We start from the raw sequence: 45,725 nt of genomic DNA, 5'->3' as shown, positions 1-45,725 counted from the left end.
GCCGACGAACTGCCGGTGGCCGCGGCCGAGGCGCTGGCCCGCCAGCTGGCGCCGCTGCGGCTCACCGCGGGCACGCGCGGCGAGCAGCCGTTGACCAGCGACCTGGGCCTGGCCGAGCTGCTCGACCTGGGGGACCCGTTCGCGTTCGATCCCGCCGACACGTGGGTGCAACGGCCCACCCGAGACCGGTTGCGGGTGCGGTTCGGGATCTGCCCGGACGGCACACCGGTCGAGCTTGACCTCAAGGAGTCGGCGCAGGACGGCATGGGCCCGCACGGCCTGCTCATCGGCGCCACCGGATCCGGAAAGAGCGAACTGCTGCGCACGCTGGTGCTGGCGCTGGCCATCACGCACCCGCCCAACATGCTCAACTTCGCGCTCATCGACTTCAAGGGCGGCGCGACCTTCACCAGATTGGACCGGCTGCCGCACACCAGCGCGGTGATCACCAATCTGGCCGACGAGCTTCCGTTGGTGGACCGGATGACCGAGGCGCTCAACGGCGAGCTGATCCGGCGGCAGGAGCTGCTGCGCGCGGCGGGAAACTTCTCCTCGTTGCGCGACTACGAAAAGGCCCGTGCGGCGGGCGCGCCGCTGGCCGAGGTGCCGACCCTGCTCGTGGTCTGCGACGAGTTCAGTGAGCTGCTCACCGCCCGGCCCGACTTCATCGACATGTTCGTGCAGATCGGCCGGGTGGGCCGGTCGCTCGGCGTGCACCTGCTGCTGGCCAGCCAGCGGCTGGAGGAGGGCCGGCTGCGCGGGCTGGACGCTCACCTGTCCTACCGGATCGGGCTGCGTACCTTCTCCGATATGGACAGCCGGGTGGTGCTCGGCGTCAGCGACGCGTTCACCCTCCCTCGGGCGCCAGGCCATGGATTTTTGCGGTACGGCGACGAGCCCATGATCCGTTTTAGGTCGGCTTACGTGTCGGGAGTGCACCGGGCAGCGGATGGGCAGCCGCGCCGATCGTCCACAATGGAGCGGCTTGAGCCCCAGCAGTACTCCACCGCCTACGTCGCGCCCCGCGTCAGGGACGAGGCCCAACCGGTGGAGGCGGACGACTCCGACGACGACATCGGCGAGAGCCTGCTGGACATCCTCGTGGACCGGCTCGCCGAGCGCGGGACGCCGGCGCATCAGGTGTGGCTGCCGCCCCTCGCCGAACCGCCCACATTGGACCAGCTGCTCGATGCGCGCCTGTCCGGTTCGCTGCGAGCCGTCGTCGGGCTGGTCGACCGGCCGCTGGACCAGCGCCGCGACCCGTTGGTGTGCGACCTGTCCGGGGCCGCCGGGCATGTGCTCGTGGTGGGCGCGCCGCGTAGCGGCAAGAGCACCGCGGTGCGCGCGTTCATCGCCAGCCTGGCACTCACGCACACGCCGCGGGAGGTTCAGTTCTACTGCCTGGACTTCGGCGGCGGCACGCTGGGTTCGATCCGTGGACTGCCGCACGTCGGCGGGGTCACGGGCCGGCAAAACGTGGGCGCGGTGCGGCGCACCGTGGCCGAGGTCGCGGCCGTACTGGCCGAGCGGGAACGCCGTTTCGCCGAACACGACATCGACGGCATGGCCGCCTATCGCGCGGCACGCGCCGACGGCACGATCACCGACGACCCGTACGGCGACGTGTTCCTTGTCGTGGACGGATGGCAGACCCTGTCCAAGGAGTTCGACGACCTCGCCGATGTCGTGGGCGCGATCGCTGCCCGTGGGCTCTCCTACGGCGTGCACGTGATTGCCACGTGTTCGCGCGCGTTCGACATGCGGCCCAACGTGCGGGACCTGTTCGGCAGCCGGATCGAGCTGCGCCTCGGTGATCCGATCGACACGATGGTGGACCGGGTGAGCGCGTCGAACGTGCCGGAGCACGCGCCCGGCCGGGGGATCGCGACGACGAAACACCAGTTGCTGATGGCCTTGCCGCGCATCGACGGACGGAACACGCCCGAGGACCTGCCCGACGGAGTCGCCGCGATGGTGGCCGCCGTTTCCGAGGCGTGGCAAGGAGAACCGGCTCCCAGTGTGCGGCTGCTGCCGGCGCTCCTGCCCTACGAGACCCTGCCGCCGCGCGATGAGCCGGGCGGCCACCGCTTCGCGATCGGCATCGCCGAACAGGACCTCGCGCCCGTGCGGATCGACTTCACCACCGACGCGCACTTCCTGTTGCTAGGCGACGCCAACGCGGGCAAGACCGCCTTCCTGCGGCTGCTGGCGCGCCGCATCGTGGACAGCAACGACCCGAGCCAGGCGCGCGTGATCCTCATCGACCACCGTCGCGGTTTGCTCGGCGAGATCGAGTCCGAGCACCTTCTCGGCTATGGCACCGACCGCGCCACCACGACCCGGCTGATGGCCGAGGCCGCGCGTGCCATGGCGGAGCGGCTGCCGGGGGAGGGCGTCACGCCCGAACAGTTGCGCAAGCGGAGTTGGTGGAAAGGGCCGGAGCTGTATGTCCTCATCGACGACTATGACCTGGTCGCCAGCTCGATGGACAATCCCTTCCTGCCGTTGATGGAGTATCTGGCCCAGGGCAGGGACATCGGCCTGCACGTGGTGTTGGCCCGGCGCACGGGCGGCGCGGGCCGTGCCATGTTCGAGCCGTTCATCGCGCGGTTGCGCGACGTGGGATCGCCCGGCCTGATGTTCTCCGGAGACAAGGATGAGGGCCCGCTGCTCGGCGGGCTGAAACCCGAGCCGCTGCCGCCCGGACGCGGGCGTCTGATCCACCGCCGGGACTCGCCGAGGCTCCTGCAGTCGGCCTGGCTGCCGCCGCGCGAATGACCTTTGTGGACAACCGAATTCGCCACACGAGAAAGGGAGGACGGGCATGGCAGGCACAGACGGTCTGCACGGGGAAACCAGCCAGATGCGGGCGTTCAACGCTACGCCGCCGAACGTGAGCATCACGGGCCAGAGCCAGGGCCAGGGCGGGATGGTTGAGGCCGCCGCATTCCTGGCCGCCAAGAGCCAGGCGGAGGCCCTGCTGCAGAAGTTCGTCAGCGACGCGAGGCAGGGCTACGCCGCCTACACGGCCATCGCGGACGGCTCCGCGCACGACTACCTGAGCGGGGACAACACGGGAGCGGCGGCGGTCGCCGGCGCGGCGAACACGCCGGGTGCAATAGGGAAGGACCTCGCCTGATGGCCATCGACTACACCACAGTGCCGATACCGCAGCAGTACCAGCTGATCACCCCGATCGAGCCGCTCGCGGGCGCGCTGACGACCGCGTCGGCGAACTGGCGCACGGCCGCCGAACAGCTGTCCGCCGCGGCCGCGTCGCTGCAGGGCCAGGCGCAGGATGCGCGCGGCTACTGGCAGGACTCGGCTGGCGGCACGTTCGCCGATGGGGCCCAGCGCAGCGCGGGCGAGGTCGGGCTGTGGTCAAGCAACATCACCGGATCGCGGGTGCCGCAGCTGCTTCAGGAGCTCGCGGCGCTGATCCCGCAGACCGTGCGGACCGTCCGCGAGGCACACCAGCAATACCTGCGGCTCGTGGCGATGCACACCAACGGGATTTCGGTGATCGACCAGATCCTTGCGCTGCAGAAGAAGTCGGGTGCCGCGATGAATCAGCTCGCCGAGCTCTTCGAGCGGGTGGGCCGGTCGCTGAACCAGGTCGCAAGCGGCAGTCCACAATGGAGCGGTCCGAGGGGCGGTTCGGGTGGCGGTGCAGCCGGTGGTGGCGGCGGGCAGACCGCCATGGCGTCAACCGGTGCCGGCGGTGGCCCCAGTGCGGCTTCCGCGGCGTCGGGTCCACAGGCATCCGCGGGCGCCGGCATGGGCGGGGCAAGCCAACCGGACCTGGCAGGCGACCCGACCCTGCAGGGCGGCGGTGCCCTGCCGCCGAGCCCGCACCTTCCGCTTCCGCAACCGGCGCAGCCGATCCCGGCCGGGCCGCCGGTCGGCGGCCTACCGTTCATCCCGCCGGTAGGCGTGGCGGGAGGCGGCGGTCGCCATGGCGGCAGCGTGAACCTCGGGCCCAAACCCATTGCCCGAGCGGCGGTCCCGATTCTGGCCGACGCCATCCAGAAGACGAATGGTTCGCCCCCGGCCGCCGCGTCGGCTCCCCTCACGGCACGACCGGGCGGCACACCCACGACGGGTCTCGTACCGCCGATGGCGCCGATGATGGGCGGCATGGGCGCGGGCGGTTCGGCCGGCGTGCCCGGCCCCGGCACCGCGCAGCGCCCGGTCCCCGGCCGAGGCGCCAAGCCCACCTCGACGCCCGGCCTTCCGCCTGCCCTGCAAGGCAAAGCGGCTCGTACCGAGAGGCCGGCGCGGCCCGCACGCCGCGTACGGGAAACGGACAACACCGTGCCGCTGCTCGACGATGAGCTGTGGCAGATCAGCCAGGCCCCCACGGCAATCCGCGCGGAACGCCCGGTGCCCTGACCGTCCTGCATGGACAGTGTCGGTTGCCCACTAGAGAAAGTGGGCAGCCGATTTCCGCTCAGGGAAGCACCGCTGGGCGTTAGCGCTCTGGTGCCGTGAAAGGGCGATGACCCCGGGGTTTACGCCAGCCAAGCGCTCAGTTTGGTCGCCATAAACGGCCCCTCACTACATCTCCGGACTGTCCAATATAGACAAGCGACCTCCCCGTCTACGGATTCAGGCTAAGATCAATGCCATGCGATTCGAGGTTCTCGGTCTTTTGCGGGTGCTCGGCATCACGGGTGAGATCGTGATTCAGGACCCGCGTGCAGATCGTTGCCAGTCGATCGATAGTCTACAATGCCCTCGGCCCTGTCACCCGATGCTGCTGAGCCTCAAATGACCGAGTAAGCGTGGGCACCGGCCAACGGTGCCCACGCCCGGCACCGCTGGACCGCCGGTGCCACGGCACGGCCGCGACCTATGCGCCTACCCATTAGGCAGTCTGCCCCGATCCCCTCTCGGACGGTTCTTAGCGTTTCAGACCGTGGAGGTCGGTGGCTGTTGGTCGAGGTTGGTGAGGTGGGCGTGGATGTTGGGCACACTGGCCTCAGGCTCCTCGGTGCGGTCGGTGCCGAGGCTGGTGAGGATGCCCAGGGCGTGTTGCCAGTGTCGGCGGGCCTGGTCGTGGTGGTTGAGGGTGTGGTGGGCTTGGGCGAGGCCGTCGAGGGCACGGGCTTGATCTGCGGGTTGGGCCAGGTCGGTCGCAAGCTGTAGCGCCTGCTGATGGTGGACAAGTGCGAGGTCGGGGCGGCCGGTGGCGTGATGCAGGCGGCCAAGGCCTTGTAGGGCTTCGTACTGCCAGTTGCTGTTGCCAAGCTCCTGGGCGAGGTCGAACAGCCGCTGGTAACGGTTGACGGCCTGCGCATGGCAGCCCTGCGTCCGGAGGACACGGCCGATACCGTTCAGTGCATGCAGTTCACCGTTGCGGTCGCCGAGGTCCTGGGCGATCCGCAACACCCGTTCGAAGTGGTCCCGGGCCTGGTCGTAGCGGCCCAGCATCTGGTGGACGTGGCCGAGACCGTTCAGCGCGTGCCGTTCGCCAGCGCGGTCGCCGATGTCCTGGGCGACGTGCAGCGCCTGCGTGAAGTGGCCGGTGGCCTGCTCGTAGCGGCCCAACATCCGGTGCACGTGGCCGAGACCGTTCAGCGCGTCTAGGTCGCCGACGCGGTCGCCGATGTCCTGGGCGATGTGAAACGCCTGCGTGAAGTGGCCGGTGGCCTGCTCGTAACGGCCAAGGCTGCGGTGGACGTAGCCGAGACCGTTCAGCGCGTTCACCTCGCCGACGCGGTCGCCGATGTCCTGAGCGATCTGCAAAGCCCGCTCGTAGTGATCGCCGGCCTGCTCGTGGCGGCCCAACATCCACCGGACGTGGCCGAAACCGGAGAGTGATTGCAGTTCGCCGTTACGGTCGCCGATGTCCTGGGCGATGTGCAGCGCTCTCCCGAAGTGGCTGGCCGCCTGCTCGTAACGGCCTAGGATCCGGTCGACGTAGCCGAGGCCGTTGAGCGCGTTCATCTCGGCGGGCTGGTTGCCGAGGTGACGGGCGAGGTGCAGGCCGCGCCGGTGCAGCGTTTGCGCATCACGGTATCGGCTACGAGTCAGCAGATGCCGGTCGAGGATGGCTGACAGCTGCCAGGTGTGTTCGGGCCAGCCATGTGCGGCAGCATGTTGTGCGGCGGCGAGCAGGTTGGCCAGCTCGGCATCCAACCACCGGTCGGCCCGGTCCTTTTCGGACAGTTCGGGTGTAGCGGTGCGGGCAGGTTGGACCGTGGCGCGACGCTGCCGCTCATGCGGGTAGACCACGTCCATGGCGGTCGCTGCGGTGGCCAGATAGAAGTCAAACAGGCCAGTCAGCGCCGCACGGCGCTCTGGCGGGCGGTCCTGGTCAACGGCTCGGTCCATGGCGTAAGCGCGAACCAGGTCATGGAAGCTGTATCTGCCGGGGGCGGCCTGCTGCAGCAGGTGATCGCTGCACAGGTCGTGCAGCCGATCCCCGGTGGTGGTCAGGTCGGCGGCGGTCAGGGCGGCGGCGGCATAAACGTCGAAGTCTTGGCCGGGGTGCAGGGCCACCAGCCGCAGCAGGCGTTGCCGGTCCGTGGGCAGACGCTGGTAGGACAGGTCGAGGGCGAGTTGCACGCCGCTGTCCAGCCGGCGGTGGTGGTGGCATTCGTCGAGCCGGTCGGCGTGATCGGTCAACGTCCACCCCGGTGTGCTGCGGACGTGCCCCGCCACCAGGCTGAGGGCCAACGGTAGGTAGCCGCAGCGGTCAGCGATGCGGGCCGCGGCGTGCGGATCCGCGCCGACGGCGACCTCGGGTACGGCCCGGGTGAGGAAGTCGATGGCCTCCTCGGGTGTGAACACGTCCACGGACAGACGTGTCGCCGGCTGTAGATCGGTCAGGCTGCGCCGGCTCGTGACCAGCGTCAGAGATCCCGGCGTACCCGCAAGAAGCGGCCGGACCTGTTCGGCGTCGGCGGCGTTGTCCAAGACGACCAGGGCATGGGTGCCCGCGAGACGCCGGCGGTAGGCGGCGGTGCGAGCGGCCAGGTCGTGGGGGATCTGCTGGCCTGGTACCCCGAGTAGGCGCAGGAAGCCGTCCAGGACGGCGGCCGGGTCGGCCGGCGGCTGGGTGGGATCGGGATGGAACCCGCGCAGGTTGACAAACAACACCCGGTCCAACTGCCTCTCCCGGGCGAGCAGATGCCCGGCATGGACGGCCAGTTGGGTCTTCCCAACCCCGGCCATCCCCTCAATCGCCGAGATCACCACCGCCTCGCCGTCATGCTGCGTGTGGTGTAGCGCTTGGCGCAGTTGGTCGAGTTCCGGTGTGCGGCCGGTGAAGACGGCCAGGTCCGGCGGCAGGGTGTCCTGGACCCGGACCTGCGCTGCCGCCTCGATCTCGCCGCCGATGACCCGCAGCGCTTGCCGCCACTGCGTTATGTATCCCACGTCAGCATGTAGCGCCTGCACCACCGCAACCACAAGATCTGTGTTCAGCCGCCGCCGGCCCGTCTTGAAACAGTCCACCACCGTCGCCTTCTTCGTCAGCTCCCCGCTTGGGCGACCGGCTTCCGCCCAGGAGGCGTTGACGCGCTCTTTGATTGCGTCGTATGACGGGCTGCCGGCCCATACGCGCAGTGATCGCAGCTTCTCGACAAACTCGTCGAGTGTGCGCGCTCCGCCTGGATCCGGAAGAGAGCCCATCACGGAGCTCGCTCTCTCAGCCACCATTGATCAATTCCCCCGTGGAGCGACGTGGCCACAGTCCTCGGAACTCGAAGGACTGGCGTACGGAATCGTATGGGAAATCCTTGCGCCTGCGCCACATGTGCGACGGTCGATGCCATGACCAACTCGCCAACGAGGGAGGCTCAATGAGACAACTGGCAACGCAACACCGGACCCGATCGCTGGTCCGACGGCTCGCGACTGGTCTCGTCGCGGTCGGCGTTACCATCGGGGGTGCGCTCGTCGCGGCCGAACCCGCCCATGCGGTCGACAGCTGCCGGATCCTGACGTCGGTCTCGAACCAAAACGCCGCTTTCCATTGGGGCGACTGCCGCACCACGTCACCGCACGCGAACTACTTCTACATTGCGTACGTCAATTGTTTTGCCCCAAACCGTGCGCCGGCGTACATCGAGCGGACAGGAGGGGTTTGGCTGAATTCGAAGTTTGGTGGCTGGTCCAAGGCGTACTGCGAGTACCACGAGACCCGTCAGTACTACGGCATATACAAGCGATCTTCATTCTAGGCCCGATCCGAGGAGGTACGCATGCGCAAAGCCATCGTGACCGCGCTGGTGTCCCTGGCGCTGGTCATCGCACCCGCGTGGTTCGCCGCGCCGGCGAACGCCAGCACGACAACCGCCGCCATCGCAACTACCGCCGCCGCAACTACCGCCACCGTGGCAGTGACGGCCGGCCGTCCCGCCGGCCTGCCCGTCGAACCTCAAGCGTGGCAACGTGCGGGCGAGTACAGCAGCGAATGGATGTGTTTGGTCGCCGGTGCCTTCGGCCAGGTCCGGGGGTACTGGAAGGACTGGAACTGCTACTTCTCCGACTACAGCGGCACGTGGGTGCTGTACGTGCTCGTCTAGGGTTGTCGGCGCGACCACTCGGGGTTTCGCCGTGATCGGGGTGGATTCGAGGGTTGGCAAGCCCTCGGGTCCAACCCCGATCGTGTGTCCGCTGAGGACGCCCGCTTGTCCACCAAGGACCAGGCGACCCCTGGGACACGTTTACCACTGCCGCATGGCGGCGTCCGGGTCCAATCCCGGTCCGTGCGGGAGCCTCGCCACCAACGAGGCGGGCATGCGGACCGGCCGGAAATCCGCGTAGCCGAGAACTCCGAGCACATCCGGTCCGGCCAACGGATAGGCCTTGCCGAGGTCGGTCACGACCGCGAGGGTCCCCACGTCGGCGTTCGAGCTCGACATCACCTCGATGACCGCGCCCGTGCCGGGCGGCACCAAAATCTGGTCGGCCAGCGCGACACCACCGTCCGTCCGGCGCGGCGTGGCCATCATCGCGTCATCCGGCGGCAGTGCCGGATTCGCCCTCAGCCGGGGGGTGAACGAGCCGGGATCGAAGGTCAGGCACACGACGTTTGCGCCGGGGCCGTCGGCGAACTCCGGGCGGGTCGCCGGCGGGTTGTCGGGCACGGCGGGCGGCGCCTGCTCCTGCTTCGCCTCGGCCGCCGCGAGCGGGCTCAGCGGCATGCCGAACGGCTCGCGGCCGTCATATGCGGCGGTGGTCGGCTGATAGGCGAGCTGGACGTCGAATTGCAGGCTGGTGATCGGCCGCAGCCGGTCGGTCTCGGCGAGGAAGTGTTGCACCGCCCCGCCGGGGGTAGTCATCACGAGGAGCTGACCCGCGCGCAGATCCGGCCGGCTGGGCACCGCGGTCGACGGCTTGCCCGCGTCCGGCACGGCGATCGGGCCGATCGGCTTGCCGAGCGGCACCATCTCGACGACCGCTGCGGCGACCGGAAACACGGGCGCAGGCCGCAACGCCAGGCCGACCGTGACTGCGTCGGCCTCGCTGACCCGATGCCGGTACCCATTGAAAATCAAGAAGTTTTCGGTCGTCCCGGGGACATGCACCAGCATTCCCCGCGCGCCGAGTTCGAGGCCAGCGGCCGGTTCCTGGCCGACAAGCAGCGCCGACCGATAGACCGTGGCGCCCGTGACGTCCGTGGCCGGTTTGGAGCACAGCGTCCAACCACCGCTGAGCAAGCGGCGTCGGTCGGCGAGCGCGTCCGGCGCGTCCCGGATGCCGATCCGTGGCCCCCTGGGCACACCGGCCAGCGAGTTGCGCGAGATCCGGGCGGTGCCGGAGTGCTGCCCGAGCGCGAGCAGGGCCGAGGCGTAGTTTTCGACGGGGTGCAGTTTGCCGTTGAGGTAGACGTATCGCGTGCCGGTCTCACGCTCCACGATGACCGACTTGCCGTCGCGCCAGGTCCTGTCCCCGCCGGGCGAGATGAGTCCATAGACGCCGGTCGCCACGAGCGAGATCAGCGCGAGTCCAATCCCGACGAACGCGAACGTGGTGGGCCTGCGAAACGGGGGCTGCTCGGGATCGGTCTCGCGGGTCACAAGCGCGGAAACCGCGCGCTGCACCAGGAACTGATGCGCCTGCAGCTGGTCGCGTTTGGTGGCCACGTCAGCCGCCCAGCCCGCGCACGTACCCGTACAGGCCCAGCACAGCGCAGACCACAGGCACGATCGCCAGCACCACAACCACCTCCAGCAACTCCGCCGCGCGACCGAGGTAAGGGCTCGCACGGTGACGGCTGTACCACAGACCGGCCAGCGCACCGAGCGCGCCGACAGCCACCAGCACCGGCACAGCCAATGACAACGGGTTCGCGTGGTCCACGGCCAAGCAGAACGCGCCCGATCCGCCGGCAGCCAGCAACGCGAACCGCTGCACGAAAATCGGGTACAGCCGGGCCCGTAACAGGAACCCGACGGTCAGCACACCGACCAGGACCAGCGCGGCGGCGCCTCCACTGTGGACCAGCAGCGCCTGGCACACCACTACCGCGACGGCCAGCCCGGCCAGCATCCCGGTGAGCAGTCCGTCCGCCCGCACGACCGCCGCGTACACCGCTGAGCGCGGCGGTTGTGGATTGTCGCGCAACAGATCGGCCGTGCCGCGGGGGAGCACCGGCATGGGTACCCGCGCCAGCCGGATCGACAGCGGCGCGAGCAGTGGCGAGAACGCCAGCCCAGCGCCCGCGACGATGGCGGCCGCTTCGTGCCCGTCCAGTGCCTCGGTGGTGCGCAGCCACGCCCCGAGCATGGCGAGCAGCCCGATCGTCGCGGCGGTCACGAATATCGCTGCCCGGTCGACCACGCCGGGCAGGCCGGCGATCGCCGCGAGCAGCAGCGCCGTCCCGGCCGCCAGCAGGTGCGGCGCACCGAGCTCGGCGAGCGCCCGACCGTCGGCCCACAACAGTCCACCCCCGACGAACGCGAACGGCAGCGCGGACGCGCCCAGCACGGCACCGGCCGCGGAGTCGCCGACGGCCCGAGCCAGCACCATCCCGCCCGCAAGCACGAGCACCGCGACCCCGAGCGCGCACAGGGCCGGCCACGGCCACGGCGGTCCGGCACGGACAATGGCGAGCAGAGTCGCCACAAGGGCCACCACTCCCGTGGCCAGACCGGCCCACCGAGTATGGCGTGGCCCCCAAGCGCTGCCCGCGCGGGTCGACCCGGCGGCGATCGCGTCCACCAGATCGTCGTACTCCAGCTCGGGCCAGTCGGTTCCGGCCGGCATCAGGTGCAGGATCTCGCCGTCCAGCACGCGGTGTGCGGCCAGCGTCCGCTCCGGCTCCAGCACGGACCCGTCCGCCCGGTGCAGCGCCCATCCACCGTTGTTCACCCCGCTGTCGGCGAGATGTTCGCCCGCCTGCCGCAGCAGACCGGGCAGAATTTCGGCGAGCGGCGCGCGGTCGGGCAGGGCGAGGTCGATCCGGCGTCCCGGCGCCGCGATCGTGAGGCGAACCAGCCCTGTGGTGTTCATGCTGCTCTTTCCTGAAGATAGTTTTGACGGTGGCGGCAGCAACGTGCCGACGCCGGCCCCGAGGCCCGGGGCCGCCCCTACGATCGCCGAATGAGCATGCTGGAGGAACAGGTGCGGCAGGTAGCGGACATGGGCGGGACAACGCCCGGGTCCAGTGAGCGGCTGGCCCTGTTGGCTCACGGTCCGGTCGCCACCGTCTACGCGGTGTCGCATGTGGACAGACCCACGGCGCTGAAGGTTTATCCGGCGAGGTTCGACCGCCGGACGCTCACGGCGGTCGAGCGCGAGCTGGCGTTGCTGCGCGGCCTGGTGCCACCGGCGCGGATCCTGCTCATCGACGGCATCGAGCGGATGGAAGACGGGCGGCACGCCCTGCGGATGGAGCTTTGCGCCCAATCGCTGGCGGCTCTCGTCGAGCGCGCCGGTGCCCTGCCCCCGGATGATGTGGTGGTCCTGGGTTACGCACTGGCCAGCGCCCTCGCCGCCGCGCATGACGCCGGGATCGTCCACGGTGGATTGAGTCCCGCCAACGTCCTGTTCCGTGCGTCCGGCGAGCCGATCCTGGCGGACTTCGGGGTGCACCTGCGCGAGGTGTTTCCCCGCGATCCGTTGCACGCCATCGAGTTCGTGTCACCGGAGACGCTGCGTGCGGGGACCGTCGACGAACATGCCGACCTCTATGGCCTGGGAGCGGTGTTGCATCTCGCGCTGACGGGAAGCTCGCCGCATCCTCGCGAGTTGGGCGAACAACCGGGGGAGCGCGTGCTGCGTGTGCTCGCCGGTCCGGCCCCCGCCCTCGACCTGCCCGGTGTCCCGGCTGAGCTTTCGGCGGTGATCGGCAAGCTGATGGAGGCCGATCCCGCAAACCGTCCGCCGGACGCCTCCTGGGTGGCCGAGCGCCTGGCCGACCTCCTCCCGCAGCAGCCGAGCGCCTCACCGTCCCAAGATGATTTTGATGTGGTACCGGTGGAAGCCCGCGCCGACGGGCAGAGCCCGGATGCCCTCGACGAATTCGGCCTCGCCTCGCCCGAGCCACCGCCCGATGTGCGCACCGGGCCTCCGGTCGCCATCGAACCCGCGGCACGACCGCAGCGGCGCCCCCCGTGGATTCGCTACGCGCTCGCCGGTGGTGGTGTGCTCGCTTTGCTTGCCGTCGCCGCCACGCTCGTGCTGCGGGCGCAGGGCGACCCCGACGAGCTGCACACGACTCCCCGCATGCCGCCGCCTCCGGCGTCAGCGGCAGTTCCCGGGAGCGTCGCCGCCGTTCGCCTGGAGTTGGCCGATCCGATTGATCGTGGCGATCAGGTGGTGCTGAACTGGACCAGCGACCGGACCCTTGATTACCTGGTGGTCGTCGCGGGCGAGGGTGAGCCGAACCGCTACCTGTTCGCGCACCGCAACACCACGATGACGGTCCCGGTCGATCCGGTGCGCAAGTACTGTTTCCTGATCCAGGCAACCGATAGCAACCAGGTGCACGAGACCCCGCCCAAGGGCGTGCGCGGCGCGGTCTGCCGGAAATAGCCGTACCGCGTCCTGCTCCTCGTCGAGGAAATCACTGCCTTCCCGACCGGATGGATCCCAGCTTCGGGGGGTCCTCGTGCAGGCAGCGGATGACTCGTCCGGCCGTGGGCAGCCGCCGCGGTGACACTGGTGGTCGCCGCCACGGACGCGGGCAGATATCCCACGCGGTTTGGGATGGTGACGGTCAGCGCGGCACCCGACAGCGACACGAAGTAGCCCACGCTGGTGAGCGTCGTGAAGTCGCTCGCGGCGGTTTCCTGAGGGTCAGGTCCATAGCTCAAGCGTGCCGATGGCATGACACCCGGACGTCGGCAACGCCTCGCCTCAACAACCGCAACGTAAACGCCGGACGAAGGACACGTCCTGTGTGGCGATCAACACGCTAGTTGAAAATGACTCCCGTTTGCATTAGCGTGACCTGCGGTTCTATGAGAGGGGTGTTGGGTTGCGGTGGGTGGCGTGGTGTCGGTCGCCGGGCGTCGGGTAGCCGGCGCCGCCGGTGTGGGTCTGCCGTTGCGCCTGCTGCTGCTCAACCAGTTCGGGGTCAACCTCGGCTTCTATCTGCTGGTGCCGTATCTGGCGGGCCACCTTGGCGGCCTGGGCCTCGCGGCCGCAACGATCGGGTTGGTGCTCGGCGCGCGGACGTTGAGCCAGCAGGGGCTGTTCCTGGTCGGTGGGACCGCGGCCGACCGGCTGGGCCCCCGCCCGGTCATCATCGCCGGCTGTGCTTTGCGCACTGTCGGGTTTGGACTGTTCGCCGTCGTGGAGGGGACCGTCGGACTGTTGTCGGCGGCGGTGCTGACCGGCCTGGCCGGTGCGCTGTTCAACCCGGCCGTGCGGGCCTATGTGGCGGCCGAAACGGAGCCCGCGCGGCGGGCGGAAGCGTTTGCCAGGTTCAACGTTTACGCCAACGCGGGTGCGCTTTCGGGTCCGCTGCTCGGCGCGGGACTGCTCGCGGCGGGCCTCGGCTTCCGGGTCGTCGCGGTGAGCGCGGCCGCGGTGTTCGCCGTGCTCACCCTGTCGCAGCTGCTTGCACTTCCGGCACGCCCCGTCGCCAATCAACAAACCGCTACGGTCTGGCAGGACTGGCGCGGCGTGCTGGCCAACCGGGCGTTTGTGGGATTCACGCTCGCGACGGCGGCCATCTTCGCCCTTTACTCCCAGCTTTATTTGGTGGTACCGCTCGCGGCCGAGCAGGCGACGGGCCGACCCTGGGCAGCCGGTGTCGTGTTCGCGCTCGCCACGCTCGTCGGCATCGCCGGGCAAGTGCGCATCACGGCCTGGTGCGAGTCCCGCTGGAGCCCGAAACGGTCGATCGCCGCCGGGCTTGCCGTGATGGGCTTGGCCTTCGTGGCACCCGCGCTGTCGGGGCATCCGGTCGCGGTGGTGGTGTGCGTGCTCGTGCTCAGCATCGGTTATCAGATAGCACATCCGTTCGTGATGCAGCTCGTGCCCGCGTTCGCCCATCGCGACCTGCCCGGCACCTACTACGGCGCGTTTTATCTGGCTTCCGGAGTCGCGGCCACGCTTGGCTCGGCCGCAACCGGTTGGCTCTGGGATCTCGGCGCGCGTAACGCGTACCCCCACATGGCTTTTATGCCCTTGATTCTCGCCGGGTTGCTTTCCGCACTGGCAGTCATCCGTATGCGCGCTCTTCAATGAACAGAAAGGCACCAACACCGATGTCCTCAGTCACCACCTCACGCCGCCGCCTGCTGACCGGGCTCGCGGGCGCCGCCCTGCTCGCCGGATGCGGTTCCGGCGCGACGAGCGCACCGGGCGCGACTCCTGACGCCACAGCGTCTCCGCGCCGGGGCGGCAGGCTGCGCGCCGCGTTTCAGACCGCCGGTGCGAAGGAGACGCTCGACCCGCACGCGGCCAACCTTTTCGTCGACGGTGCGCGCTCCAAGGCCTTGTATGACAAGCTGGCCGATTTTGGCGCGGACATGTCGGTGCAGCCGCGGCTCGCCGAGAGGTTCGAGCCCAACGCCGACGCCACGCGGTGGCGGGTCACCTTGCGCCAGGCCGACTTCCACGATGGCAGGCCGGTCACCGCCGAGGACGTGCTGGCAAGCTATGCCCGCATCATGGCCGACCCCGCCAACCGGCGCGCCGCCATCCAGCTCGCGGCCATCGATCTCGGCGCGTGCCGCGCGGTCGATGGCCGTACCATAGAATTCGTCTTGAAGACGGCCAGCGCCGAATTCCCTTCGGCGACCGCCGCTTTCGGCACCTGGATCGTCCCTCGCGACGCCACCGACTTCACCCGCCCGGTCGGCTCGGGGCCGTTCCGGTTCTCCTCCTTCGAGCCGGGAAAGCCGTTGCTGCTCACGCGATTCGATGGATACTGGGACCAGCCCGCGTGGCTGGACGAGGTGGAGTTCATCCCGGTCAACGAGGAGACCGCGCGGGTCAACGCACTCGTCGGCGGGCAGATCGACTACGCGCACGACCTCGCGACCACCAGCGCCCGCACCTACGCCGCGGACGCGCGGGTGCGCATCGTGCGCGCGCCGGGCTCGGCGATGCACGCCTTCGCCATGAAGCTGGACCGGCCACCGTTCGACAAGCCCGAGGTGCGGGCCGCGTTCCGGCTCATCGCCGACCGGCAGGAGCTGGTCAACACCGTGCTGTCGGGCATGGGCGAGGTGGGCAACGACCTGTTCGGCAAGGGTTATCAGTACTACGCCGACCTCCCGCAGCGCACCCCGGACCTCGACCGGGCGAAGGCGTTGCTGCGCCAGGCGGGAGCCGAAGGGCTCAAGGTGCAGTTGCAGACGGCGCACGCCGGTGCCGGGCTGGTCGACGCGGCCACCATCTTCGCCGAGCAGGCACGCAAAGCCGGTGTGGCCGTCGAGGTCAGCATGGGCAACAAGGACACGTTCTGGCGGGACACGCTGACCGGCGGGAGCATGGCGTCGTACCGCTCCGGCTCCATGCCGATCCACAGCCACATCGCCACGCGGCTGCTGACCACCTCCCCGCAGAATGTGACCCGCTGGGGCTCGGCGGAGTTCGACGGCCTGTATCAGAAGGCGCAGGCGTCCGTGGACGAGGCCGCCCGCACGGCCGTCTACCGCGACATGCAGACCCAGCTGCACGAGCGGTGCGGGCTGTTGGTGTGGGGCTTCGCCGACTGGATCGTCGGCACATCGTCCAAAGTGCACGGTGTGGGCCAGGCGCCGCCGAACACGCTTGACTGGGCCCGGTTCGAGCGGGTGTGGCTGGCGTGACCCTGGCCGGTTACGGGCTGCGGCGAGCCGGCGTCGGCCTGCTGCAGATCCTGGCCGTGGCGACGCTGGTGTTCGCGTTCCTGGAGGCTTTGCCCGGTGATGCGGCGGTGGCGGCCGCGGGCGACGACCCCGATCCGGCGCGCATCGCGGCGCTGCGGCAACAGTTCGGCTTGGACCGGCCGGTGTGGCAGCGTTACGGCGACTGGCTGGGCGGTCTGGTCACCGGAGACCTTGGCGCGTCACTGCGTTCGGGGCGGCCGGTGGTCTCGCTCCTGGGGACGGCGGCCGGGCCGACGACGGTGCTCGCCTTGGTGACCCTGGCGGTGCTGGTGCCGTTGACCGTCGCGTTGGGAGTGTGCGCGGCGGTCCGGGCGGGCGGCTGGTTCGACCGCGCGGTCAGCTCGACAACCGTTGCGCTGCACTGCGTGCCGGAGTTCGCCTTGGCGGTCCTGCTCATCGCGGTCTTCGCGCTATGGCTGGGGTTGCTGCCTGCCACGGCGGTCGGTGGTGGGCTGCTGGAGGATCCGGCGTTGCTCGTGCTTCCGGTGGTGGTGCTGCTCGCGCGCAGTGCGGCCGCTCCGGTGCGCACGCTTCGAGGCGCGATGATCGACGCGCTTGCGAGCGACTATGTGGCGCACGCCCGGCGGCACGGGTTGCCGCGATGGCGTGTGCTGCTTGGGCATGCGCTGCCCAATGCGGCCGCGCCGGCCGTGCAGCAGCTGGCCCGCACGGTGGACTGGCTCGTCGGCGGAATCATTGTCGTGGAGGCGATTTTTGCGATCCCCGGGCTGTCGGCGGTGCTTGTCGAGGCGGTTGCGGCGCGTGATGTGCCGGTGGTGCAAGGAGTCACGGTGATGGTCGCCGCGGTCGCGGTGCTGGCCAACCTGACCGCCGACGTGATTGCGTTCCGGCTGGCGCCGAGGGCGGGAGTGGCATGAGGCGCGCGGTCGCCGTGACCCTGACCGGGATCCCGCTCGCCGTGGCCGTTTTCGGGCCGGTGCTCGCCGGGTTTACCAATGCTCGGCGCGGCCCGGCGTATGCGTTCGGGCCGGGCTATCCGCTCGGCACCGATGGGCTTGGGCGCGACGTGCTCGGCCTTGTGCTGCGGGGTGGACTGTCCACATTGGCGCTAGCGGCCGCTGCGACGGTTGCTGCATATGGCATCGGCACGCTGGTGGGTTTGCTTGCCGCGGGCACACGCCGCCGATGGATGGACGAGACGCTGATGCGCCCGCTCGACGTGCTGCTGGCCGTGCCCGCGCTGCTGGTGCTGCTGTTGGTGGCGGCGTCGGCCGGGCGGAACGCCGGCATCATCGTGGTCGTCGTCACGGTCGTCACCGCCCCGGCGGTGGCTCGGCTCGTGCGGACGGCGGCGCTGGACGCCGCGCGTCATCCGGCGGCGGAAGCCATGGTGCTGCAGGGCGAGTCCTGGTGGGCGGTCCACATTGGATACGTCGGGCGGTGCATTGTGCGGCCGTTGTTGGCCGACGCCGGGACCCGCATGACAACCTCGGTGTATCTGGTGGGCGCCGCCAACTTTTTGGGCGTCGGGCTGCCACCCGACGCCGCCGACTGGGCTGTGCTGGTCGACCGCAACCGCGCGGGATTGTTGTTGCAGCCGTGGGCGGTGCTCGTGCCGGCCGCGCTCATCGTGGCGTTCACCCTCGGCGTCAACCTGCTCGCCGACGATTTGACCCGGAGGCGGCGGTGATCGAGGTGCGGCAGTTGTGCGCGTACGCGGGCGAAACCGCATTGGTGCGCGAGGTTTCCTTCACGGTCGGGCCGGGGCGGGTGCTCGCGCTGATCGGTGAGTCAGGCAGCGGCAAGACCACGATCGGGCTCGCGCTGTTGGGAGAGGCCCGTCCCGGGGTGCGGCTCACCGGCACGGCCCGGGTCGCCGGGCGCATCGGCTATGTGCAGCAAAACCCCGCCGCCGCTCTGAATCCGGCTCGTCGCGTCGGCGCGGTGTTGCGTGAGTTCGCCCGTGCTGCTGGGCGGCCGGCGCGGGATGCGGTCGCACAGGCGCTCGACAGCGCGCGGATTCCGTTGACGTGGCGGGAGCTTCGCCGGTACCCGCATCAATTCTCGGGCGGGCAGCAGCAGCGGCTGGTGTTGGCCGAGGCGCTCGCGGGCGGGCCGAGCGCATTGATGCTCGACGAACCGACGACGGGGCTCGATCCGCTCACGCGCGATGCGGTGATAGGCGAAATCGCCGCCCTCGCCCGGCGTGGTCTGGCCATCGTGATCGCGACGCACGACCTTGGCGCCGCCCGCCGGCTTGCCGACGACGTCGTGGTGCTGCGCGACGGTCAGGTGTGTGAGAGCGGCCCGGCGGCGCGGGTGCTGCATGCGCCATCGCACGCCTACACCCGGCAGTTGCTTGCGGCCGAGCAGCATCCGCGGGCCGGCGGTTCCCTTGCTGCCGCGGAGCCGGTGCTTGAGGTGGAGGGCCTGACGGCAGGCTATCGCCAACCCGTGATTCAAGACATTTCTTTTGCGGTACCGGGCGGGAGCCGGTTGGCCGTGGTCGGCGCATCCGGTTCGGGCAAGACCACGCTCGCCCGATGCCTGGCCGGACTGCATGAACCAGCGGCCGGGACGATCCGGTTGCGCGGCGAGCGGCTGGCCGCGCATCTGGGCGGCAGGAGCCTCGCGCAGCGCCGCGCCATCCAGTACGTTTTCCAAGACGCACGGGCCGCGTTCGATCCGCGCCGGACTGTCCGCGATCAAGTGGCCCGCACGGCGATCCGGTTGCGCGGCATGGCATCCGATGAGGCTCGGGCACATGCCGACGCCACGCTGGGGCGGCTTGGCGTGGGCAGCGACACCGCCTCACGGATGCCGGCCGGCCTCTCCGGTGGTGAGCTCCAACGCGCCGCCCTGGCCCGCGCGCTGCTGGCCGAACCGGAGGTGCTCGTGTGCGACGAGGTCACGTCCGCTTTGGACACGGTGACCCGCAACGCTTCGGTGGCACTGCTGGCCGGCCTGCCCGGCACGTTGGTGCTCATCACACACGACCTTGGCCTCGTGTCCGCCGTCGCGGACACCGTTGCCGTTGTGGCCGATGGACGGCTCACCCGATACGGGCCGGTGGACGCCGTGCTCGCGGAAACGATGGAGGATGCTCGATGACCTACGAGGTACGCACCGCGCGGGAGGCCGACCTGACCGGCGCCCGCAGCGTCATGCTGGACACGTTCTACCGGGACTTCGGCTACGGCTATGTGCCACACTGGCACCACGACGTCATCGACCTTCATGGTGCATATCTGGAGCCGCCAAGACACACCCTGCTTGTCGCCGTCCACAATGGACAGATCGTCGCGACCACCGGCGTGCGAGCCGTCGGCCCCAACCACCCGCCCCACCCACGATGGCTCGCCGAAAAATACCCGTCCGGCACGACAGCACAACTATTCCGCGTGTACGTTCGCCCAGACCACCGCCGCCACGGGCTGGCGCGCCAACTGGTCATCATGGCGTGCGAGTTCGTGGCGCAAACGCCCGGCTACGACGCCATCTACCTGCACACCGACACCCGGGTCCGCGGAGCCGAACCGTTCTGGCGCTCCATTGCCGAACCGATCCACACCGACGGCCACACGTTGCACTGCAGCATGCCGATCCGCTCGGAGTCGTCGCCGGAGGACGGTGCAGGAAACGGTGTTTCCCGCGCCGACACGCCCAATGCGCACTCGGCGGTTTAGTCTGAGGGCGTCGTTGATAGCGGCAGCCTGACGCGATACATGCTCACGTCAGGACACTGCGGTGCGACGGGGACGGTTTGGACTAACAACGGCAACACCGTCGGCCAGACATCCGCAGTCGATGACACCTACGGCTATGACAACGGTATTGATCGGCGGACCGTCCTACGGAACATACATGTACAGCGGGGCGCCGACGAGTTCAAGCGCGCTGCAGGTCCGCGGAAACTTTTATCCGCAGGTGGGCAATTATGTCTGCGTCAACGGCTCGGTGAGCGGTCCATATTGCAACACTTATCTCGAAGTGGAGAACGTCTGCCACACATATAGTGCTGGAGTGCGCACATGCCACCTCAACCAGACGCGCAGTAGCGACCCCACCAAGAGCGGCGTCCAAGGCGGCGACTCGGGCGGGCCGGTGTATCGTCCGGGATCCGGGGGAGCGCTCGCCGTCGGCATCATCGACGGGTCGGGCGGCGATCTGGCTTGGTACACGCCGATACATGTGCTGCACAGCCGCTGGTCCGTGGCGACGGTGACTGGATGAGACGCCTCGCCGCCTGTCTGCTTGTCCTGGCCGCCCTGTCGACCGGATGCGCTAGCGGCGCCGAGCAGGTGGGGGTGTTGGCGTTTGATCTGCCTGGTGGACCGGGCTCCCGGCTTCGCGTTATCACCGATTCCGGCGAGGTCCAGCCGGTCTCGCAGGAGTTCGGCATTGACGCCGCGCGGCTTTCGGCCGACTACGCGACGCAGATAGTCGTCGTGGCGAGCGCGACGGGTTCAACGGGATGTCCCGCGAAGGCGGCCGGTGTGCGGCTCGAGAGAGCCGCCCAAGTCGCCGAAGTCGCCGTCGAACGACCGACCGACAACTGCAAGGCCGACGCGGTCACCAAGACCTTCGGGTGGTCGATTCCGCGAAGCGATCTGCCGAAAGGCGAGCTTGCTTTCCGGTTGACCGTCAACGGCTCTCAGCCAAGCGAGGTCGGCGAGGTCAAAGTCGTCGTCTGGCCGGTCCTAGAGTGAGGTCGACAGCGCAGCGCGCGTCGGCAACCGAGACCGAAGGACTGCAACGCCGCTTGTGGACGGCCGCGAGAGCGACCGTCCACAAGCGATACTGTCAGGGGGTCAGGCTGCCGCCGAGGTTGGCGTAGCCGGTCCAGTTGGAGCCGAACGACGTCTGCCATGAGGTGAGCATGTTGCCGCTGCCGTTGAGCACGAAGATGCTTGCCGCGCCCGTGGCCGAATCGATTATCTGCGGGCTGCTCGCGGCGACCGCCGCTTCGGTGATCGCCGACCAGCCGGACCAGGAGCCTCCGGCCTGGTTCTGCCACGCGGTCCAGACGCGGTTGTCGGTCCCGCGCAGGTAGGCCGACATGGCTCCGGCGTTGTTGACCAGGATTTCCGGCGTGCCGGTGAAGGTCTGGCCGGGGAGGATGACGGTGAACCCGGACCAGTTGCTGCCCTCGGCCGACTGCCACGACGTGTGCAGCAGCCCGTCATTGCCGCGGATGAACGCGCTGAGCGCTCCGTTGTCGTTCATCACCACGGTCGGGCTGTCGGCCGCCGAACCGCCGAGACTGGCCCAGCCGCTCCAGCCGCTGCCGGGACTGCTCTGCCACGATGTCCACACACGATTGTCGGTGCCGCGCACATAAGCGCTCATCGTGCCGTTGAGTCCCACGACGACGGCGGGCCTGCCCACCATCGACACTCCCGGCAGCGCGGTCAGCGCACTCCAGCCGCTGCCCACCTGCCAAATCGTGTGCGGGCGGCCATCGGCGCCGCGCACGAACACGTTGAGCGTGAAATCGTCCGCCTGCACCACGGTGGGGTCGCCACCGACGGCGGCATCGCTCATCTTCACCCAACCCTGCCACGTGCCACCCGGAGTGGCCTGGCGGTTGGTCCACAGCCGGTTGTCGCTGCCGCGCACGACCGCCGTCATCGCGCCGTTGCGCCGCACGACGACTTCCGGACGGCCCAGCATGGTGATGCCGGTGATGCTGGTGAATCCGTTCCAGCCACTGCCCGCCGAGGTCTGCCACGACGTTTGCAAATGTCCGTTGGACCCGCGCGAAAACACCGACATCGCGTCACTGTCATGCCGCACAACCGTCGAGCCGCGCGCGCCGGAAACCAGATCGAACAGGGGCTCGTAAACCCCGGCGGCAACAATCTTGCCTGTCCCGCCCGCGCTCGCGAGCGACTGCCGCATCGCCCGCCGTTGCGCACGATAGGTCGCCAGATCACCGGCCGCTTGAGCGCGCAGCGCGTGCACCGCCGCCTGGGCGGCAGCCGCGCGGTGTTCCAGCGTCACCAGCCAGGGCTCGCTCACCTGAAGGAACGATGGGTTGTGCAGTGTCGCGCGCAGCTGCGCCGGGGCGCTGCGGGCGCGAGCCACCTCCGCCAGAATCGCATCTCCGACAGCGCCAAGGTCGCCGCCGTTGCGCCAGGCATCGCGGAATTGAAGAATCCTATTTTGTACCGACGGAGCCCCCTGCGGATGCAGGGGCGAGTAAAGCGAGTGCTCCGCATAGGCGCGCAGCGCTTCATACGCCGCCCCACCAAACTCGCGAAGCGACCTGGTCCACGATTCCTGCGGCTGATATGCCGAGGGGTTCCAGGCATACTCCGACACCGTGAACAACGAGATCAGCGACGCCTCGGCCTCCTGCATCTCGTTGGCCAGGAAACCCACCGCCGACGCGGCCAAAGCCGGGTCGCGACCGACGAGCGGCCCAAGGTGCTGGTGCGTCGGCGCGAAGTCGTTGACGGGGTAGTTGTCGAAGATGAGCAGACGGCGCCCGCCGAACGCCTGTTGCGCCTGGGCGAGGTCGTTGGCGGTGATGGTGGGGGAGACGACCTGCGGGCCGGTCCAGAACATGGTGACGTCGGCGGGGATCAGCTGAGCGAACCGGGTCCGGTAGGCGGAGATGTGGTTGCCGGCGTAGTCGGTCGGCACGGTCAGCAGCCTGGTGTCGGGGCGGGGCCGGATGAAGTTCTGGTAGACGTGATTGACCACGTGGGCCTGCGCCGCGGCCAGCGGGCTGACCGGGTCACCGCCGAACACCTGCTGATCCAGGTTGCAGACGAACCGCCCGCGCACGTCGTCCCAGCCGATGGAGAAGACCCGCTCGCCGATGTCGTACATCTGTTGATAGCGCGCCACGAGAGCGTCCAGATCGGACCGCAGCGCGTGGCAGATGCCGTGGTCGGGGGAGACGTTGGCCTCCGGGTTGACGCGGTAGATGAACTCCACGTGATTGGCCTTGGCCCGAGCGATCGCCTGGGCGAAGTTTTGCAGTTCGTTCGGCGGGTACGGCGAGCGCCACAGCGTGCCGGACGTGCGCGGGTCACCGCTCACCGTGTACTGGAAGGCGTTCATCCTGTGCTGGCCCAAAAAGTCCAAGTGCCGCAACAAGTCCGCCTGCGGCCACGGATTGCCGTAGAACGATTCCATGCCGCCGCGCCAGGCGAACGCCGGGTAGTCCTGGATCACCACGCCGGGCAGCGTCGCCGTGCCGTCTCGGTGCCGCACAAGCTGACGCAGGGTCTGCGCGGCATAGAACGTTCCGGCCTCGTCCACGCCGGACATCGCTATCGTGGGGCTGGAGCCGTGCTTGCCGATGGCGAGCACATAACCACCGGCAGGCAGGCCCTGCGGGCCTTTCACGCCCCACTTGCGCAGGACCGGCTCGGCGGACTGACCGATGTGGACGGTGACGCCCGATCCCTTGGCGGGACGGGAACGCTCGACGCCCGCCCGGTGCACTGCACCGGTGAGCGCGTCGGTGCTGACAGTGAATCCGGTGGAGAACCGGCTCATCGACTGGGGCGTGGGGGTGACGACCGGCAGCGGTTCGCTCGCGGACGGCGGCGGTGGCGGGGCGGCGTTTGCCGGCAGGCCGGCCGCGACCACGAGCGCCACAACGAGGACGGGTAAGACACGACGAGGGATCATCTTTCCTCCGCGAAGAGAGGGTCAGGGTTCGATGGGCCGCACGCGACCCGTGTACGCGGCGATGAGCTCGGCGTTGCTGGAGTCACCGCCCGGTACGTTCATTGAGGTGTAAACAGGGGGCCGCATGCCGGAGTCGAGCAGCAGGCGACACACCCGTTCGGTGAGCATTTGCGCGATGAGCACCCCGGCTAGCGAGGAGACCGCGTTGCTGCGCGTGCCGTCGGGCAGCGTCACGGCCGCATCGCCTACCGGCGCACCGGTGTCGATGACCACGTGCGCGTGGTCGCCCAGCCGGGTGCCGCTCTCGTGCCGCGAAGGCACGGATCGGCTGTGCGCCAAGGACGTTATGGCGATCAGCGCGTGGCCTCGGTCGGTGACCAGGCGAGCCATCTGGACGACCGAGCCGTTGATGCCCGACTGGGAGGCGATCAGGAAGACATCCGCGGGTTTCGGGGCGGCCAGTTCGTAGACCCGCGCCGCGAGCGCCGGGTCGCGCTCGACGGTGGGGTCGAGGATGTCGGCGGGCGGTTGGCCGCCGAACATCACGAGGTCCTTGATGGATACCAGATTCACAGGGACGAGCCCACCGGCGCGGCCGGACAGCTCGTGCGCCACGATGCGGGCGTGGCCGGTGCCGAAGGCGTGCAGGATCGCGCCGGCCCGGATCGCCGTGGCGACCAGATCGGCGGCCGCCTCGATGGCACCTGCCTGAGTCTGCACCACATGGTCGACGACACGGCGCGCGATGGTGGGATACTCCATAATTTTCTACCTCCCGATGCCGGCGGTCAGTCCGGCGACGATCTGGCGGCTGGCGATGACGAACACGACCACGAGCGGCAGCACCGCGAGCACCAGGCCCGCATAGAGCGCGCCCCGGTCGGCGGCGTGCTCGCCGAAGAATCGCGACAGTCCAACCGGGATGGTGTACTTGTCGGTGGAACGCAACAGCACCAGCGGGAAGAAGAAGTCGTTCCACGCGGGCGCGATCTGGAAGACGGCAACGGTCGCGATGGCCGGGCGCGCCAGCGGCGTGATGACCGAGCGAAACAGGCGCAGCTCGTCGGCGCCGTCGATGCGGGCCGCCTCCTCGACGTCACGGGGCAGCCCGCGCAGAAACGCCATCAGTACGAAGACGGAGAACGGAATCCCCGAGGCGGCGTAGAGCAGGATGAGGCCGAGCCGGCTGTCGATCAGCGACATGCTCTGGAACATGTAGAAGATGGGCAGGATACCCAATTTGATCGGGAGCATCAATCCCGACAGGAAGTACGCGGCGAGCATGGCACGACCGCGAAAGTGCCAGCGTGCCAAGGGATAGGCGGCCATCAGCGACACAGTCGTGCACAGCGCCACGGCCGCTGCCGTGATGAGCACGGAGTTCCACAGATACGTCGACAGCGAAGCGCTCTGCCACGCCCGTTCGTAGTTGGCCAGGGTCGGGCGTTGCGGCAACCCCAGCGGATCGCGCAACAGATCCTGGTTGGGCCGCAGCGAACCCAGCACGACGAGCAGCAGCGGCCCGGCCGCGACCCCGGCATAGGCCCACAGCAGCACCTGCGTGGCGATGCGGCCCCGGGCTGTGGTCTTCACGGGTTCACCTCGCGGCGGCGCAGCATGCGGTCGACCAGCAGCGAGATCCCGAAAACGAAGACGAACATCAGCATGGCCAGCGCCGATGACAGGCCGATGGCATTGACGCCGCCCTGGAACGCCAGCCGGTAGAACAGCAACCCGAGCACGTCCATGGCCTGCCCCGGCCCGCCCGAGGATCCGCCGAGCGCGAAAACCAGGTCGAAGACGTTGAAGGTGCCGATGAAGGTCAGCAGCGTCACGACGCCGACCGTGGGAAGGATCAGCGGGAAGCGGACCGTCCAGAAGGTCTTCCAGGCCGAGGCGCCGTCGATGCGGGCCGACTCCTCCAGCTCGGCGGGCACCGCCGCGAGCGCCGCGCCGAAGATGAGCATCGGCCCGCCCACCCACTGCCACGCGTTGACCAGAACCACCACGGGCAGGGCGGTGCCGGGGTCGCCGAGCCACGGCCGGGCCAGGGCGTCGAGGCCGACCGCCTCCAGCACGGCGTTGACCGGCCCGAAGGACGGCGACAGCAACATCGACCACAGGTATCCCACGACCAGCGGGCTGATCAGGTATGGCAGCGAGTAGAGCGTCTGGAACAGCCGCCTGCCCAGTGGCGCCCGGTGCAGCAACAGGGCCAGCGCCAGGCCCACGGTGTTTTGCACGAGCATTGTGCCGACGAAGAACACGCCGTTGTGGCCGAAGGCCCGCAAAAGCTGGTCCTGATAAGGATAAGCGGTCAGCACCGTGGCGTAATTGTCCAATCCCGACAGCGGGCCCTGGGTGGTGCCTCTCCAGGAGAAGATGCTGTACCACAGCGCGGTCACCAGCGGCACGACGACGAACACCGTGTAGAGCAGCGCGGCCGGCCCGCAGAAAAAGGCTGTCCACCCGACCCGGCCGCTGCTGCCCGCACCGCGCTTAGCCACGAGGCCGGAACCACTGCTCGACACCGCGCTGCAGACCCGACGCGACATCGGCAGCCGACTTGCGGCCCAGCAGCACGTCGGCCAGCCCGGCTCGCAGCAACTCCGCGCCCGACGGGGTGCCGTAGCCGAAGTCGCCGTACATGAGGTATGGGCCGGGGTTGGCCCGGAAGCCCTCGAATGCCTGCTTGAGCAGTGGATCGGTGGGAGTCGTCCCTGGTACCGCAGAAATCTGCGTCAGCTCGTCGGAGAACGCCTGACCGAACTCGGCCGAAGCCATCCAGCGCGCCAGCTCCAGCGCTTGGGCCTGCCTCGGGGTCCGCGACGACACACCGAACGAACCGTCCACGAAACCGGGCGTGAGCGTCTTGTTCACCTTGGCGTCCGGTGGCGGCGGCACGTTGAAGATGCCCATCTCGATGTCCGGCACGGCCCGCCGGAACTCGGCCAGCTCCCAGACACCGCCGGGGAACATGGCCGCCTTGCCCGAGGCGAACAGGGCCTTCGCGTCGTCGTAGCCGACCCCGGAGAACTTGGGCTGCCAGTACTTCGTCGTGCCCGCGTAGAGCTCGATGGACGCCACGTAATCGGGGTCGGTGAATTTCGCGTTGCCGCGCAGCAGGCGTTCGCGGAAGTCCGGCCCGCCGTAGCGGCCGGCACCGAAGATTTCGTGCTCGATCGGGAGCATCCAGTCGTCGCGGACGGTGACGGCGAACGGGGTGACGCCCGCCGACTGCAGCGTGTCCGCGCCCGCGGTCATGTCCTGCCACGTGGCGGGCGGGGCGATTGCGTGCGCGGCGAACAGCTTCTTGTTGTAGATGACGTGCATGGTCTGGATGGCGAACGGGACGCCGTAGACCTTGCCGTCGTCTTTGGACCGTACGCCGTCCAGAGTGGACGATGGGAACGACTTGAGTGCCTCGATCTGCCCGTCGAGTGCGAGCAGGCCGCCCGAGGCGATGCTCGGCTGCAGCTCGCCGTAGGCGCGCAGCTGGGCGAGGTCTGGTCCGGCGTCGCCGGCCAGCCCGGTGAGCAGGATCGTGTTGTACTCGGTGTTCTTGAAAGCGCGGTACTCGACGTTGACGCCGGGGTGGTTCTTCTCGTACCGCTCGAAGATTTTGTTGTAGGCGGCCACGTCCTCGGTGCGCCACCCCCACACGTTCAGCGTGATGTTCCCGTCCGCGGGCGCGCCACCGGGCGCACACCCGGTCGCGGCGGCGACCACGGCCGCGGCGAGAACCCATCGAGCCAGCTTTGCCACGAGCGCTCCCTTCACCAGGAAAGATGCGGCCAAGCTAATACTGGTATGTACCTGTGTCAAGTACTGGTGTGTACCAGTAAGCTTGAGATACTGGTCTCGTGGCCCGACCGAAACACCAGCCCACGCCCGAGGCGCCGCTGCGGCGGCGGCTTCCGGCGAGCATGTCCAAAGCAGACGCGCTGTATGCGGTGCTCGAGGAGCTTGCCGCCCGGCTGGGTCCGGGCGCGCTGCTGCCCTCCGAACGGGTGCTCGCCGAGCACTACGGGATCGCGCGCACCACGGTGCGCCAGGCCGTCGACCGGCTGCTCGCCGACGGCCTGCTGTTTCGCCGGCACGGGCACGGCACGTTCGTCGCCGAGCCGCGTCCCGGGCACATCGACCTGCTGACCTCGTTCAGCCATGACATGCGCAGGCGTGGGAGGCAACCGGGCGCGAAGGTCCTGTCCGCCATGACCGAGGCGGCCAGCAAGTCCTTGTCGGCCCGGCTGCAGGTCGCCGCGGGCTCGCCGGTGCTGCGGCTGGAGCGGCTGCGCACGGCCGACGGCGTGCCCATGGCGCTGGAGCGGACCAACGTGTCGCTTGACCGCTTCCCCGAGCTGTCCGAATTGGACTGGAACGATCGGTCGCTCTACGACGAGCTCGAACAGCGCTGGGGAGTGCGGGCCGGGAGCGCGGAGAACCGGCTCGCCGCGGTGCTTCCCGATCCGGCCGACGCGGCGCTGCTTGGCATCGAGCGGACGCAACCCTGCTTGCTGGTCGAGGGCGTCAGCTATGACACCGAGGGCCTCGTGCTCGAAGCCGGGCGTTCCTGGTACCGAGGAGATATCTACGACGCCGTGGTGCGGGTGCACAAGCTGGCCCGCTGACCGGCACTGGTACGTACCAGTATTGACAAGCCGGTCTCGTGCTTCGTACCCTCGCGGCGTGCCCGAATACCTCAAGGAAGGGTGGCGCCCGGCCGCCGCCGCGTCGCCGGAGATCGTCGAGACGGTGAGCAGGATCCTGCTTGACGTGGAGCGGGAAGGGCTCGCGGCCATCCGCCGCTACTCGGCCCGCTTCGACGGGTGGGAGCCCGATTCGTTCATCGTCGGGCCCGAGCAGGTGCAGCAGGCGCGGCGGCTGGTCGACGACGAACTGGCCGCGCACATCGACTTCGCGGTCCGGCAGGTCACCGAGTTCGCCCGCCGGCAACGCGACAGCCTGACCGACCTTGAGGTGCGGCCGCTGCCCGGTGTGGTGCTGGGGCACCGGCACCTTCCCGTGGGCTCCGTCGGCTCATACATTCCCGGCGGTCGTTATCCGCTGATCGCGTCGGCCATCATGACGGTCGCCGTGCCGAAGGCGGCGGGCGTCGAGCGAGTGGTCGCGGTGGCCCCGCCGCGCGACGGCAAGGGAGTCTTCCCGCCACAGCTGCACACGATGGCGCTGTGCGGAGCCGACGTCGTCGTCTGTCTCGGCGGCGTTCAGGCGCTCGCTGCGCTCGCGTTCGGCATCGAGGGGGTGCCCGCCGTGGACATGATCGTGGGCGCGGGCAACGCCTATGTCGCCGAGACCAAGCGTCAGTTGTTCGGCCGGGTCGGCATCGATCTCATCGCGGGACCCACCGAGGTCGCCGTCATCGCGGACGAGTCCGCCGAGCCGCGCGTCGTGGCGGCCGATCTGCTGGGCCAGGCCGAGCACGGACCGGACAGCCCGGCACTGCTGGTCACCACGTCACGTGCCTTCGGCGAAGCCGTGCTGCGTGAGGTGGAGCGATGGCTGGAGACCACGTGGCCGACCGCCGACGTCGCGGGGAAGGCCTGGCGCGACCATGGCACGGTGATCGTGTGCGCGACGCCCGAAGAGGCGGTCGAGGTGATGGACGGGTATGCGCCGGAGCATCTTGAGGTCCAGACCGCCGATCCCGATTGGTACTTCGAACGGTTGCGCAACTACGGCTCGCTGTTCCTCGGTCCACATGCGACAGTGGCCTATTCCGACAAGGCGATCGGCACCAACCACGTGCTGCCGACCCGGGGCGCGGCCCGGTACACCGGTGGCCTGTGGGTGGGCAAGTTCCTCAAAACCGTGACGTACCAACGGGTTACGCCGGAGGGTAGCCGGTTGGTGGCCCCGGCCACCGCGGCCATCGCCGACGCCGAGCTCATGCATGGCCACGCGCTCACGGCCCGCCTGCGGATCGACAGCTGAGCCGATGAGCACGATGCTGCTGCGCGCCGCGCAGGCCGATGTGACACCGCAACCGGGCCATGCGATGGCCGGATACATAGCACGCGGCCGCGAGACGGCGCTCGGGACGCACGACCCGTTGCGGGCAACGCTCATCTGCCTTGGCACGGGCACGGGGGCCGTCGCCTGGCTGTGCCTTGACGCGGTCGCCGTGGACGTGGGCCTTTCGACGGATCTGCGTTCGGCCGTGGCCCGTGCGCTCGCTGTGCCCGCGGACAATGTCGTCGTCTGCGCCTCGCATACGCACTCCGGACCGGAGGGCTGGACCGGGCCACTGCACCCGGCGGACGAGGGCGCACGGGACGCCGCGCTGATCGGCGAACTCGTCGCGGCGGTCGATCGTCTGGCACGGCAGGCGGCCGTGCGGCCGGAGCCGGTCGAAGCGCACTGGTGCCTGGTGCCCGCGCCCAATGCTGGCGCCAATCGCCACCACCCCGACGGCTGGCACGACAACCGCACCGGCATCCTCGCGCTGCGGGCACCGGGTGGTGGGCCGGTGCGCGCGATGCTGTTCGATTACGCGAGCCACCCGACCGTGCTCGGCCCGGAAAACCTCCACTGGTCGGCCGATTGGCCCGGCCTCGCACGGCACGTGCTGGAGGAGGCGCTCACCGCGCTGGCCGGGTTCACGGGCGGGGGGCAAGCGCGGCCGATCGTCGGCTTCCTGCAGGGCCCAGCGGGCGACGCGAGCCCACGCCTGCTGCGCCGAGGCCGGGGCTTCACCGAGGTGGCACGGATCGGGGCGATCCTCAGCGGGACGGTGCTGCGCGGGCTGCACGACGACGCCCAGCCCTTGCCCAATGTGGACGCTCCCCGAGTGCACCGTGGCGCGGCCGAATTGCACGTCCGTCCACTCCCGACACCGGAACACGCCGCACGGCAACTCGCCGCCGCGCAGGAGGCATGGTGTGGCCAGGCGGGCACGCCGGAGGCGCCGGACGCCCGCATCGCCATGACGCGCTTGGAAGGCGCACGGCGGCAGCAGCGACTGTCGCAAGTGGAGCTGCCCGAGACGATGCGGCTGCCCATGACCGTGGTGAGCCTCGGTGAGGTCGCGTGGCTGCACCTGCCCGTCGAGCCGTTCGGCACGCTGGCCGCCAGGATCGCGCGGGACAGCCCATTCACGACCACGAGGGTCATCGGATACAGCGATGGCTATTTTGGTTACGTGGCCGACGAGGCGGGGCACGAGGCGGGCACATACGAGGCCCTGAGCAGCCTGTTTTCCCTGGAGGAGAGCGAGTCGCTGGTCCGGCAGGCGATCCGGCTCGCCCACGAAGCCGCGAGCGCGACATGACTGAGACCATGACCGAGACCGTTGCGGTCATCGACGGCGGCAAGTCCGAGCTCCGATTGCTCATCGACGGGCCGGGCGGGCGCTGGAGCGCGACCGGACCCGGATTCAGCTATCAACCGGGGATCGGTGACCTCACGGCGATCGTGAGTGCGACCGCCGAAGCCAAGGCTGCTTGCGGCTATAGCGGGCCGGTGCAACGGTTGTGCGCGGGGTTGACCGGTGCGCCCGCTGATGGCGCGCTGCGCGAGCAGCTTGGGAAGTCGCTGGCGGAGCTGTTTGGCGGGGCGGCGGTCCATGTGGTCGACGACGGCGTCCTCGCTCACGCCGGCGCCCTCGACGGGCCCGGCACCGTGATCTGCGCCGGCACGGGCACGGTCGCCTTCGCCTTCCATCACGACGGGCGCTGGGCGCGTGCCGACGGTTGGGGATATCTGCTCGGCGATCGCGGCAGTGGATTCGCGATCGGGCGGGCCGGCCTCTCGTCCGCGCTCGCGGCGTTCGACGGCTCCGGTGCGCCCACCACCCTCGTCGACGCCGCGGCGGCACACCTTGGCGGACTCAGCGTGGCTGCGATACAAGAGCTCTTGCGGGCACACGACATCCCGTCACGGGTCGCGTCGTTCGCGGTGGTCGTCATGGAGCACGCCGAGGCGGGAGATCCGGTGGCGCGCGACATCGTGTGCCAAGCCGCCCAAGACCTTGCCCGCACTGCCACGGCAGCCGCTCGCGCCGCCGGGCTCACCGACCCCTATCGGGTGAGCTACGCGGGTCGGCTGCTGCATCCCGGCAGCCTTCTGGAAAGCGAACTTGCCGGTTATTTGGATTTGGTACGTCCGCAAGGCGACGCGCTCAGTGGCGGGCTGGCTCTCGCGCGCGAGCCGGATCGCCCGCCCTATCACCGGCTGCTTGCCACAACCGACACGACCGTCATCGACTGAAGCGGCGGTCCTGGCAAAGGAGAGGCGACATGCGTTTGTCAGCCCGTCGCTTTTGGACGGCCTTCGCCGTGCTCGCGACAACGGCCGCAGGCTCGGTGGCGAGCCTCGCTCCCGCCCGTGGGCAGCAACAACAGGCAGCGCAATCGACGGCGGTCACGCGCAACCCCGCTTCCGGCTTTCGCAACCCTGCTTCGGGCTTTCGCAACCCCGTCAAGGAGAGCGGCGCCGACCCGTTCATGGTGACCCACCAGGGTCACTACTACCTGACATACACTCGCAACGACCACATCGCCATCACGAAGGCGGCGTCCGTCACCGAGCTGGCAACCGCACCCGAGACAGTGGTGTGGCGCGACACCACCGCATCGAGATGCTGCGCGCTGTGGGCCCCGGAGATGCATCTACTGCGCGGCAAATGGTACATCTACTACACCGCGACCGACAGCAGCCACGCGGTGGCCAACCATCGGATGTACGTCTTGGAAAGCGCCGGCACGGATCCGCTCGGCCCCTATAGCTTCAAGGGCGCTCTCGCCGCTGCGGCTGATCACTACTCGATCGACGGCACGGTACTGTCCATGCCGGACGGTCGCCTGTATGCCATCTGGTCCGGTTGGCAGCCCGGCACGACAGGCCCGCAAAACCTTTACATCGCACCGATGAGCAACCCGTGGACGACCAGCGGCCCGCGCGTGCTGCTGTCGAGACCGCAATACGCGTGGGAGTCCGACCACGCGGCGGTCAACGAGGGCGCTGCCGCGCTGTGGCGTGGCGGCAGGCTCTTCCTGGCATACTCGGCCAGCGGTTGCACGAGCCCCAACTACGCCTTGGGCCTGTTGACGTTCCGCGGTGATGACGTGCTCAACCCGGCGGCGTGGTCGAAGTCTCCGGAGCCGGTCTTCCGCGCCTCGGCGGCCAACTCGGCCTACACCACCGCGCACAACAGCTTCTTCACGTCCCCGGACGGGACGCAAACGTGGATGGCCTACCACGGGGTGACCAACCCCAGCGGCAGCTGCGGGGGAGACCGTGCAACGCGGCTGCAGAAGGTGAACTGGCGAGCCGACGGCACACCCGACTTCGGCGTGCCGGTGTCCACGAGCGCGACCCTGGCTTTGCCTTCAGGAGACCCGGGAGCGCAGCCGCTGCCGCCCGGCGACTACGTGCTCACCGCCGGGCACAGCGGAAAGGTGCTCGACGTGGCCTGGGCGAGCACCTCCGACGGAGCCGACGTTTTGCAGTGGGAATATCTGGGCGCCGCGAACCAGAAGTGGCGCCTGCGGGTCCTGAGCGACGGCTCATACCAGCTGCATGCCGTGCACAGCGGCAAGCTGCTCGACGTCGCCGACGCGTCCGACGTGGACGGTGCGAACGTGTTGCAGTGGCAGTCCAATGATGGTCTCAACCAGCAGTGGTATATCGACGCGCTTGGCGGTGGATGGTACCGGATATCCTCAAAAATCGGCGGCCGCGCCCTCGATGTCGACCACGCCGGTGCCGACAATGGCGCCAATGTCTTGGTCTGGCAATACCTCTACGCGACCAACCAGAAGTGGCGGCTGCGGCCGGTGACGGCGGGTTAGCTGCCGGGTGGGAGCTCGCATAGCTTGTCTCCGCCAGTGATGTCGTCGAGAACTCGCCGCAGTTGTCGGATGCGCTGGTTCGCTTCCGTCATCAGGCGGATGGTCAGGTGCTCCCAGTCGGCCGGCGACGGGCGACCTCCGCGCGCTTGACTTCAACCAATGTTGAACTCCTAGCGTAGCCACATCGAGCGATGGAACGGAGCGTGGGTGTGATGCGTGCGGCGATGGTGTCGAAGTTCGGTGGTCCGGAGGTGTTCCGGTTGGTCGAGACGCCCGATCCGGTGGCGGGCGACGGGGAGGTCCTGATCGGAGTAGAGGTGATCGACACGCTGTGGGTGGAAACGGCGATACGTTCCGGGGCGGCTCAGGAGTATTTTCCGATGCGCCCGCCGTATGTGCCGGGCAGCGGGATCGCCGGCCGGGTTCTGCAGGTCGGTGCGGGAGTGCCCCGGGGTCTGCTTGGCCGCAGGGTCGTCGCCCACACAGGCGGGGTAGGCGGTTACGCCGATCGAGCCGTGGTGGCCGCCGAGGCGGTGGTAGTCGTGCCCGACAGCGTCGACCTCGCGGTGGCCGCCGCTTTGCTGCACGACGCAGTGACCGCGCTGGCCCTGTTCGACGTGACGAAGGTCGGTCGTGGGGACGGGGTGCTCGTGGTTGGGGCCAGCGGCGGCTTGGGACTGCTGTGTGTGCAGTTGGCCCGCGCCCGCGCGGAGAGGGTGGTCGCGGTGGCCCGCGGCGCGAAGCTGGAGCGGGTGGCGCGACTCGGTCCCGATAAGTTGATCGACTCGGCTCGTCCGGATTGGATCGCGCAGGCCCGAGCGGTGTTCGGTGAGCACGGCGCTGACGTGGTGCTGGACAATGTCGGCGGTCAGCTCGGTGAGGCGGCGTTCATGCTGACCGCTCGCGGGGGACGGTTCTCCGCGCACGGCTCGCCGAGCGGGCGTTTCGCGTCCGTCGATTGGCAGGCCGCCGACGAGCGGGGCGTTTCAGCGACCGGCATCGAGGCGGCACAACTGACCGCGCGTGACCGATCGGCTTACCTTGAGCAGGCGTTGCGCGAGGCCGCCGCAGGCGTGATCGCACCCGTGATCGGGCAGACGTTTCCCCTCGACCAGGCCGGGGCGGCACACGCCGCGATCGAGGGCCGCGCCGTGTTCGGCAAAACCCTGCTCACCACCGGCATTTGATGCTTAGCTGCCCGAGTAGGAACGGCAATGCGAAGTGTACGGCACTGCGTCCGGGATGAGAACGCCTCACTTCACAGCTCCAGTAACGCCTCAAGCTCTTCGAGCCGGCTAGGCAGACAATTGATATACGTCCACGCGTACCGATACGTGGCACGGTCAACGTGATACTGCGAGTCCTTGGCCATATGTAGGAAGTAGACGAGCTCGTAGAGAGCTTCACGAGTTGGATGGGGCGTTCTGCCGTACCCGTCGTAGAAAGCCATTGGCATCTCGCCAAGTTCTACGAGCCGGGAGCGAGCGGCCCGCGTCAGGTCGAAGTCCGCATCGCCCGCTATGGCAAACTCCCAATCCAGCCAGCCTGTACAGCACCAGCCATCGTCATAGTGAGCAACCATGACGTTCCAGGGATGCGGATCCCCGTGAACCACGGTGATAGGAGCCGCGTCCATAAGTGGAACCGCTGAATCCAGAACAGTGAGAGCTCGATCCAAAACGGCAACCAGATCAGGCCGACGTTCTGCTACGTGTCTTGCCTGCGCACGACCGAACGCCGCCTGCCAGCGACCCCAACTGCCTTCGGCAAAGGCCGTGGAGCCTCCTTTTACGATGTCACCGGCTTGGTCAACCAAAGTGCTGCCCAGGTCGTGAATCGCACGCAAAGCTTTCCCTGCCACACGCCATGGTTCGTTCTGTACAACACCGAGGTGGCCGAGTCGGCCGGTGGCCGCGCTCGTGAAGCAGCGTGGTTTAGACCCACGAGGCCTTCGCCGAAGGGCTAGCGTGCGCTCTGGCGAAGGCGACTTCCGGGTGGTGTTCGTTCTGCAGGCAGGACATCTATGTCGGCGATTTCTGCGCGCTGGATCGCGCCGGGCAAGGGTTGCCTCGGCCGGCTACGGCGCCACGGTCAGTGCAGGAGCACCGGTTTGACCACGCGTCCCGCATCAGAGTCGGAGGCCGCGAGGTTGATGTCCTTGAGCTCGTAGCGCGTGATGAGCCGGTCGAGTGGGAACCGGCCGGCCAGAAACAGGTCGACCAGCTGCGGGATGAAAAGGCCCGGAACGCTGTCGCCCTCCACCACACCGGTGACGGTGCGGCCGAACAACCGGGAGAAATTCAAAGACACTTCCTTTCCGGTACCGGCCGAGCCGACGATGGCCGCGCTGCCCCCGACGTTGAGCACGTCGACGGCGGCGCGCACCGTTTGGGGCAAGCCCACCGCGTCCACGGAGTGATCGGTGCCGCCCACCGCCGCGTTGATCCGCTCGACTACATCGTCTCCGGCCTCGTAGACGGCGGTGGCACCCAACTCGGTCGCCAATTGGAGCCTCGCGGAATGCAAGTCGACAACAATGATGTCGCGGCATCCGGCGACCACGGCCGCCATGACCGCGGCCAGGCCGACCGGACCCGCCCCGAAGATGGCAATGCTGCCGGCGGGACGCGGACGCAGCACGTTGAGCACCGCGCCCGCCCCGGTCTGCAGGCCACAACCGAGCGGACCCAACATCTCCAGCGGTGCGTCCCGGCGCACCCGGACCACGCTGCGCTCGTCGGCCACGACCAGTCCACTGAACGATGACTGGCCGAAGAAGTGGCCGCCCAGCTCGGTGCCGTCGACGCCGCGGTAGGCGGTCGTGCCGTCCGGCCGCCGCCCGCGCAGGTTGAGGCCGAGAAACGAGCGGCACTGCATGGGATGCGCCGCAAGGCAGTTCACGCATTGGCCGCAGCTTGCCGGGGCGAGCACGACCGGGTCGCCGGGCAACACCGACCGCACGGCCGCGCCGACCTCCTCCACCACGCCGCTGCCCTCGTGGCCGAGCACGCACGGCGGGGCGGGCGGCATGACCTGGTCACGCGCCAGCAGGTCGGTGTGGCACATGCCGGTGGCGACGATCCGCACCAGCACCTCGTTTGGCCGGGGTGGCTCGACTTGCACGTCTTCGAGCTGGAACGGGCCACCCTGTGCGCGGACCACCGCGGCAAGGCTGATCGTCATGGCATCTCCTAACTGTTGTCGGCCACAAGCACACCGCCGCGGTAGCGCAGCCGGTCGGCGCCGGGCACGGGCAGATCGGCGAACGGGAACGGGGCGATGCCGCGATCCGCCATGACCAACCACGCGTTGCCGGTGCCACCGCCGTCGAGCACGTCTTCCAGCGCGTCGGCGACGAGACGCGGATCGGCGACGGGAACACCCGCGGCACGGATGGCCTCACGCCGCCCTGCGATCATGGAGGTGTCGACCAGGCCGGGGCACAGCGCATTGACGGTGATGCCCTCGTCGGCGAGCACCACTGCCAGCGAGCGCACCAGGCCGATCACCGCGCTCTTGGTGGCCGAGTAGTAGACCTCGATGGAGGGTCGCAGCGCCGCGGCGCTGGCCGTCACGACGATGGCGCCGCCACCGGCCGCGCGCAGGTGCGGCAGTGCCGCCTGGACACCGAAGACCGCGGAATCGAGGTTGGTGGCGACGATCCGTTGGTAGCGCACGGGATCGAAGCGGTCGCCGGGCCCGGTGTCGCCGATGATGCCCGCGTTGAGGTGGACGAGGTCGAGCCGGCCGAATCGTTCGGCGACCTGGTCGAACAGAGCCGTGTTGTCACCGAGCCGGCTGACGTCGGCGGCGACGAACTCCGCGCCGATCCGCGCGGCGACGGCCGGCCCACGCTCGGTGTCGATGTCGGCGATGACGGTGTGCGCCCCACCCTGGGCGAGGCGCTCGGCACAGGCGGCGCCGATGCCACCGGCGCCCCCGGTGACGACGGCTACCTTGCCGCTGTAGGGGCCATGCTCGGCCATGCGCGCACTCCGTTTCCGCGCTGTGGTGACGCGGCGATCGCGCCGCCGCGTCACCGTGGTGGTCAGGGTCTGATGCTCAGGGTGTGCTGGAACACCCCGTACGGGTCGTATCTGGCCTTGATCCGGCGCAGCCGCGGCAGGTTGGCGCCGTAGTACAGCTCCTGCGCGCTGAACCCGGAGCTGTTGAACGCCGGGTCGGCGAGGTCAACGTCCGGCCAGTTGATGTATGTGCCCTCGTTGATGTCATTGGGTGCGGGCACGCCGCCGGTGGAGGCGTAGATGTCGCGGTAGAACGCCCGGGTCCAATCGAGATGGCGTTGGTCGTCGGCCGGCACGTCCCAGGCGCTGAAGACCGAACCGAGCATGATCGAGCCGCGGTGCGCGGTCGCCGTGGCGCCCGAGGCGAGGGCGTTGATCTGGCCGCCGTATGAGGCGAGGGTGAACACCGACGCCTTGTGCGAATAGTCGGCCCGGGTCAGGTGGTGGTATGCGACGTCGATCTGCTGGTCGGTGTATCGCTTTTTGAGCAGGCCACCCTTGGTCTTCGAACGTGGCGGGCCCGTGATGCCCAGGGAGACCGCGGTGTCCGGAATGGAGATGGTCGGGTTGAGCCAGGGCTGCACCGGGGTCTTGACGACCAGTGGCTGCGGACCGACGTTGGCGCCGACCGCCGCCAGGAAGCTGTCCAGCAGCGCGACCTGGCTGGACACGCCCGGGTCGATTTGGCCCGAGACGAGAATCCGCCCGGCTTCGAAGCGTGGCGCGATCAGCGACGCGTAGAGGGCGGCGCCGGGCGAGCCCGGTGCGCTGTTTTGCTCGTGCCATGCGCCGAAGTTGGCACACAGCTGGCGGAACATGGCGGCGGTCATGTCCGGCCAGTTCCAGATGGCGCGGCCGACCAGGTAACCGCCCGGTGCCTTGGGCAACAACTGGGTGGGGACGCTGGAGCGGACGCCGGGCTGGCGCAGCCAGAATTTGGTCACCACACCGAAGTTGCCGCCACCGCCGCCGGTGTGCGCCCACCACAGGTCGTAGTTGGGGTCGGCCGGATTGTTGGTGGCCACGATCGCCTTGACGTTGCGCGCCGCGTCGACCACCACGACCTCGACGGCGCACAGCAGGTCGGCAACCAACCCGAACTGCCGCGACAGTGGACCGACGCCGCCCCCGACGATGTGGCCGCCCGCGCCAACCGCCGGGCACACGCCGCCCGGGATGGTCACACCCCAGCCGTAGTACAGCGTGCGGTAGATCTGGCCGAGGGTTGCCCCGGGCTCGATGGTGAAGGCGTTGCGCGCCGGGTCGAACGCGATGTCGCGCATCTCGGTGAAGTCGATGACCACCTTGACGGCGGGGTCGTCGACCAGGCCTTCGAGGCAGTGGCCGCCCGAGCGCACGCCGATGCGCTTGCCCGCTCGCACCGCCTCGCGGACCGCTTGGATCACATGGTCGGTGCTGCCGACGATGCGCACGGCCTCGGGTGTGCCCACGAAGCGTTTGTTGTAGCCACGTAACTGGGCATCGGGATAGCGCGTGTCGGATGGAGTGATGGTGCTCGGGCCCGGCGGGATCTCGCCCGGGTCGTGCGCGGGCGCCGGCGAGGCGACGATGCCGGTGGCGAGGCCGGCCGCCGCGGAACCCGCTCCTGCGATGAGCATTCTTCGGCTGAGGCTGGACATGCATAAGCCCTTCGAGGGGTCGAAAGAATAGTCGTGGGCACGCACTTGAAGCGCTTTTCGAACGGGACCGAGAGTCAGTGTGTGCGCCAAGGCGAGAATCACGCATGGTGACGGTCGAGTCGACCCCTAACTAACCCCTACGATGGGCTGTTTCCGTTGCTGTATCTCACTTCTGTGACGGATGGCTCGCGGAGCGCTGTTGCGGCGGGGTGCTATGCGGGCCCGATTACCGTCTCTGTCAGTAATCGAACACTGCCAATGACCAATCGTCCATTCTGGAGGGCCGATCGTCCATTCAGGAGGATACGGTCTGCTTCTTCCGTGGGTCGATGTCGATGAGCAAGCGTGCGGCAATCGCGCCCACCAGCGCCACACCGCCCGCGACGGCGCACGCGACAGTCAGGCCGTGCACCATCGCCGCAGACGCAGCGCCGGTCCCGCCCGGATGGCTGAGCAGGTAGCCCGCCGCGGTCACGGTGGACACCGTGTTGAGCAGCGCGGTGCCGATCGACCCGCCGATCTGCTGGGATGTGCTGACCACCGCGGAGACGATGCCCGCGTCGCGGCTGTCCGCGGCCGACATCGCGGTGCTGAAGATGGGTACCGCGATATTTCCCACGCCGATGCCGAAGAGGAACAACGCCGGGAAAATGTCGACCAGATATGTCGACTCCGGCGTGAGCCGCGTCAGCAGGAACAGCCCGATCGCGGAAATCACCAGCCCCGACGAGATCATCACGCCGGGTCGCACCCGCAGCAGCAGCTTGGGCGCCACGCGCGTGGAGTAGATCGCGGCGGTGACGATGTAGGCGAGAAACGCCAAACCGGCCTGTATCGCTTTGTAGCCCATGACCGACTGGAGCTGATAGGTCATGCCGAGGAACATGCCCAGCATGCAGAAGGCGGAGATCGCCATGGCCAGGAACGCCCCACCACTGTTGCGGTTGGTGAGCACGCGCAGCGGCAGCATCGGTGCGCTCACCTTTGTCTCCACCACCACAAACGACGCCAGCAGCAGCACGCCGACCAGCAGCGCACCGATGATGATCGGCGACGACCAGCCAAGGTTGCCCGCCTCGCCGAGCCCGTAGATCACGGCCAGCAGGCCCAGCGTCCCGAGCACCGCGCCCGGCACGTCGAGCCGCGCCCCGTGCCGGCCGTGCGTGCTCGGCACGGTCAGCCAGCCGCCGATCAGGATGACCAGGGCGATCGGCACGTTGACGTAGAGACACCAGCGCCAGTCCACCAACGTGGTCAGGGCGCCGCCGAGCACGAGACCCGTGGCGCCACCGGACATCGAGGTCGCGGTGAAGATGCCGAACGCGCGGGCCCGCTCGCCCGGGTCGAGGAACGTCAGACTGATCAGCGACAGCGTCGCCGGGGCGATCAGCGCGGCGAACACACCCTGCAGCGCCCGCGCCGCCACCAGCAGCTCCGCGGTGCCGGCCGCACCGCCAAGCGCCGAGGCCACGGCGAACCCGGCCACACCGATGATGAGCGACCACTTGCGTCCCATGTGGTCGCCGATGCGCCCGCCCAACAGCAGCAAGCCGCCGAAGGTCAGTGCATAGGCGGTGACGGCCCACTGCCGGCTGACGTCGGTGAGGCCCACCTCGTCCTGGGCGGAGGGCAGGGCCACCGCGATGATGGTCGAGTCCAGCGTGACCATGAGCTGGGCCAGTGAGATCACGGCCAGGCCGGTCCATCGGCTCGACGGTCCGCGTTCGGTCTGCGCCGCGCTGGTCGCCGCATCGGTTGTCGCCATGTTTTGTCTTCCTTGAGTCGGTACGGAATGCGGCGGCCGGTCAGCCGTGTTCAGCGAAGCTGATTGCCGATGCGGGGCAAAGGTATGCCGCCTCGGCGAGGAGCGCACGGTAGCTCTCGTCGACCTCCTCGGCCAGCACGACCACGGTGCCGTCGTCGTCCTGATCGAACACCTCGGGCGCGGTCAGCACGCACTGCCCGGCACCGACGCACCGGGTGGCGTCGCCGCTTGGCACCAGCCTGCGCGCGCCGCTCACCACGTCACCGGCAGTTCTGCCAGGCCGAAGACCAGCCCTTGGCGCATCGGGATCTGCTCCATGGGTGCCGCCAGGGCAAGGGCGGGAATGCGGGCGAACAGGCGCCGCAGCGCGACCTCCAGCTCGACCCGAGCCAGATTTTGCCCGATGCACTGATGGATGCCGAAGCCGAACGTCAGGTGGTTGCGCACGGTACGCCGCACGTCAAGCTCGTTGGGCCGGTCGAACTGGGCCTCGTCTCGATTGGCGCCCGGGTTGAGAAAGATCAGGCCGTCGCCGTCGCGGATCGTCAGGTCGCCGATGGTGATGTCGGCGGTGGCCACGCGCGAGAGCCCGCCCGTGATGGCCAGGAAGCGCAGCAGCTCCTCGACCGCGTTTGGCCACAGCGACGGGTCGTCGAGCAGCAGCGCGAGCTGGTCGGGGTGCTCAAGCAGGGTCAGCACGCTGAGCGCGATGGTGTTGGCGGTGGTCTCCTGCCCGGCGATCACCAGCACCAGCGCGTATTTCACGAGTTCGTCGCGGTCGAGCTCACCGGCGAGCACCTTGCCCACCAGGTCGTCGAGCAGGCCGTCACCGGGCTCGGTTTCCTTGGCCCGCAACAGCTGCGCCAGATAGTCGGTGAGATCGCTGAGCGCGTCGACGACCTGGGCCGGGTCGAAGCGCCGGTAGGTGAGGTCTTCGAAGTATTCGCGGTCGGCGAACGGTACCCCCAGAAGTTGGGAAAGCACCATCGCCACAGCGGGTTTGGTGTATTCCTCAACGAGATCGACGGTCGGTCCCTTGGCCAGGATGGCGTCGAGCCGGTCCTCCACGATCTGCTCGATGCGCGGCTTCAGCACGGCGATCTTCTTGAGCGTGAAGCTGGGCAGGATGTCGCGGCGCTGGCGGGTGTGCTCCGGTGGATCGGTGCGGATCAGTGCCCCGATCGCGGGCGTGCGGGGGCTCTGCAGCTGGGTCAGCGCCGGGATCGGCATCGGGAAGTTGGGGTGGAAGCGGTTCACCGACATGTGCGGGCTCGACAGCAGCTCCCGAGTCTCCAGGTGGCCGGTGACCGCCCACACCGGACGGCCGTCAAACTGGCGCACCCGCGTCACCGGTCCGATGGCCCGCAGCTGTTCGTAACCGGCCGGCGGATGGTAGGGGCACTCCCGCGTCATCGGCAGCTCCGGGAGCGCACTGGTGTCGTTGTCTTCGTTCATGCTTTTCCAATCACCGCGGAAGGTACGCGCTTTCAGGGCGCAGGTGTGAGGAAGTGGCCGTCGACCCGGACCACCTGGCCGGTGATGTTGGAGTTGGCTGCCGAGCACAGAAACGCGATGGTCGCGGCCACATCTCCGGCGGAGGTGGTGCGCTTGGTGGCGGCGGCGGCCGACGCGTATTGGATGAGCGACTGCGGCTGGCCCTTGGCCGGGATGAAGCCGGGCATCACCACGTTGGTGAGGATGCCGACGCGGGCCAGCTCTCGGGACATCACCTTGGTCAGGCCGTGCAGGCCGGACTTGGCGGCGGCGTATGGCGCGCGCCCCGGAAAACCGTCGTCGGCGAAGGTGGACGACACGTGAACGATGCGGCCCCACCCCGCCGCACGCATGTGCCCGACCGCGGCGCGGCTGAACAGGTATGGCCCCATCAGATTGCTGGTCAGCGAGTCGGCGAAGCGATGCGCCGGCGCGTGCTCGAACAGCTCCCCGTGTGCCGGAAACGGCGGCAGTGCCACGGCGTTGTTGACCAGGATGTGCACCGCGCCCCACTGCCCGGCCGCGCCGTCGACCACTGCCTGGATCGAGTCGGGATCGGACAGATCCAGGCGCATGGTCAGCGCCTCCGTCCCGGTGCGCTCGGCGTGCTCCAGCAGCTCTTTGGCGCCCTGTGGGTTGCTGTGGTAGGTGCCGAGCACCCGGGCGCCCTCGGCCGCCAAGGCCAGGGCGGTGGCTTGGCCGATGCCCCCGCTGGCACCGGTGACGATGGCCACCTTGTTCTTCAGGCCCAGATCCATTTTCGCGACGCTCCGGAAGGATTTTTCGGTACGGCTTCCGCCTGCACGGTGGCGGGAAAGCGCACACGGCGCACCACCGGGCGCGGAACGAGACATCGGGAGCGTAACAACGACAGCCCCCTATGCGCATTAGGGGATTTGTAGGGGTTGCCGTCCCGGCAGCCCGGCGCGGAGCCTAGTGCCATTGCTGTTTCTCTTTGGGCACTTCTATGCCCTGGATCCGGCATGGCTGTGTGGTGAGGCGGGGAGATGACTAATTCGGTGAATCCCGGCGCACGGGAGGCAGACTCGATCGCAGTAGTGGGAATCTCGGTTCGGCTGCCCGGGGTTGGCTCCGGGCGCGACTTCTGGGAGCTGCTGCGCACCGGCGGTCAGACGGTTACCGAGGTTCCGCCCGACCGCTGGGACGCTTCGGCCGCCTATGACCCCAACCCGCTGGCACCCGGCCGCATGACGTCGATGTGGGGATCTTTCCTCGACGGGGTCGACCGGTTCGACGCACCGTTCTTCCACATCTCGCCCCGCGAGGCCGCGGCCATGGACCCGCAGCAGCGCCTCATGCTCGAACTGGGCTGGGAGGTGCTGGAGGACGCGGGTGTGCTGCCCGCGTCGGTCCGCGGCACGCGCCTGGCCGTCTTCGTAGGGGCGATCTGGGACGACTACGCCAAGCTGGTCTACCGCGACGGTGTCGGCGCGGCGTCCCAGCACACCGCGCCCGGCATACAGCGCAGCATTCTGTCCAGCCGGCTGTCGCATTTCCTTGGTGTGCACGGCCCCAGCCTCACCGTCGACAGTGGACAGTCGTCCTCGTTGTCGGCCGTGCACCTGGCGTGCGAGAGCCTGCGCAAGGGCGAGTCTGACGCGGCCATCGCCGGCGGCGTCAACCTGAGCCTGCTGCCGGAGAGCTCGATTATCTCCAGCAAGTGGGGCGGGCTGTCGCCCGATGGGCGCTGCTACACCTTCGACGCCCGCGCCAACGGCTACGTCCGCGGCGAGGGTGGCGGGGCCGTACTGCTCAAACCACTGGCCGCGGCCTTGGCCGACGGCGACACGATCTACTGCGTCATCCGCGGCGGCGCGATCAACAACGGTGTCGGAGACACGCTGACCACCCCCAGCGCCGAAGGGCAGGCGGAGGTGCTGCGAGCCGCATACGCTGCGGCGCGCATCGATCCCGCCCAGGTGCAATATGTCGAGCTGCACGGCACCGGGACCCGCGTCGGCGACCCGATCGAGGCGACGGCGCTCGGCGCGGTGCTTGGCGCGCCCCGCTCCGCACAGGTTCAGCCGCTCGTCGTCGGGTCGGTGAAGACCAACGTGGGACACCTTGAGGGCGCCGCGGGTGTGACGGGCCTGATCAAGGCGGCGCTGGCGCTGCACCACCGGGAGATCCCACCCAGCCTCAACTTCGAGACCCCCAACCCGGCTATCCCGCTCGACGAGCTACGCCTGTCGGTGGCGCGTGAGCTCGCGCCGTGGCCACGCCCGCACGACACATTGATCGCCGGTGTCAGCAGCTTCGGCATGGGCGGCACCAATTGTCACCTCGTGCTCAGTGAGCGGCCCGGCGCGCCGGCCACGGTGCCGGTCCCGGCCGACGCGCCGCCGGCCATCCTCTGGCCGTTGTCCGCGCGCAGCGCGCCGGCCCTGCGAGACCAGGCCCGAGCGCTGGAAGGGTGGGCCCTCGACGACCCGATCGACGTGGCGTGGTCCCTGGCCACCACGCGGACCGCGTTCGAGCACCGCGCCGTCATCGCGGGCGCCAGCCGTGACGAGCTGCTTGCCGGCCTGGCGGCGCTGGCGGCAGGGTCGCCCTCGGCACGCGTGCACACGGGCCAGACCGTCGGGGGCGCACTGGCCGTCCTGTTCACCGGGCAAGGCGCGCAGCGCATCGGGATGGGTCTTGAGCTGTATGAGGCACACCCTGAGTACGCCGCCGCTTTCGACGCCGCGTGCGCCGCGCTCGACCCGCTGTTGCCGAGGCCGCTGCGCGAAGTGATCGAGCGCGGTGACGGGCTGGACGACACCGGCTACACGCAGCCGGCGCTGTTTGCCGTCGAGGTCGCGCTGTTCCGGCTCGTCGAGTCCTGGGGCGTGACTCCCGATCTGGTGTGCGGGCACTCGATCGGCGAGATCGCCGCGGCACACGTCGCCGGGGTGCTGTCGCTGGCCGATGCCGCCACTCTCGTCGCCGCGCGGGGCCGGCTGATGCAGGCCCTGCCGACGGGCGGCGCGATGGCCGCGGCCCAGGCCGACGAGGCCGAGGTCGCCGAGCTGCTGGCCGCGGTGGACGGCCCGATCTCGCTGGCCGCGGTCAACGGCCCGCGCGCGGTCGTCATC

At 69.0% G+C, this 45,725-nt stretch carries 37 protein-coding genes; 21 read left to right on the top strand and 16 right to left on the bottom strand.

The window, feature by feature from the left end:
- The 3 genes from eccCb to DM816_RS12630 all read left to right on the top strand — a co-directional run.
- Nucleotides 1-2,778, top strand: a 2,778-nt coding sequence (gene eccCb / locus DM816_RS12640; RefSeq protein WP_117210407.1) for a type VII secretion protein EccCb, incomplete at its 5' end; no start/stop codon positions are given.
- 46 nt (nt 2,779-2,824) lie between these two features.
- Nucleotides 2,825-3,139 (top strand): hypothetical protein, encoded by a 315-nt coding sequence (locus DM816_RS12635; RefSeq protein ID WP_117210402.1) that lies wholly within the window; start codon nt 2,825-2,827, stop codon nt 3,137-3,139.
- A complete protein-coding gene (locus DM816_RS12630; protein ID WP_117210401.1) occupies nt 3,139-4,392 on the top strand; it encodes a hypothetical protein in 1,254 nt (417 codons plus the stop codon). Before DM816_RS12635 ends, DM816_RS12630 begins: the two co-directional genes overlap by 1 nt.
- Nucleotides 4,393-4,911: 519 nt before the next feature.
- On the opposite strand, the gene DM816_RS12625 is transcribed toward DM816_RS12630, so the two are convergent.
- Nucleotides 4,912-7,638 carry an ATP-binding protein gene (locus DM816_RS12625; protein WP_246001916.1) on the bottom strand — a complete coding sequence of 909 codons (2,727 nt, stop codon included), beginning with the start codon at nt 7,636-7,638 and terminating at the stop codon, nt 4,912-4,914.
- 170 nt (nt 7,639-7,808) lie between these two features.
- On the opposite strand from DM816_RS12625, the gene DM816_RS12620 reads away from it, so the two are divergent.
- Both DM816_RS12620 and DM816_RS12615 read left to right on the top strand, forming a co-directional pair.
- Entirely contained in the window at nt 7,809-8,189 is a 381-nt protein-coding gene (locus tag DM816_RS12620; protein ID WP_117210399.1) for a hypothetical protein, read from the top strand.
- A 21-nt stretch (nt 8,190-8,210) separates the two neighbouring features.
- Entirely contained in the window at nt 8,211-8,534 is a 324-nt protein-coding gene (locus DM816_RS12615) for a hypothetical protein (protein WP_117210398.1), read from the top strand.
- A gap of 141 nt (nt 8,535-8,675) precedes the next feature.
- On the opposite strand, the gene eccB is transcribed toward DM816_RS12615, so the two are convergent.
- Nucleotides 8,676-10,097 (bottom strand): type VII secretion protein EccB, encoded by a 1,422-nt coding sequence (gene eccB, locus DM816_RS12610; RefSeq protein ID WP_117210397.1) that lies wholly within the window; start codon nt 10,095-10,097, stop codon nt 8,676-8,678.
- 1 nt (nt 10,098) lies between these two features.
- Nucleotides 10,099-11,466, bottom strand: coding sequence for a type VII secretion integral membrane protein EccD (gene eccD, locus DM816_RS12605; RefSeq protein WP_117210396.1), 1,368 nt, complete (start codon nt 11,464-11,466; stop codon nt 10,099-10,101).
- 90 nt (nt 11,467-11,556) lie between these two features.
- Between eccD and DM816_RS12600 the strand changes: the two genes are divergently transcribed.
- The 9 genes from DM816_RS12600 (at nt 11,557) to DM816_RS12560 (ending at nt 20,953) form a co-directional block, all read left to right on the top strand.
- Nucleotides 11,557-12,990 carry a serine/threonine protein kinase gene (locus tag DM816_RS12600; RefSeq protein ID WP_117210395.1) on the top strand — a complete coding sequence of 478 codons (1,434 nt, stop codon included), beginning with the start codon at nt 11,557-11,559 and terminating at the stop codon, nt 12,988-12,990.
- A gap of 450 nt (nt 12,991-13,440) precedes the next feature.
- Entirely contained in the window at nt 13,441-14,652 is a 1,212-nt protein-coding gene (locus tag DM816_RS12595; RefSeq protein ID WP_246001915.1) for an MFS transporter, read from the top strand.
- Between the two features lie 20 nt (nt 14,653-14,672).
- Complete coding sequence (locus DM816_RS12590; protein ID WP_211588667.1) at nt 14,673-16,223, top strand: ABC transporter substrate-binding protein; 1,551 nt, start codon at nt 14,673-14,675, stop codon at nt 16,221-16,223.
- The gene (locus DM816_RS12585) at nt 16,211-17,161 is read left to right on the top strand and encodes an ABC transporter permease (protein ID WP_117210393.1); all 951 of its coding nucleotides are present in this window, start codon (nt 16,211-16,213) and stop codon (nt 17,159-17,161) included. The genes DM816_RS12590 and DM816_RS12585 overlap by 13 nt, the downstream gene beginning before the upstream one ends.
- Nucleotides 17,158-17,934, top strand: a complete 777-nt coding sequence (locus DM816_RS12580) for an ABC transporter permease subunit (protein WP_117210392.1) — start codon at nt 17,158-17,160, stop codon at nt 17,932-17,934. The genes DM816_RS12585 and DM816_RS12580 overlap by 4 nt, the downstream gene beginning before the upstream one ends.
- Nucleotides 17,931-19,355 carry an ABC transporter ATP-binding protein gene (locus tag DM816_RS12575; protein WP_117210391.1) on the top strand — a complete coding sequence of 475 codons (1,425 nt, stop codon included), beginning with the start codon at nt 17,931-17,933 and terminating at the stop codon, nt 19,353-19,355. Before DM816_RS12580 ends, DM816_RS12575 begins: the two co-directional genes overlap by 4 nt.
- Nucleotides 19,352-19,930, top strand: coding sequence for a GNAT family N-acetyltransferase (locus tag DM816_RS12570; protein ID WP_117210390.1), 579 nt, complete (start codon nt 19,352-19,354; stop codon nt 19,928-19,930). The genes DM816_RS12575 and DM816_RS12570 overlap by 4 nt, the downstream gene beginning before the upstream one ends.
- Before the next feature lie 136 nt (nt 19,931-20,066).
- Nucleotides 20,067-20,477, top strand: a complete 411-nt coding sequence (locus DM816_RS12565; RefSeq protein WP_117210389.1) for a chymotrypsin family serine protease — start codon at nt 20,067-20,069, stop codon at nt 20,475-20,477.
- Complete coding sequence (locus DM816_RS12560) at nt 20,474-20,953, top strand: hypothetical protein (protein WP_117210388.1); 480 nt, start codon at nt 20,474-20,476, stop codon at nt 20,951-20,953. Before DM816_RS12565 ends, DM816_RS12560 begins: the two co-directional genes overlap by 4 nt.
- Nucleotides 20,954-21,047: 94 nt before the next feature.
- Here the strand turns inward: DM816_RS12560 and DM816_RS12555 are convergent, their stop codons facing one another.
- Genes DM816_RS12555 through DM816_RS12535 form a run of 5 tightly spaced genes read right to left on the bottom strand, consistent with a single transcriptional unit; the run spans nt 21,048 to nt 27,656 of the window.
- Complete coding sequence (locus tag DM816_RS12555) at nt 21,048-23,891, bottom strand: beta-N-acetylglucosaminidase domain-containing protein (protein ID WP_117210387.1); 2,844 nt, start codon at nt 23,889-23,891, stop codon at nt 21,048-21,050.
- A 21-nt stretch (nt 23,892-23,912) separates the two neighbouring features.
- Nucleotides 23,913-24,653 (bottom strand): sugar isomerase domain-containing protein, encoded by a 741-nt coding sequence (locus tag DM816_RS12550; protein WP_117210386.1) that lies wholly within the window; start codon nt 24,651-24,653, stop codon nt 23,913-23,915.
- 6 nt (nt 24,654-24,659) lie between these two features.
- Nucleotides 24,660-25,484, bottom strand: coding sequence for a carbohydrate ABC transporter permease (locus DM816_RS12545; RefSeq protein ID WP_117210385.1), 825 nt, complete (start codon nt 25,482-25,484; stop codon nt 24,660-24,662).
- Nucleotides 25,481-26,398, bottom strand: a complete 918-nt coding sequence (locus DM816_RS12540; protein ID WP_246001914.1) for a carbohydrate ABC transporter permease — start codon at nt 26,396-26,398, stop codon at nt 25,481-25,483. The genes DM816_RS12545 and DM816_RS12540 overlap by 4 nt, the downstream gene beginning before the upstream one ends.
- On the bottom strand, nt 26,391-27,656 hold the full coding sequence (locus DM816_RS12535) for an ABC transporter substrate-binding protein (RefSeq protein WP_162907378.1): 1,266 nt from the start codon (nt 27,654-27,656) through the stop codon (nt 26,391-26,393). Before DM816_RS12535 ends, DM816_RS12540 begins: the two co-directional genes overlap by 8 nt.
- A gap of 98 nt (nt 27,657-27,754) precedes the next feature.
- On the opposite strand from DM816_RS12535, the gene DM816_RS12530 reads away from it, so the two are divergent.
- The 6 genes from DM816_RS12530 (at nt 27,755) to DM816_RS12505 (ending at nt 34,890) form a co-directional block, all read left to right on the top strand.
- A complete protein-coding gene (locus tag DM816_RS12530) occupies nt 27,755-28,522 on the top strand; it encodes a GntR family transcriptional regulator (protein WP_211588666.1) in 768 nt (255 codons plus the stop codon).
- Nucleotides 28,523-28,580: 58 nt separating this feature from the next.
- Nucleotides 28,581-29,846 (top strand): histidinol dehydrogenase, encoded by a 1,266-nt coding sequence (gene hisD, locus DM816_RS12525; RefSeq protein WP_246001913.1) that lies wholly within the window; start codon nt 28,581-28,583, stop codon nt 29,844-29,846.
- A gap of 4 nt (nt 29,847-29,850) precedes the next feature.
- Complete coding sequence (locus DM816_RS12520; RefSeq protein WP_117210381.1) at nt 29,851-31,182, top strand: hypothetical protein; 1,332 nt, start codon at nt 29,851-29,853, stop codon at nt 31,180-31,182.
- Nucleotides 31,179-32,120: an N-acetylglucosamine kinase gene (locus tag DM816_RS12515; RefSeq protein WP_117210380.1), complete on the top strand. Its 942-nt coding sequence runs from the start codon at nt 31,179-31,181 to the stop codon at nt 32,118-32,120. Before DM816_RS12520 ends, DM816_RS12515 begins: the two co-directional genes overlap by 4 nt.
- 29 nt (nt 32,121-32,149) lie before the next feature.
- Nucleotides 32,150-33,703, top strand: a complete 1,554-nt coding sequence (locus DM816_RS12510; protein WP_117210379.1) for a family 43 glycosylhydrolase — start codon at nt 32,150-32,152, stop codon at nt 33,701-33,703.
- 212 nt (nt 33,704-33,915) lie between these two features.
- Nucleotides 33,916-34,890: a zinc-binding dehydrogenase gene (locus tag DM816_RS12505; protein WP_117210404.1), complete on the top strand. Its 975-nt coding sequence runs from the start codon at nt 33,916-33,918 to the stop codon at nt 34,888-34,890.
- A gap of 71 nt (nt 34,891-34,961) precedes the next feature.
- Here the strand turns inward: DM816_RS12505 and DM816_RS12500 are convergent, their stop codons facing one another.
- From DM816_RS12500 to DM816_RS12465, 8 genes are all read right to left on the bottom strand, one after another.
- Nucleotides 34,962-35,564 carry a phosphotransferase family protein gene (locus DM816_RS12500; protein ID WP_117210378.1) on the bottom strand — a complete coding sequence of 201 codons (603 nt, stop codon included), beginning with the start codon at nt 35,562-35,564 and terminating at the stop codon, nt 34,962-34,964.
- 230 nt (nt 35,565-35,794) lie between these two features.
- The gene (locus DM816_RS12495; RefSeq protein WP_117210377.1) at nt 35,795-36,886 is read right to left on the bottom strand and encodes an NAD(P)-dependent alcohol dehydrogenase; all 1,092 of its coding nucleotides are present in this window, start codon (nt 36,884-36,886) and stop codon (nt 35,795-35,797) included.
- Between the two features lie 8 nt (nt 36,887-36,894).
- Nucleotides 36,895-37,689, bottom strand: coding sequence for an SDR family NAD(P)-dependent oxidoreductase (locus DM816_RS12490; protein ID WP_117210376.1), 795 nt, complete (start codon nt 37,687-37,689; stop codon nt 36,895-36,897).
- 62 nt (nt 37,690-37,751) lie between these two features.
- Nucleotides 37,752-39,368 (bottom strand): FAD-binding oxidoreductase, encoded by a 1,617-nt coding sequence (locus DM816_RS12485; RefSeq protein ID WP_117210375.1) that lies wholly within the window; start codon nt 39,366-39,368, stop codon nt 37,752-37,754.
- A 295-nt stretch (nt 39,369-39,663) separates the two neighbouring features.
- Nucleotides 39,664-41,133, bottom strand: coding sequence for an MFS transporter (locus DM816_RS12480; protein WP_117210374.1), 1,470 nt, complete (start codon nt 41,131-41,133; stop codon nt 39,664-39,666).
- A 40-nt stretch (nt 41,134-41,173) separates the two neighbouring features.
- Nucleotides 41,174-41,389 carry a ferredoxin gene (locus DM816_RS12475; protein ID WP_246001912.1) on the bottom strand — a complete coding sequence of 72 codons (216 nt, stop codon included), beginning with the start codon at nt 41,387-41,389 and terminating at the stop codon, nt 41,174-41,176.
- The gene (locus tag DM816_RS12470; RefSeq protein WP_117210373.1) at nt 41,386-42,588 is read right to left on the bottom strand and encodes a cytochrome P450; all 1,203 of its coding nucleotides are present in this window, start codon (nt 42,586-42,588) and stop codon (nt 41,386-41,388) included. The genes DM816_RS12475 and DM816_RS12470 overlap by 4 nt, the downstream gene beginning before the upstream one ends.
- A gap of 32 nt (nt 42,589-42,620) precedes the next feature.
- Nucleotides 42,621-43,385 (bottom strand): SDR family NAD(P)-dependent oxidoreductase, encoded by a 765-nt coding sequence (locus DM816_RS12465; RefSeq protein ID WP_162907377.1) that lies wholly within the window; start codon nt 43,383-43,385, stop codon nt 42,621-42,623.
- A gap of 249 nt (nt 43,386-43,634) precedes the next feature.
- On the opposite strand from DM816_RS12465, the gene DM816_RS12460 reads away from it, so the two are divergent.
- Nucleotides 43,635-45,725: type I polyketide synthase (locus DM816_RS12460; protein WP_162907376.1), on the top strand; the 2,091-nt coding region annotated here is incomplete at its 3' end.

Origin of the sequence: Allorhizocola rhizosphaerae, assembly GCF_003426775.1 — a bacterium.
GTDB classification, from domain to species: domain Bacteria; phylum Actinomycetota; class Actinomycetes; order Mycobacteriales; family Micromonosporaceae; genus Allorhizocola; species Allorhizocola rhizosphaerae.
Note: the sequence above shows the minus strand (reverse complement) of the source record. Positions and strands in the feature narration are given on the sequence as shown.

Bases quoted from the DNA above. Each gene is read 5' to 3' on its own strand.
- DM816_RS12565 (WP_117210389.1), top strand. From the start codon at position 20,067: ATGACAACGGTATTGATCGGCGGACCGTCCTACGGAACATACATGTAC.
- DM816_RS12465 (WP_162907377.1), bottom strand. From the start codon at position 43,385: ATGGATCTGGGCCTGAAGAACAAGGTGGCCATCGTCACCGGTGCCAGC.
- DM816_RS12515 (WP_117210380.1), top strand. From the start codon at position 31,179: ATGACTGAGACCATGACCGAGACCGTTGCGGTCATCGACGGCGGCAAG.
- DM816_RS12635 (WP_117210402.1), top strand. From the start codon at position 2,825: ATGGCAGGCACAGACGGTCTGCACGGGGAAACCAGCCAGATGCGGGCG.
- DM816_RS12590 (WP_211588667.1), top strand. From the start codon at position 14,673: ATGTCCTCAGTCACCACCTCACGCCGCCGCCTGCTGACCGGGCTCGCG.
- eccD (WP_117210396.1), bottom strand. From the start codon at position 11,466: ATGAACACCACAGGGCTGGTTCGCCTCACGATCGCGGCGCCGGGACGC.
- DM816_RS12490 (WP_117210376.1), bottom strand. From the start codon at position 37,689: ATGGCCGAGCATGGCCCCTACAGCGGCAAGGTAGCCGTCGTCACCGGG.
- DM816_RS12505 (WP_117210404.1), top strand. From the start codon at position 33,916: ATGCGTGCGGCGATGGTGTCGAAGTTCGGTGGTCCGGAGGTGTTCCGG.
- DM816_RS12600 (WP_117210395.1), top strand. From the start codon at position 11,557: ATGAGCATGCTGGAGGAACAGGTGCGGCAGGTAGCGGACATGGGCGGG.
- DM816_RS12615 (WP_117210398.1), top strand. From the start codon at position 8,211: ATGCGCAAAGCCATCGTGACCGCGCTGGTGTCCCTGGCGCTGGTCATC.
- DM816_RS12625 (WP_246001916.1), bottom strand. From the start codon at position 7,638: ATGGGCTCTCTTCCGGATCCAGGCGGAGCGCGCACACTCGACGAGTTT.
- DM816_RS12485 (WP_117210375.1), bottom strand. From the start codon at position 39,368: ATGTCCAGCCTCAGCCGAAGAATGCTCATCGCAGGAGCGGGTTCCGCG.
- DM816_RS12520 (WP_117210381.1), top strand. From the start codon at position 29,851: ATGAGCACGATGCTGCTGCGCGCCGCGCAGGCCGATGTGACACCGCAA.
- DM816_RS12480 (WP_117210374.1), bottom strand. From the start codon at position 41,133: ATGGCGACAACCGATGCGGCGACCAGCGCGGCGCAGACCGAACGCGGA.
- DM816_RS12620 (WP_117210399.1), top strand. From the start codon at position 7,809: ATGAGACAACTGGCAACGCAACACCGGACCCGATCGCTGGTCCGACGG.
- DM816_RS12570 (WP_117210390.1), top strand. From the start codon at position 19,352: ATGACCTACGAGGTACGCACCGCGCGGGAGGCCGACCTGACCGGCGCC.
- DM816_RS12550 (WP_117210386.1), bottom strand. From the start codon at position 24,653: ATGGAGTATCCCACCATCGCGCGCCGTGTCGTCGACCATGTGGTGCAG.
- DM816_RS12555 (WP_117210387.1), bottom strand. From the start codon at position 23,891: ATGATCCCTCGTCGTGTCTTACCCGTCCTCGTTGTGGCGCTCGTGGTC.
- DM816_RS12580 (WP_117210392.1), top strand. From the start codon at position 17,158: ATGAGGCGCGCGGTCGCCGTGACCCTGACCGGGATCCCGCTCGCCGTG.
- DM816_RS12630 (WP_117210401.1), top strand. From the start codon at position 3,139: ATGGCCATCGACTACACCACAGTGCCGATACCGCAGCAGTACCAGCTG.
- DM816_RS12470 (WP_117210373.1), bottom strand. From the start codon at position 42,588: ATGAACGAAGACAACGACACCAGTGCGCTCCCGGAGCTGCCGATGACG.
- DM816_RS12560 (WP_117210388.1), top strand. From the start codon at position 20,474: ATGAGACGCCTCGCCGCCTGTCTGCTTGTCCTGGCCGCCCTGTCGACC.
- DM816_RS12495 (WP_117210377.1), bottom strand. From the start codon at position 36,886: ATGACGATCAGCCTTGCCGCGGTGGTCCGCGCACAGGGTGGCCCGTTC.
- DM816_RS12510 (WP_117210379.1), top strand. From the start codon at position 32,150: ATGCGTTTGTCAGCCCGTCGCTTTTGGACGGCCTTCGCCGTGCTCGCG.